Source organism: Legionella bononiensis, assembly GCF_016786215.1.
GTDB lineage: Bacteria > Pseudomonadota > Gammaproteobacteria > Legionellales > Legionellaceae > Legionella > Legionella bononiensis.
In genome coordinates this window covers 1-57,671 of record NZ_JADOBG010000012.1, presented here as the reverse complement: position 1 = coordinate 57,671, position 57,671 = coordinate 1, and the positions used below count along the sequence as shown (strand labels likewise).

Genomic DNA, 57,671 nt, shown 5'->3' with positions numbered 1-57,671 from the left:
GGACTGATTTTCCGCAACCTTTAAGGTGTGGTGATACAGGTTCCTGTCTGTTAGCACAAAAAGCTCAGGAAGGTATAAGAATTTCCAATGATGCAAAAATCCATATTCAATTCAGGCAGGGTGGAGAGCTGTTTTTTTGGCATGGTCAAACGAAACAATTGAAAAAGCTATTCCAGGATTGGGGGATTCCTCCCTGGTTGAGACAGAACATTCCTCTTGTTTATATCAATGGACAGCTTGCCGCTGTGATTGGCTATGCGATAAGTGATTTATTTTTTACGAACAATTCATCAGAAGCCTGGTCGATATCGATGAATTAGTAATTTTTAACGCCTGGCACTAGTGCTGTTTTTATTGAATTTGACTGGTTGAGATCCTGAGCCGCGCGTGAGCAAGCAGAATCTTGTTTAAATTTATGCTCCCAGATGTTCATTATTCGGTTAAGCCAGTAAAACTAAATGGAGGCGTTACCCAGTACCGTGTCTCATTGAAATATTAGCAGGTCCTATAAATCAATACTAAAAATGTTGATCTTGCGCAAGGTTTAAATTCTAAAATTTCTATTGTCTAATATTTATGTTTGATATCTATTGCCTGAAAACATATCTTAGAGAACTTTTAAGCAAGGAGTAAGTGGTTTTTTTTAAGTTTTAGTAATAGGTCTGCTGATTTGTATATTTTCTACAGCGAAACCTTTTATCTATTTTGTATTTTAATCGGATAGGGATGTAATCCTGTTTGATAATATCTGTTGCGCTGCTCCATGTTTCATTACACGTATTTTGATAATACTAATGGAACAAATTGATTCGGACTTTTTCGTAACAGCCCCTAATGTGCAACACCATAAACGATTGATAAAGACTGGTTCTGCACACTAGGGGGCTATCATGAATTGCTTTAATTATAGATGTAACAGCATACCTTGTTCCGGTTTAATTAATTCAACGCCAATTTCATTATCCTGCGACAATTCGTTCATAATCTGATTTACTGTATCTTCTTTGGAACCTGTAAAGTCACCCAATCTGGGTTTGATGTGAGTAACAACAACGGGTAATCCTCTAAGTGAGTTTCTTAAGTCTAGAGGATCAACTATAGATGCTAGGTGTCGCAATTCAGACATAAATAAGCTTGGTTTTAAATGACCAAATAATTTGTCATCTGGTTGAGCGTTTATAAATGAACACTCCAGCATGATGGCATGAAGCTGTTTTTTTCTAATGAGTGGTGCAATTTCTTTCCAAATATTCTCCATGTTTGATGATTTTTCAATGCTATCCGGGCCAGTATCACCAAAATATAAAATATATTCAGTTTTATAGCGTATTAAAAATGCGCTTGATGGCATTCCACTATGACTCAAAGGGAACGTTTTTACGTGCAGATCGGTATTTGGAATAGCCATCCACTGCAGTAATGGCATCGATTGATAATGTTGCAAATTTAAGTGCGGAATTTCTCCCCGATCTCCAAAATTGCCCCAAACAGACCAATTAAAAATATGGTTTTGCAATGCCTGCATTGTTTCTTCGCGTGCCATAATCGTCTGCTGTTCTCGCAATTCCGGTTGCGCCATAACAAGACCCATAACATGATCGAGATGTGCGTGAGAAATGAGGTACGCTGGAATATGTTTTTGCAGCAAATCTTTAATATTTTTATTGTGTACTGATTGTTTCTCCACTGCTGCTTCAAGCCCATTCACCAAAGTACCCCCATCAAGAGCCGTATAATTCTCACTCTCGATATTCTTTAGTAAATACGCTGATAAATTTCCATCTTTCAGACCACCATAGACGCCAAGAGGGACGACTTCGAAGACGGGTGCACAATTTGCTGCATTGGACATCACAAAAATACAAATGGCTATAAAAAACTGACGCATGCTAAGATCCTTTAATTGATGTGAGTAAGTTTGTGAAATACTACACGATTCAGGCCTACTTCAATCACCGTATTTATACGGTAAAAAAATCGGCAGAAAAAGATATTAAAGTGATTTTATAATCGTAGCCTGATTTAATCGCGCAGGGATGTGATGGTGATATCCACTTAACATTGCTTTTACCAGTATTTCAGCCTTATTCTTGCAATCCATTTTATTTTTAATGTGTTCTATGTAAGACTCTACTGTACGTTTTGATAGAGAAAGCAAAGTGCCTATTTCTTTTGCGGATTTACCTCGTATTAATAAAAAAACACATTCATACTCACGGTTTGTTAATTCATATTTATTTTCATGGTCAATCAGTGTGTAATGGTGACCGCTTAACTGCAGTGTTTCATCGTACTGTCTTAACATTTGAAAAACTTCATCCTTAGAACAAGGACGACAATAATAAATCAACCCTGTCACGTTATTTTTGGGGTCTGTTAATGGATTTTTTTCTAACAGGTATACTTCACCAGTTTTTGAATCCATATGCACAGTAGATACTTTTTTGCCATTTAATACAGACAAATCTTGCTGATGGAACAGTTCATTTTCTTCAATTGACCAGGGTGACAGTTCCTCATCTGTTTTACCGTTAAAATCTTCTAAATCACTAAAACCTTTAAGCTCCAGCAACGCTTTGTTTGCGCCTAGATAATGACGATTTAAATCTTTCCAACCAATATAGCCGGGGAGATGATCAAGTAATGATAGTTCAGGAATCAACATCAGGTCATATCCTTAATTGAGTAGATGGATTATTAAAGGGTTGTGTCGAAATTTTAAAGGTAACTTGTCAGACTCAGACGCCTATATAATCAGTTGGAGTCTAATCAATGATCAGCTTTCAAGGCAAGTAGTTTAGGGTCATATCATAAGGTCGAAAAAAGGAAGTACTTTCATAGTTTTGAATTCGAGTGCTGGCAAGCTTATAGAATAACGTATCGTTCAAAGACAACCTGTGTAACGAAGTACTGATAAAGCAGACTAAATATTCTTTGGTGCGGATGGTAGGTAATGGGTCGAATTGATTGAATTATGCTCTTTGTGTATAATGGAATGCATTTATACTTTAAGACAGGAAATTTCAAATTGGAATCCAAATTCGACTCATCAATATTAACTGATATCTCAAATTCACAACAGGACCATTCTGAGCAAACAAATGGACAATTTGAAAAAAAAAGAAAGAGAAATCCACAGTTTTCACCGGTTAAAAAGTATAAAACAGAATTTGACGCTCGGTGTTCTGAGATACTGAACGCGACTGAATTACAAGACTCACGAATTCGAGTCCCCGAATTTCTAAGCACTAAATTGACTTCTGAACGTTTGATTGAAACAGCAAATAGTGAATTGGTCAAAGGCAGAGTTTCTGCTGTCATTGAAATGGTAAAAAAACTGGGTGTCACTATGGTGAGTATTGATCAAAATATATCTCAGACTAATTATAAAATTTTAGCTTCTGGTGATCACTATTTTGTCATTTATCCTGCTGTAGTTCATAAAAAAGAAAATATGGTAATGAGGCTTGGGCAAGATTTGGATTCCGGTGCCTGGCATATTATCAAATCCTACGAAATTAGTGATAAAAAATATGTCTCCGACATTGATGCTGAAATAGAACTGTTAAAAACAGTGAATCAGTTTACTGTTTCTATTGATGAGAATAGCCAGACTGTACATGTAATCAAACCTTATGTTTATGGTAAAGATCTAACACAATGGCTCCATCTTGATTTGAATAAAAAAATAGAGATCTTTGTCTATGTCACTGCGGCACTCAATGAATTACATAAAAAAGGAATACTTCATTGTGATATTAAATTATCCAACATCATTTATGATGACTTAACGAATACCGTAACTCTGATTGATTTCGATGTGGCGCTACGAATGAATGAAAAGCAAACCGCGATAACAGATACCTTTCGTGGAACGTTCGGTCAGGTAGCTGTAGAGATATTTGGTAGCGACGGTACATATACCTATACAGATAAGACTGAAGTATATGCTTTGGGTAGAACAATGGAAGATTGGTTTGACTTAAATCAAGATGTTAGCCATTCGAATTTGAGTCTTAATTTCTTTAAACCTCATTTGTCCTCGCAACAATCAGAATTAAATTCATTGATAGGGCAAACAATTCAAAAAGACGCAATGAAGCGCCCTGATTTAAATCAAATTCGTGATACGTTAATGCTCATTATGGATGAGGTTAATACCAAGACTGATGCTTTGGACGTGACTTTGTAGAGAGAAATATGAAAATCACTGGATCGGAGGAAACCTTCATTCTTTTGAATGAATACTAATAATAAGCGTTTATCAAAGTAAATAGTCCACTCAGTAAAGGCATTGTCCTCGACGAGACTCATGCACTCATATCCTTTAACGTTCTTCTATGCCATCCGATCCCCAGTCACACTGTGAAACTCTCGTTACTCTCAGCAGCTCTCGGCTCTGTCCTCAATCCTCGTCACCCTCCGCAACTCCCGATTCTAAATAGAAATTCGTGGTTAAGATAAAGAATGGACCCTCCGCCTTCGCGGAGGGTGACGAGTTACGGAGGGTAACGGATTACTGAAGCCCCCATCACTCTCCGCAACTCCCGTCACCCTTCGCAATTCCCGTCACCCTCCGCAACTCCCGTCACCCTCCGCAACTCCCGTCACCCTCCGCAACTCCCCCGCAACTCCCGTCACCCTCCGCAACTCTCGTCACCCTCCGCAACTCTCGTCACCCTCCGCAACTCTCGTCACCCTCCGCAACTCTCGTCACCCTCCGCAACTCTCGTCACCCTCCGCGAAGGCGGAGGGTCCAGGAGTGATAAGCTCAGCAGAGAGAAAAAACATGGAACAATATTCATATCTGTACATGTTTCAAATAAAAGAAGAATAAGGATTATATTGGAATAACATCAAATCTCATTAAAAGAGTCCGGGAACCTAAAAATGAAGCAATTAAAGGATACACAAGTCAGTAGACTTGTAAGCCTCTTGTGACTTAGGTTCTACATCAAGGCGTTTTCGAAGTTTTTTAATGGAACATGAGATTAAAATTCCTAAGAGATTGGACAAATTTCCACATAGAAATTCGAGGTTAAGATAAAGAATGGACCCTCCGTTTTCACTGAGGGTGACGAGTTACGGAGGGTGAGTAGGGTTGTGGAGACTAATGAGATTAAAAATCCTAAGAGGATGGACAAATTTCCACATAGAAATTCGTGGTTAAGATAAAGAATGGACCCTCCGTTTTCACTGAGGGTGAGTAGGGTTGTGGGGACTGATGAGATTAAAATTCCTAAGAGATTGGACAAATTTCCACATAGAAATTCGTGGTTAAGATAAAGAATGGACCCTCCGTTTTAACGGATGGTGACGTGTTACGAAGGGGGAGTAGGGTTGTGGAGACTGATGTTTGTGGTTATAAACTATTAATGGATTTTAAAAAAAGTAAATTATTATCTTCTGCTCTTTCAATTGTTAACAAAAAGTTAATTTATTATGACGATTACCTATATTTATTAATTAATGATTAATTATTAAACTCTCTATATAGGGTCATTATAAATATATTGAGCATAATAGAGAGTAATACTGTTTCCTGCTATTTCATAAGTGAACTGTGGTAATGAGTGTTCACAGTAGCTTTTATCGCTCTTCTGCAGTACTCAAAGTGATGGCCTCCTAAGTCTTTCTGGAGAATTACAATGGTCTACTTTCATATGGTCTGGTTACTAAGCTATATTTCAATCGCTTCATTTTCTGCGACAATAATTACACCAGCATTGCCTGATATTCAGCATCAGTTTGGTCTGCTGCAAGGTGAAGTGGAGTGGATGGTATCAGCTTTTCTGGTGGGGTATGTGATCGGCCAATTAATTTATGGGCCATTGGCTAATCGGTTTGGACGTATTTTAGCATTACGTACGGGGCTGGTGATCAATATCCTGGGCATTATCATGTGCCTTCTTGGTTTAAATCATCATTCTTTTATAGTGTTACTCATCGGCCGATGGATCACTGCTTTAGGGGCGGCAAGTGGATTGGCCTGTACTTTTATGTTAATTAATGAATGGCTTCCAGTGAATCAAAGAAAAACTGCAACAGCCTATACCATATTATCTTTTACTTTAGGCATAGGAGTAGCGGTTATTCTGGGGGGTATCATTACAGAGTACAGTCATTGGGAATATTGTTTTTATCTGCTGCTCTGTCATGGGTTAATAATGCTCTATGGAACCAGAATATTCAGCGAAACCTTGAAAATCCCGCAAAATTTAAATTGGAACGTGATCCTGAATGGTTATAAAGAAGCCTTATCATCAGCTACATTAGTCATCTATTCATTAGTAGTCGGTCTGTGTTCTGCAATCGGATATTGCTTTTCTGCAGCGGGTCCACAGATTGCCATCGATTTATTTCAATTAACGCCTGCTGAGTACGGTTATTGGAATCTATTTAACATGGCCGGGATGCTCGCTGGTGGATTGATTGCCCGTTCAATGGTACACCAGTTTGCTGCTGGAACAGTAGTTTTGATAGGCATGTTAGGCACTGCTCTGGGATTGACTCAGGTCTTTTTGATCACCTGTGTAACTACTTCTTCAGTCGCCTGGTTTTTCTCCAGCACGTTAACTTTGTATTTATTCAGTGGATTATTATTTGCGGGTGGTTCATTGATTGCGTCAAACTCGGTTACTGACAAAGCCAGTGGATCCGCTATGATGAGTTTTCTGAATATGGTGACGGCTACACTTTCAGTAATTTGTTCAGGATTGATCAGTGATAATCCCTTGATTGGTTTTATCAGTGTATTAGGCGGATTATGGATGATAGTGTCGTTTTTATTAATTCTTAGAAGCATTCTGAATAAGAGAGTTGAGACCTGTTGCGGGGAGTAAAGACAATAAATACCTGAAATTATCATGTGTGTAATGGGGAAACTGGTTTTAAAGAATATCCCTAAAGAGTGTTGACTAGTAGCTCAAATGATTTAAAAAATGCTGTAAGTCAGATGAAAACACAGACTTATTGGGACAGTCTGTGTTTTCAATAATGGGTGATTAACCTGTAATCAGCATTCAGGCAAATTAACCGCTAATCCGCCCATTGACGTTTCTTTATAAATGCTTTGCATGTCCATGCCAGTCTGCTTCATGGTTTTAATTACTTTATCTAATGAAATCTGATGCTGACCATCCCCGATCAGAGCCATTCGTGTTGCATTAACTGCTTTAACTGAACCCATAGCATTACGTTCAATACACGGTATTTGAACCAGACCCATCACAGGATCACAGGTCATGCCCAAATGATGCTCCATAGCAATTTCCGCGGCGTTTTCAACCTGGGCTACAGTACCACCCAGAACTGCTGTCAGGCCAGCTGCTGCCATTGAGGAAGCCACACCGACCTCACCCTGACATCCAACTTCCGCTCCAGATATTGACGCACCTATTTTATAAAGTATGCCTATTGCTGCTGCAGTGAGGAAATAAATGTATACGTCTTCATTGCTCATTTTATCATGAGCCTGCTGACAATATTTTAAAACTGCTGGAATAATACCTGCCGCACCATTTGTTGGCGCAGTCACTATACGGCCTCCGGCGGCATTTTCTTCATTAACTGCCATGGCGTAGAGATTTAAGTGGTTCATAATATCTGATTGTTCGAAGATACTTTTGACACCCTTTTGATCCATGAGTTTTTTATAGAGATCCGGAGCACGTCTTTTTAAATTAAGACCACCGGGTAAGATTCCATCATGTTTGCAACCACTTGCGATGCAATCATCCATCACTTTGGCAATAGCTAAAATTCCTTGTTGAATTTCTTCAGTACTTCGCCAGGTTTTTTCATTAGCCATCATTAATTCAGCTATGGTCATGTTGTTGGACTGACATAAATTGAGTAACTGTTCGGCTGTGGAGAATGGGTAGGGTGGTGGATCGGTATCTTCGCCGGGTTTATTAAATTCTTCTTCAGTAGTGATAAATCCACCACCAATTGAGTAATAAACCTGATTAATTAATGGATTTCCCTGCTCATCAAAAGCTGAAAACCGCATTCCATTAGTGTGTTTGGGCAGTAATTCCTTTTGTAAAAATAAAAAATCAGTCGCTTCATTAAATGAAATATTTTTCTTTCCGCCCAGATTAAGGGTATGAGAATTCAGAATTTCATGCATGCGAGGTATCATGGATTCCGGTTTTACAGTTTCCGGTGCTTTATTTTCAAGCCCGTTCAGAATGGCTTTATCTGTGCCATGACCTTTACCTGTTAGAGCCAAAGATCCATATAATTCAACCTTGATTCTTTGTGTTTTTTCAAAAAGGTTGCGTTCTTCCAATAATACCAAAAAAGCATTGGCTGCAGACATGGGACCAACAGTATGTGAACTTGAAGGACCAATTCCAATCGAAAACAAATCGAATACACTGATGTTCATACTATTTATATCTCTTGTTCTAATTAGTGCCAAGTGTAGAAGGATATTATCTGTTTGTCTATTTGTAATTAAATCATTGTTAATGACTGGTAATTTTACGCGAATTTAGGCAGAATGAATGGGCTATTTTACAATGTTCTATATCTTTCTAATTCAATTAGGGAAGATATGTACTTAAGAAAGACTAAAAGGGGATTGTTTATGAAGATGAAATTGGTCACTGCGGCCGTCTTGGGGCTGGCAATGTCTACTGCAATGGCAACCGATGCCACATCCTTACCTACAGACAAAGATAAATTGTCATACAGTATTGGTGCTGATTTAGGAAAGAATTTCAAAAATCAAGGTATTGATGTAAACCCAGAGGCATTAGCTAAAGGTATGCAAGATGGTATGAGTGGAGCTCAATTGATCTTGACCGAACAGCAAATGAAAGATGTTCTTAATAAATTCCAAAAAGATTTGATGGCTAAACGTACATCGGAATTTAACAAGAAAGCAGAAGAAAACAAATCAAAAGGCGAAGCGTTTTTAGCTGAAAATAAAAGTAAAACCGGTGTTGTAGTATTGCCAAGCGGTTTGCAATATAAAATTATAGATGCTGGTACAGGCGCTAAACCCGGTAAATCAGATACTGTAACTGTAGAATATACTGGTCGATTGATTGACGGCACTGTATTTGACAGCACTGAAAAAACTGGCAAACCAGCAACATTCCAGGTTTCACAAGTAATTCCTGGATGGACTGAAGCATTACAATTAATGCCTGCTGGATCTACCTGGGAAATTTATGTTCCTTCTTCTCTGGCTTATGGCCCACGTAGTGTTGGTGGACCTATTGGACCAAATGAAACTTTAATCTTTAAAATTCATTTGATTTCAGTTAAAAAATCCGCGTCTTAATTAATAGTTAATTCACCCTGAATTCTTATGTTCAGGGTGAACTCTGTTCCTCATTTACTTCGCTTCGAGATATCTAAATAATGAACAAACGTCTCTTTATCGTTTTCATTTTAGGTTTTTCCTCAGGTCTTCCCATGGCTTTAATCAGCAGTACCTTACAAGCCTGGTATGCTTATAGTGGGATGTCGGTACTGGTCACCGGTTCTTTAAGCCTGGTGAGCCTTCCTTATGCCTATCGAATTTTCTGGGGACCAATTTTAGATCGTTATTCATTATTTGATCTGGGAAAAAGGCGCAGCTGGATCCTGACCATGCAATTTTTATTGTTGGTAGGATTTAATCTTATGGCCTGGTTTACTCCAGAACAGTATCCGAAATTTTTAGCATTTCTGGCATTGATACTCGCGTGTTTTTCTGCGACTCAGGATGTTGCGATTGATGCACACAGAGCTGAATACCTCCCTGTATCAGAACACGCCCTGGGCGCTTCCCTTGCTGTTTTTGGATACCGAGTGGCTTTATTATTGTCCGGTGGTTTAGCCTTGATCATGGCAGGTCATTTTGGTTGGGCATTTACCTACCGATTTATGGGCTCTGTGATGTTAATAGGCATGGCTGCAACTCTATTCAGTCAAGAGCCTTCCGCTGAAATTCAAGAAAAAACCAATTTTGCGCTTTCTTTTATTGCTCCAATTAAGGAGTTGTTTGGCCGTCCTAAAATCATATACCTTTTGATGTTTGTCTTTTGTTATAAATTAGGTGAGGCCTTTACTACGACAACCAGTGGTATTGTCATGCCATTTTTAATTCAGGGTTTGGGTTTTTCTCTGGATACTATTGGCTATATTAATAAGATGCTGGGAATAGGCTCCATATTGCTTGGAGGATTAACAGCGGGTTTTATTTTACTGCACTGTTCACTTTATCGTTCTTTGTTATTTTTTGGATTACTGCAAGCGATCACCAATGTATTTTTTGTGGCATTGGCTATGATTGGAAAAAATACAGTTTTATTAGCTGTAGCAGTGGTTTCAGATAATTTTGCAGCAGGAATGGGATCCACTGCTTTGGTTGCATTATTCATGCGTTTGGTGAATAAACAATTTACCGGCACTCAATTTTCCATTCTGGTTGCTCTGTCGACCTTACCAAGGATTATTTCAGGTCCTATAGCCGCAAGTATTCAGTTGAATATCGGTTGGGTGGGTCTATATCAATTATCCATTATATTCGCATTGGCATTTATACCCTTCCTGATATTAATTAAAGATCAGACCAATGGTAATCAACCACAACAGGTACTCTTGGATAAAGAAGAGGGATTGAAGGCAGTAGGGGAGTAATAAGTTATAGGGTATTTACCCTATTGTTCATCTATCAACTTAAACTATGCACTCAAATTTCAGCTTACTTCAATCAGCTCCCTCTCCTGTTTACGGAATTTGAATTAAATTATGTTGCCTATACACAGGAAAAGGTGATTGGACAAGGCTGTTTTAAATCGGCGTAGCCTGGGAGTAGGCCCAAAGGGCCGTATCCCAGGTTTTCACTCCCCACTCACTCTCCAAATTGATGTTTTGTTATTTTTACGCTTTCTTTGTTTAAACTTTAATACAATACGATTTAATCTGATGACAGCTTAAAAAGTCATTTGAAAATGGAATCCTGGGATACGACCCTTTGGGTCTACTCCCAGGCTACAATTTTTGAATAGAAGCATGATGAATGCTAGGTACATAGATTTATGCTTGGGTGTCTTCAAATTACATAGGGAGTTTATTTAAGATGTATTATTTTTGATTTTATTAAAAATGATAGTTCAATAATATGAAATGTGTGCGAGCTGTTGTGAACCAATGAGAGCTGTTGTAAAAAGATTCATTGGTACCGAGGGTCGGACTCGAACCTCTTTGTAACCATTTGATTTTATTGGTTTAGAATAATAAGGACTCAGTACTTACCCAATATCTTACCCAACGTTGAGTATAATACCTTATTTGAATTAATATGAATAGATACGAATATTTTATATTAGTTTTGGATTAAGATTATATGTTTAATCATTGAGCCAGGTCTTTCTTAACGTATCCTCAATCTAAATTAATGTACAAATTTTACCTAGAAATAACAGATATCACTACAATTCTTAAAGTGATAATACTCTATACTTAATTAAATAGACTATACGGAGATATAAATAGTTAATATATATATCACATACAAATGGCTGATAGATGACCATAATATTCCACCTAAAAACTAACTTGCTGTTGTATCATTCAATGTTGAATTTTTAGACAGTTATGTCCCTCCTATATATCATATTTCTTTAAATGATGGTGTAGGAGTTCTTGAGTGTCTATCGCAAACTTCATCTTGGGATCTGCAAATTGATGTAGGGAATGAACATAAATCAACATTTTTATATCATTTTCTGTTTATTATCAGCATCAGAAATAAATCATTTTATGCGATTTAACATTTATCCAGTAGACTTAAGTCCAACAGCACATAAAAGGTGGCGATTAGGCCTACCTTGAGAATGGTTTTGTTAAATGCTTTCGGTATATTATTTATTAAATTAAAAATAATTATTTCCAGCACAAGTTGGATTAATGATATTGATTTTAAGGATTTAATATGTTTATAGGTTCTAAAATGAAAGGTGTTTTGTATCATTATACAAATCATGATTCGTTATATAAAATAGTTAATACTAAAACTTTAAGAGCTACTCATGTTTATTATATGAATGACTCTAGTGAAATTAAACACGCAATTGACTTGTTTATTAAAATTGTAAATCAACGTAAAGAACAACAAAATATTCAACCCTTAACTTTACAGCTGCTTGAGCAACTCACAGAATGGGTTAAATATTTAATATATAACCCTCACTATATATTTTCATTCTCTTTATCTGAACATGGAAATTTACTTAGTCAATGGAGAGCATATACCCATCATGGGACAGGTGTCAGTATAGGGTTTGATTTTTCTGATCTAGAACTGTATGCAACTAAAAATAATTTATTATTAATTAAATGCATATATCAATCTGATGAACAAGAACGAGTTTTAATAGAAGCTCTAGACAATATATTAATTCAATTTGATATGGATAAATCATCAATTAATATTGCTCAGGGGCCAAAAGGGCAAGAATATCATGTTTATTTATGTAAGTTTACTGCCCAGTTACTTAATGTATTCATTAGGATAAAGAATCAATCATTTCATGAGGAATGTGAGTGGCGATTAGTAAGTAAGTATTATGAAAGCTATAAAAATAAAGATATTCAATTCCTAAGTGGTAAGACAACTCTAATTCCTTATATTACCTTTAATATCGATAGCATTAGATCAGATGGTTATTTATTTCAACAAATATTTGTAGGGCCTTCTCCAAATTTTGAACTGGCATTTGCGGCTATCAGTTCTTACCTTAGCAATAGTGGTGCTTGTAATATAACAGTTAACTCTCAGCAGCCATTTAGAGAAATATGAGTGATTTTACCGGATGCTGAGTCGCAGTTTATTTATGCATACTTTATGCATTTAATGTTGATTTTAATTGAGATTAATCGAAATTAATTTCTTTAAACATTATTTTTATAAATATATAAGATATTTAGAATTTAATAAATGCCTTACCCTGGACGTTTTTAATAGCCGAATCTATATATCAGACTATAAATAATACAAAGACATTTTTTTCAAAACTTCCAGTCAGGATAAATAAGTCTTCTAAATACTGTGCTTAAGATTATAAAAAAATACTCCAGTTTGCTGATAGGCGGGACTCCTATATATGATGATACCCCACCTTTATGCGGGGGTACCCCCCCACTTATTTACATGGTATAACCTACAGCATGTGGTTGGTTAAAGTTCCTATGTTATACAACTAAAGTTTAATAGTCGCGACTATGTCTAGCTTCTAGATCAGCAATCGACAGTCGTAGTTCCTCTGAAATACTGCCATCACTTTCAATGTCAATTTTATTACCGTAAACCTTGGGAACTAACTTAGATGCTAACCATTTGCGTGTTTCAATTTTTAACCGAGCCCGATTTATGGCTGGTGGATTAGGTACTAATGTCCCTAGCTCATTCACATACTGATCTTGAGTAGTGTCATCAGAAATTTCTAAAATTTCATCAATCAACAACTCAATCTGGCATATTTTAGCTTGCGCGTATTGCTCGGAAAATTCAGGGTATGTTCTTAACCAAGTGAATAAGGTATCTTGGCATGGCCAATGAGGGTGCTCTAAACACAATTTTTTTGTGCCTTTGCTTGATGATGCAATTTTATCGCAGATTTCTTTTGCCAGTTTATCGGTATACCGAGTTGGCCTGCCTACTGATAGGTTTTTACTCATGTTTTTCTCCATATATTTGATTTTTACTCGGCTTCGCCAGAGTAATGAGGCATTCCTTTTGCCATCCAGAGTTCAATGTGTAATTTTAATGTTTCCATTGGTATATTACCATCAGCAATATCATTGATATCGTCGCTTGATAGAAGATGTTTAAGAACGTAACTAGTACTGACAGAAAATCCCTGACAACTACTTTGTACAAACTCGATTACTTGTGTCTTCATCAACGTTTCAAGGCTTAGTCCGCATTTATTCCGCAATAAATCCGCAGCACTAATTTGATTTTCTGCTTGAATTTCCATAACATCCGCAGTTTCCGCAACACTATCTTTGTTAAGACCGTTATCTTCTCTAATAACACAATCTTTATTGTCATTATTTTGCATGTAATCATCAGCTGAGTGTTGATTCATTGCCTCTGCGGATTCTGCGGTACTTGCGGAATCCTTTACTGGGTATGACATATCAGTTGCGTGGTTACAGCGGATTTCTTGAGGTGTTACTGCAAGCGATTTCTTTCTTAAAGCAAATCCATTGGATATTAGATCTAACATGGATTAACCTCCCATACTACAGGCTTTCCAGTTTTACTGTTTTTTACGGTAATCTGCAGATGTCCAGTATCAACAAGAATTTGTAATAAATGACGTGCTGTCTGCGCCACTCTATACTTTGGCGGTAATGCTTTAAATTGATCGGCCGACAATGTTCCGCCTTTCATTTTTATCCAAGCAAGCAAATCATTAGCTTGTAACTCATTTACATCATATTGGGCTTCTGTAATGAGCATGGTAGTTGATTCTAAATAATAAGCAATCAATATTCCTGCACGTTTCACATGTTCAACGGTAGGTTGATCATAGCCTTCTATAAAAGCTAATATTGCAGCAATACGAGCAGCATTTTCTGCTGCCTTTGATGCAAATGCTTTAATTTCTATAAACATTCCGTCAACTCGAAGCTGTTCTTCTATACCATCATGTAGAGCACACCATTCATCTAACGCTTCACCCCTTAAGGCAAATACGGTTAATTGTAATTCACCAGTTGACTCATTTATTCTCAACGGTTGATTTAATAAAGTTGTAAGCCTTTGCCAGTACTTAGCAATAGCAGGATCACTATTTGCACCTTTTTCTAAATCCCTATCTAATAATAATCGACTACCTGCAATGCTTGGTTCATGACAAATTAAGAATCGTGCAAGAACTCCCTGCCCCTGAAGTAGTTGATCAGATAATACCTTACTTGCAATAATTGGCTGAATCATTAAATGACTGCTTAGTCTACGATTCGTTAAGGCTCCTGATTCTCCTTCACCACCTCGCGTGCGCGTTATTGAATCACCATCCCATAGCTTTGATAAGATGTGAATAGTTCTACCTTTGGCTTCATCATTCATGCCATGCCCACTAAAGAAGGAAATACCTTCGTCACTAAATAATCCTGCGCTTGGATCTCCTTGAATATAATGTTTCCATATTCCCTCAGAAGTAGGTTCGCTAAAGGTAATATTTGAGCGTGAAGGTGGTCTTGGTTTAGTTAGTTCAAGTTCAAATAACCTCTCGGATAGCCTCTTTTGCTCCTCTTCCCCCAGCTCTGCTTTAGGTTTGTTACATAATTTTATAATTGAATTACGTCGAATCTCCCAAGCCTCCATTTCGGCCTTATACTTTTGTTCTTTCACGAGAATTGCCTGAGCTCGTTCGCTTTCATAAGATCTGATCGGTGCGAGGGCTAATCGATCTACAGTACTTTTACGATCACCTGATTCAGCGACACTAAGGCAGAAAATTGATACAGGGCTTACACCAATACAGCCTCGTTCCACATTGATATGAGCTTGTGCTACTAACCCCGCTGCAGCTAAAACAGATTGACCAGCCATGCCTTCAGGTACTTGAACATGATAAGCGAGTTGTTTAGCAGCCTCACCCAAAATACTACCTAAAGCCTCTAATGGATATTTTATTGAGGTATTGCGTGTAGGCAGTGGATCAGCCAAATCTGTGTTAAGAGATGGCAATTCAAATGGCGTACTATTGACAAGGGCTTTAATATTTTCAGCACTCATTATCAGTCCTCCAATAACATGTCAGCAAAGTCATTGTCGACACAAGGAGGAATTACGCATTTAACCGCTCGTCCTTCTGTTAGTAGTCTTTTTGTAAGTTGATAAGCAGCCTGTTGCCCACGCTCAGATTTATCATTATCAATAGCTATAATCACTTCTCTGATGTATGGAGGTAACAAAATATTCTCCATACCTACCGCACTTATTGTTGCCCACACTGGAAGCTTTGTTGCAACATGCATAGCAAGCGCCGTTTCAATACCTTCAGCTAATATAATTTTTCCATTAACAGGTTGGTATAATTTTATCGCTGCTCCAACAGATGCTCTGGGCTGCATTGAAGGCATAAGCTTTTTAGGAGTTGGTACATCGGCTTTACAAGCTTTTCCTAAGTATGTGCGATGAAGCGTAACCATTTTATTATTTTGATCTCTTACAAGCGCAATCATCACAGGAAAGTGCCCTACTAAACCTTTTTCATCGTAATAAGGTAAATGAGGGTGGTGGCGTAATGAGTAAGGATATTCTTTAAGGGGAATACCGCGTGATTTTAAATAACAATCCACAGGATCGCTCGAACTGACTAATTGTGTCTGTAGCCAAGTGTAGATTAAAGAGTCTCGACGCTTCTTCAATTCCGCTGCATTAAGACCATGCTCATAAATTTGAGGGGAAGAATTAATCCTCTGATTAAAATTATAGTTCCTCTCCTGAGTTTGAATGCCTAATACCTTTGCAACCTGATTCACGGCTTCAACAAAACTCCACTTATGGTAATTCTGTAATAACTTTATTCCGTAACCAGAGCCACATTGATTACAATAAAAAGTGCCTTTACCTTCTTTATCGTCAAATCTAAAGCGATCTTTTCCTCCACATACAGGACACGCCCCATGCTTATTTTTTAAATAATACGTATCTATACCTAATGCACATAAAATTTCAGGCCACTGCCCCTGCGCTCTATCAATTATAAGGTTCATAGCAAATTATCCCTCTAATTCTTATAATATGCTCAGGTGGCTTTATAATGAACATAAGCCATCCATGAGCCTATGTTTTAATCTAAATTTTTAACCCAATTTTCTAATTCCTCCCTTAAATACATGGGACGCTTACCAAGTGGTGATTTAGCCTTTGGGAAAGTTGGTGACTTAATCAACTCATAAAATTTAGTTGTGCCTATACCTAAAAGTTTTTGAGCTTGTTTGGGGTACAACAATAATGCTTCATCTTTCATTTTTCTCTCCAAAAATAACTAAGACTCTTCACGAATCGTTCTCACGGATCCGTAAAGAGCATTGTTAGTTATTTTGAAGAGTCGCAATAACCACTAGACGATAGCGGTTTTAAGCTAAGCGTCATGGGTGATAGACAGGGCGCAGGGTTTAATCGATAATTTTAATAAGTACGATTGGAATTCTTTTAAAATACTCTTTAGAGTCCTTTTTTGTTCTTGATGACATCTAAATAAATTATCAATGAAAGGCTTGTTATTGGGATTTAGTTTAAATTGTTTGTATATACTGTAAGTTGTACTAATTCTTTTTCGTGTCACGTACTTATCCATTTGGGCATCCGTCCAGCCTGTTAAAATATCTAAAAATGTTAGAAGAGGATTCCCATCTTTAGAGTATTGGGGTTCATGTAATCCCAACAACTCTCCCAAAAAAAATGCTGAAAAATAAGCTTGTTGTTGAATGTGGTTGGCACTTAACTCATAACCATTATCTTGTCTTAACCGTTCTGCAAGAGCTTTAGATTCATCTAACTGATTTTGGGTATCTAATAAGTATTTTTCCTCAGCCTCAATATTAATTAAGAGAAAACGATCAATTTCACATACCCGATCAATAGCCTCCCTACTTGATTTAACTACACCTTCAAGATACCTAATGCGTGCAATTAATACTCTTTTTAGTTCTTTTATTTGTTCTTTAGTATAATTATCAGGACTGCGAAGATCTTCAGCAAATACCATATAGTGGAACCATGTTTCTGCTATCAAATGAAATTCTTCTTTTAATAGTTCCCTATCGAATAGGTGGTCTAATTGCGATTTCTTTGATGCATATGTATTGGCATCCCAATTAGTTTTAGAGCGCGAGGTCAAATTATTTAGAAATTTATTAGTATCATGAAACTGATTCATCTCTTCAATAACGATTTCTATCATCTGACTAGCCTGATTTATATCAACCTGTTGTCCGATTTGATTTTGAACGTTCTCAACTATTTCGTTATTATTACTAATTAAAACCTTTACTCGGGCTTGATCGATTATTAGTAATGCTGGATCTTTATGTTGAGCATCAGAGACGGTTTGTGTAATAAGAAGAATAATTTTATCTATATCCCCTACATTTAACGCAATCTTAACTTCATTTTTTATTCTTTTTTTTACTTCAGTATAATCAAGTATGCAAGATCGCTTCGGGAATAAACCTTGTAGAGATTGTTTTAAAGCAAGTTCCAGTGAGTCAATTTTTGAGTTCATATTAAATAGTCTCCTGTTTCAATTGCTTTGTGTTTTGTTCATCCAATATCCAATTGCTGTACCAGTTCATTAGCTCTCTCCGTTCAGTTTTAAAATCAGCACGTAAATATACACCTCGTACACCTTGTACTTTATGAGCAAGTTGGGCTTCTATAGCATCACTCCTGAAATGACTTTGTTCATGTAAGACACTTGAAGCTAAGGCACGAAAACCATGTAGTGTATGAAGATCTTTATAGCCAGTATTGTGGATCAGTTTTCTTGCACTGGTTTCACTGATAGGTTGTGGTTTCTTTGTGGATGGTGAGTTAAACAGGAATGGGGTGAAGCCAGTAATAAGTCTTAGTTCTTTCAGCAACTTTAACACTTGTTCTGATAAAGGTACCCAATGAGGTGCTGCCATCTTCATACGATCCGCTGGTATATGCCATTCTGCTTTTTGTAAATTAAATTCACTCCACTGCGCTAATCTTAATTCTGATGGTCTGGTAAATAAGTGTGCGAGTAGTTCAATGTATAGCTTAATGATTTTAGTGGCTGAACTGTTTTTAATTATGTTCAGCATTTCATGGGCTTTTTCGTGATTTATGGCTGGTTGATTGGTTACACGTGGTTTGGGGGCTAATGCCTTTTTCAATCCTATGAATGGATAATTTTCTGTAAGTGATGAACCCACTGCATATTCAAAAATTGCCTCTAATCTATCATGCAATCGATGTGTTACTTCAAAATGACCTCTTATTTCATGAGGGCAGATGATTTCTAAAATATCTGCTTTAGTTATATCATCAAGATGTTTATCACCAATGAATGGGTAAACGTCTCGTATAAGACTCTTATGGTGACGATTACTGGTTACTGGTTTCCAACGAGTATTATTTTTTTTATGCCATTGTTCTGCAATTTCACGAAAAGTGGTTTTTTTAATTTCGAAGGTATCACTTTTTCTTGGGTCGATTCCTTTATTAAGTAAATCCCTATGTGATATAGCGAGAGTACGAGCTTCTGCTAAACTGATACTGGGATAATTCCCTATGGTAATTGTTTGTGGTTTCTTTTCCCATTGAAAACGAAAGAGGAACACTTTTTTACCACTGGGTCTGATTTCCAACACTAAACCATCTCGGTCAGCGTGTCGTTTTCCATCCTCTATCTTTAATGATCTAATTTTTGCGTCTGAAAGCATTGTCCTTACCTCAACTAAGCAGAACCTTTGAATAGAAGGGTAGAAAAACCTTACCCAAGATCTTACCCAAAGTACCTGCGGTTAAATACGAAAATAAACGAATAGTTGAGAACGATTTGAGAAGAAGAAGTCAGTATTATTTTAATAATAATCAATAAGTTGCGAGCTGTTGTGAACCAATGAGAGCTGTTGTAAAAAGATTCATTGGTACCGAGGGTCGGACTCGAACCGACACGATGTCACCATCACCGGATTTTGAATCCGGCGCGTCTACCAATTCCGCCACCCCGGCACGCGCGGTCATTATAACAAAGATAGAGATACTAACAATGGATTTTAGAAAATTATTTAACTGGAACCAGAACTATTCTAATTATTAGTCTGTATCTGGTTATTTTTTCCATAATTTGTAGAAAAACTAATTGATATTGAACCTTCGTGGACGCGTACTTTCTGATTCAGATTCCTTAATCCTATTTGACATTTTGAATCACTTAATTAAATAATGGCCTAAAATATGAGTTATAGTTGATTTAAGCGTGTTGAATGAGGTATGTATGAATAAGTCCGGCTGTTTTGTTTTGGGAGTTGCTTTATTCAGTTTTAGTGTTGCAGGTTATAGTACCCATTGCCCCGATCCCAATACGACCTCTTTGAAATGGGGCGTTCCACCTTCTCCCTGGGTTGAAAATCCTTTTTCACTGAACAGACCACAAGGAGAGGAAAACACGCGTTTTGTAAAAGCGAATATTCTTGTTGCTCGATATGGACAGGGCGTAACCTGTACTTATAGAAACTCTGCAGGTGATTACTCTATCTGGTGGCAGGTTTTGACAAAAATTCCAGCCCGCTCCGATAACAGCTGGATAGATACCTTGGGTGGTTATGTCTGTACTCAAGGATTAACTGAATGCCAGTTTTATGTTGCAGATACTTCTGAAAATTAATCCATAGAGGGTGATTTGTAATCATTTTAGCCTGTGACTATACTTAATTTGGATATAATCCAGTTGGATTCTAAATGAGGGAATAAGTCGTGGATGATATAGATGATGGAAGCAATTTGAAATCTGATGAAATGGACAAGTCAGACTCTGCGAAACATCGTATGGATGAGCTTTCTTCCAAAGATGAGGCATTTAAAGCGCTGGTTCTGCGTAAGCTTGTCGATATAAGAGATAAAGAGATTCAACCTGAGTTATACGACAAGGATCGCCCCGAACGAAACCCACATATTCAGAGAGCAAACTTTATCTACGCCTTGATATTTAAGGTGAAAGATGATTTTAGAGCGCCAAACGATGTAATGAAATTTATTTCGGAACTGGAAGATAAGTATCCACTGGCTGTTTCAACCATTGATGAAGTTAAAGAGATGTTGAGATCATTAGACGTTAAATGATGGATCACCATTTAACGTGTTTTCAATCAGGAAGGTAAGCAGGGCATACACGAATTATTATCGTATACACCATTGCTGAATTTTAGAATGAGCAAAACTAAATCCGGTCTTCTGTAATGTTAATCATCATTTCCAGGGCTTTCTTGGCATTATCTATTACCCATTGCTGATCATTGACCGGGAGTCTGTTTCTGGTTCCCGTAAACTCGTTAACAACATCACCGGCTTTAACTTCGTTATACGCCATGTTTTTACCTTGGCGCAGCAGATCTACCAGGGCAACCAAATGAGGAGGATCATTGCGTGACATGGTAGCGCAACCACAGCCTATGCCTTTTTCTTCATCTTTTTTAGGCGCTTCTGCCAGATTGACTACTTCTATCCCCAGTCCTTTACAATATTGTTTTAGGTTGGCAACCATATGATTTTCTGTGCCTATAGCATAACGTTTGGTTCCTGCCCTGTCATTTACGACATGATCCCAGATAAATGCTGTAGATCCCGAATACTGGGCAACTCGTATGACCGCATTACGACATTCTGGATGCACTATGGTGGCGTAGCCTTTTTGCTGCCAGTATTCACACATTTCAGGTTGATAATGTGTATGTACTGCGCATTCGCTGGCAAATAAAATTAATTCTGCTTTATCAAATTGATCCAGAGTTTTCTTATCTTGATCTGGCAGTGAGTAGCGTGCACCTGCTGTTCCACCAGGCCAATAAGCAAGATTCTTAATTCCTAGCCAGTAAGCTACATTTTCACCCATATGTTGATCGGGTATAAACAGGATTTTTTTATTTTGCTTTTGTGCCCATTGGAATATTTTTTTTACATTAGAACTGGTACAAACTGCTCCACCTTGTGCTCCAGTCATGGCTTTTACCCGGCCAGAGGTGTTCATGTAACAAACAGGTATAATATTCTCGGCACCATAACGCTCATTTAAATCGATAAAGGCAGGTTCTACCATAAAATCTTTGGCAAGCATTTCCATGGTGCATCCTGATTTGGGATTGGTAATGTACACATGCTGTGATTTGTTAGCCAGAATACTGATGGATTCAGCCATAAAATGCACCGCAGATTCAATGATGACTGACTTTTCTGGATGATTGGCTGCCATAAGCGCTAACTGATATGAATCGCCTATTTTGCCACCGAACTGTTCGATTAAACGAACAATATCTCCACCCATATAATAATGAGCGAGAAGGAGCATTTTATCGCCGAAATGATCCTGTGCTTTCTTAAGATAAGGCTTCATCCACTCCAATACAGTAGTTAGCTTGCGATCTGGTAGTGCCTGATATTCTTCGGCATAGGGTATAAAATCTTCCTGGTACCAGTCTATTGGGTAATCACTTTGGCAAATGCTCATATCATTGCGTATGTGCATCAAGGTCGTTTCTGGTTGGTAAATAGTCGAATTATTAAACATCAAATCTACCTCTAAAATAATTGGGGATAAACATCATTAAATCCTGGAATTTCGTCATCCTGAACGCAGTGAAGGATCTCCAAATGCAGACACAGAACCATGTTCAGGAGATCCCTCATTGTATTCGGGATGACGTATCCTTAGGTTATTGAGAAGTTACCAACTTGTGCGAGGATCCCTAAGGAACACGTTGCGGGACGTCGGAATTGTCAACAAACCCTAGCCAAGAGCATTATCTACTGGTCCCAGTTTGGCAATGCTTTCCTGAGCTTTTATATTTTTACCTGGGAAATCTTCCCGATAATGACCTCCACGGGATTCTCGTCGTGCTAATGCTGCCCTGACGATTAGCTCAGCATTTAGTATTATATTTCTTAATTCGATGAAGTCTCGGGTAATACAATGTTTCCAGTAATATTCTTCAATAATTTTCTTACGCTTCATTATTAATTGTAGTAGATCCTGAAGACCTGCTTCAGTACGCACTATTCCTGCATAGGAAGTCATTTCTCCCCGTAGTCCTCTCCATTGAGCATTAATTTGACTGGCACGTCTGGCGTTGACTTCACCCGGTGAACTCCAGTTCGGTATAGTATCCATTGTTTTTATTGGTGATGCGATGTCTTTTAAAGTGCATCGTGCTGCATTGGAGCCCATGACCAAAGCTTCTAGCAATGAATTACTTGCCAGACGATTGGCGCCATGAAGCCCCGTAAAAGCGACTTCGCCTATAGCATATAACCGTTTCAGGTCTGTACGGCCATCAACGTCTGTTAATACTCCGCCACACTGGTAATGTGCCGCAGGTACAACAGGGATCATGTCCTGACTCATTTCTATGCCTATAGATAATAAAGTCGTGTATATCTGGGGAAATCGTTTTTTCAGGAATGATTTGCTTTGGTGAGTAATGTCTAGATACACATATCCTGCTTGGCTTTGCTCAATTTCACTAAAAATTGCTCTGGCAACAACGTCTCGGGTAGCCAGCTCCATTTGCTCAGGGGCATACTGCTTCATGAACCGTTCGCCCGTTTCAGGATTTTTAAGTAAAGCTCCCTCGCCACGAACCGCTTCAGAGATTAAGAAATTATTCAGAGAGTGATGATGGAGAAGGGTAGGATGGAATTGATAGAACTCCATATTACCTACTCGTGCTCCCGCTCTGTAAGCCATAGCCACACCATCACCTGTTGCAACCATGGGGTTTGTTGTGTAACGGTATGTTTTTCCTGCGCCACCAGTAGCCAAAATGACACAATTAGCCAAAAAGGTGTGGATACGATTGTGTTGACAATCCAAAATATAAGCGCCTAAAACCTCACCTTGATTGTCCGTTCGGTGCGGAAGGTATTGAGTAATTAAATTGACTGCTACATGATGCTCAAAAAAATCAATTTGATCGTGGTGTCGTGCTAATTGATTCAAGGTTTGAGTAACGGTTAAACCGGTTTGATCACCACAATTAAAAATGCGTCTATGCGAATGTCCGCCTTCTTTCGCCAGATTAAACTCACCATTTTTGTCCTGTTTGAATTTAACCGCATAGTGACCCAATTGTTTAATTATGTCCGGTCCCTGACGAATAATAAATTCTACGGCTGGCTGATAACATAAACCATCGCCAGCAAGGAGGGTATCCGAAATATGTGATTCAAGTGAATCCTCTGGGGAAAAAGCAGCAGCTATTCCGCCTTGTGCATAACGGCTATTGCATTCAATTGATTCCGCTTTACTGATTAACGCGATCTTTAATTGAGGCTGGATTGCCAATATTTGCAGGCAATAATGCAATCCAGCTAATCCGGTACCTATAACAAGAACATCGTATTTAAAGGTTTGCCCTTGTTGTGATAAGGTATCGCTCATGAAAATGCCTTAACTAACTGTGTAGCCAGACCAGTGTAGGTTTCTGGGGTCAGGCTGGAAAGTTGCGCTTTTGCCTCTTGGGGAATGGAAAGATTATTGATAAAATGTTTCAGACTTTCCGCATCAATACCTTGACCACGAGTCAGTGTTTTTAATTGTTCGTAAGCATCAGGAACATTATAACGACGCATTACGGTTTGCACTGCTTCTGCCAGAACTTCCCAATTCGAATTTAAATCCTCTTCAAGGGCAGTTTTATTAATTTGTAATTTATCGTTGCCTTTGGTGATGGAATAATAGGCAATTAAACTGTAAGAAAAAGCCACGCCTATATTACGTAATACAGTGGAGTCAGACAAATCCCTCTGCAGACGTGACTGCGTCAGTTTATTAGAGAAATGGATGAACAGGGCGTTGGCAAGACCCAGATTTCCCTCTGCATTTTCAAAATCAATAGGATTCACTTTATGAGGCATTGTCGAAGAGCCTACTTCAGCGGCAATTGTTTTCTGTTTAAAATAACCCAGGGAAATATAACTCCAGATGTCTTGGGTGAAATCCAGTAATATATTATTAATTCGTACCATGATTTGTGATACTTCAGCGATACCATCATGTGGTTCGATCTGAGTCGTGTAGGGATTGAACGACAAGCCGAATGAAGTGACGAAATTAGCACAATGTTTGCGCCAGTCAACTTCCGGGTATGCAATAAGATGAGCATTGTAGTTACCTACCGCACCATTGAATTTTCCAGGGATCAGAACTTCTGCTAATTGTTGCTGAGGTCGTTTAAGTCTGGCTACGAAATTTACCAGTTCTTTACCCATAGTAGTTGGCGTTGCGGGTTGACCATGTGTTCTGGATAACATCGCAGCATCACAGTGCTGTTTTCCGAGCAGAGTGATACTTCCCATAATTTCAGCCAAAGTAGGTTGAATTACCTGGGCAATCGCTTGTTTCACCATGAGAGCATAGGCTAGATTGTTGATGTCTTCAGAAGTACAGGCAAAATGAATGAATCCAATGATCGATTTAAGTTGTTCCTGATTCTGGAATTTGTCCTTTAAATAATACTCAATAGCTTTTACATCATGATTCGTCTGCCTTTCAAATTCTTTGATTTTTCCAGCTTCTGATTCATTGAAATTTTCAATTAGAGCGGATAAAAACGCTTTTGAGTTCGCGTTTAATGCGGGTACTTCTGGAATGGCCTCATTAGCTGCCAAAGATTCAAGCCAGCGAATTTCAACCATCAACCGGTAATAAGTTAACGCAAATTCACTAAAATAAGGACTTAAAGACCTTGTTTTATTTATATAACGACCATCTATGGGGGAGATTGCGTTTAAAGCTGAAAGTGTCATAGGTAGCCTGCCTAAATAAGAAAGCATATATAATATTAGATGCGGGGCAAGATGTGAATTAAAGTGAGAAATTTTATATCAAAATTAACACATTTTTGTTCCATGTGCGTATAATAGCCACAAATTCTAATAAGTTGGCTCAATTTTTATGAAAACGATTATCGAATCCTATCAGGCTGGGTTATTTCAAAAAAAATATTGGTTACAAAATATTGTTTCTGGATTAATCGTTGGTGTGGTTGCTTTGCCCCTTGCAATGGCTTTTGCTATAGCTTCTGGAGCGAAGCCAGAACAGGGTTTGTATACCGCTATCGTTGCCGGTTTGGTTGTCTCGATTATGGGAGGCAGTCGGTTGCAGATTGCGGGTCCTACTGGTGCATTTATTGTAGTGCTTGCCGGGATTACTTCCAAATATGGGATCTCAGGATTGCAAATTGCCACATTGATGGCTGGTTTTATGTTGTTGTTCTTTGGACTCGCACGACTGGGCGGAATAATTAAATTCATACCCAGCCCCGTAATTATTGGATTTACCTCGGGGATCGCTGTAGTCATTTGGGTAGGACAGTGGCAATATTTTTTTGGATTACCCACAACAACTGGCGCGCATTTTCATGAAAAATTGTGGCACCTGATCCAATCGTTTCCACAATTCAATATACCTACCGCAATATTGGGATTGTGTTCTTTATTCATGGTTATTTTTTCCAACAGGATTCCTGGATTAAAACGCGTCCCAGGTCCATTGATTGCTTTGGTAATCGCAACGGTTTTGCAATCTATATTTCATTTCGAAAGTGTTGCCACTATAGGAAGCATGTTTGGTGGGATTCCTCAGGGTTTACCCACTTTTGAATTGCCTGCCATTAATCTGGATCGAATTATTGAACTGGTAGGTCCAGCGTTTACCATCGCCATGCTTGGCGCGATTGAATCTCTGTTATCAGCTGTTGTTGCTGATGGTATGTCTGGAACACAACATAACTCCAATCGAGAGTTGGTTGGACAAGGATTAGCAAATATCCTGACGCCCTTGTTTGGCGGATTTGCAGCAACTGGCGCCATCGCACGAACAGCGACCAATATTCGTAACGGTGGAAACAGTCCTTTATCAGGAATTATTCATGCGGTGACTTTGATATTAATTATATTGTTTTTAGCGCCATTGGCCGTAAATGTACCCCTGGCTGCGCTGGCGGCTATTTTATTTGTAGTTGCCTGGAATATGAGTGAAGTACATCATTTCGTTAAAATCATCAAATTGGCACCAAGAACGGATGTAGTGATATTACTTGTAACCTTCATTTTAACCGTGTTTGTCGATTTAGTCGTCGCAGTGAATATTGGAGTTATCATCGCTATTCTGCTCTTTATGCGTCAAATGGCCATGGGGGTAGAAGTACAGCAAATGTCTCAGGCTGAGTTGTCACAAGAATTGGAACAACAGAAAATTGCTGAGTTACCTCCTGGGGTGCTGGTGTATTCAATTGAAGGCCCATTTTTCTTTGGAGCTGTAGAGGTTTTTCAACGCGCATTGGCATTCACGCATACCGATCCACAAATTTTGATCATTAGAATGCGATGGGTACCCTTCATGGATGTTACCGGGTTGCAAACTTTAGAGGAAGTTATCGCAGGATTACAAAAACGTGGAGTGCGAGTGATATTAAGTGGCGCTAATGATTCAGTTGAAGAAAAATTACGTAAAATTGGGATCCTCAATATGATTGGTGAACATAATTTCTTTAAAGATTTTTCCAAGGCTCTTGCCGCGTGTCATGTGAATTTACCCGATCCAAGGAACCAGGATAAATACGAGGTTTCAAGCAATAGTTCCGAAGTAGGGGTAGGTACCTAGGAACTGTAATCAAATCAATTGAATTAATAAGGGCGCAAAGCGCCCTTATTGTTTAGCCATCAATCGATTTAAATTGATTGATTATATTTCCGGAGGCATGCTGGTAGGTATTTACAGATAATGGTTCATTTAGTTCACTAAAATTAATTCCGTCTAAGGGAATCATTCTCAGATTGGCTTCATTGATACTACGGAAGTAGATGGTCTTGGTACCGATATCAAACACCATGCTCAATTGCGTGGGCGAGGAAGTTCCTGGTGCCTGTGCGACATTTCCCAAACCATTAAACGCGTAAGCAATATGTTCTTCATTCGCTATATAACTAGGCAATTTTTTGAGATAATGTGCGCCCCTTACGAAGCGTGATTTAGAATCATATCCTCCGGGAAGTGGTTTATCACCACCGAACTCGCCATACTCACTAAGAGCGGCTAGTGCTGATGCATAGTCGATATTGGTTATCACAGGAGGGATTAAATTGTCCTGAGTATGAATGACCAGTTCGCCATTTAAATATTCAAGAACAGCTGATTTACCTTCGGCATCATTGATAATCAGATGAAGATTCATAGCCACATTGCGATAGGTATTGGGGAGTAACTGATAGTTGGAACTGTCATCAATGACTTCCTGTACATTTTGGAAATTATCTAAAATATACTGTACCCATTCAGACGTGCTTAAAGTAGGTTTATCCCCACTGACTGAATAACGTGAAGAACTCAGAATAAGAGCTGAAGCTGTAAGGCCCTTTTCATTCATTCCATCGGCAGCAGGGCCTGGTTTAAAGCGGTTTCCACCATGAAAAACGACACTGCCGTAACGGCTTTTCCAAATCAGTGGATGATATTGATGACTGTCAACATTGGAAACCATCAGTGTATCGCGTGGATGAATAACTACTGCTCCCTCTCTGTATTTCCAGTCTAAATTGACTGCAACAGTAGCGGGCTTGTTTTTATTAAAGACCAAGGCAGAACAGGCTACGCTGGAAAAGGAAATCGTATTTAAAGATAAGGCAACAGACATGAGTGCTATACGTTTAAACATTGTAACGTCCTTGTGATAATTGAACTGTTGAACAGGTTCAAGTGAGCCTGTTCGTCCTGAAATGGTACAGCAATTCATCTTAACTCATAATGATCAACTTTGTCATATTTTGTTACTATTGAAAAAAAATACCCCTCTAAATAAGCGTTTATAGAATTTCAATTGAGGCAACTGCCAAAGACTTGAAGGTTCTAATTCCAATAGACTGACAATTTAAGTAGAATGGCTATCATTTTATGAATTTGGGGTTGATATGACGGTTAAAATACATACTATCGATTTGGCGCAACTTGGAATGCGAGACCTGGAGCAGGTAGGTGGTAAAAATTCTTCTCTAGGTGAAATGATCAGTCATTTATCCTCAGTTGGTGTTTCTGTACCCGGTGGATTTGCAACTACTGCAGATTCATTTCGGGAATTTTTATCCCGTGACGGCCTGGATAAGAAAATCTATGAACAATTATCCTCACTGGATACTGATGATGTGCGTCAATTAGCTGTAGTGGGTAAACACATTCGAGACTTGATAATTAATACCCCCTTTACCCCTGAATTTGAACAGGCTGTTCGTTCATCCTATAAAGAGTTGGCTGATCGAATCGGTCATGATGATTTTAGTGTTGCTGTCCGGTCATCTGCTACAGCAGAAGATTTACCGGATGCCTCCTTTGCCGGTCAACAGGAAACTTTTTTAAATGTTAAGGGAATAGATGCAGTTTTAGATTCAATTAAACATGTCTTTGCGTCTTTGTTTAATGACAGAGCTATAGCCTACCGTGTCCACCATGAATTTGCTCATAGTGATGTGGCATTATCTGCTGGAATTCAACAAATGATACGCAGTGATTTGGCAGTCAGTGGTGTTATGTTCACTATGGATACTGAATCAGGCTTTGATCAAGTTGTCTTTATCACTTCATCTTATGGCTTAGGTGAAATGGTAGTTCAAGGAGCTGTAAACCCTGATGAATTTTATGTTCACAAACCAGGAATAAATGCGGGCAAACCCGCCGTAATTCGCAGAAATCTGGGTAGTAAAGCACTCAAAATGATTTATTGTGACGATCCGTCTTTGGAGCGACGAGTAAAAATAGTAGACGTTGATCCAGCAGAGCAATTATTGTTTTCTTTGAGTTCCGAAGAAGTAGAACAATTAGCGCGACAAGCATTAACTATAGAAAAGCATTACGGTCGACCCATGGATATTGAATGGGCTAAAGATGGAAAAAATGGCAAATTGTATATTTTGCAGGCGCGTCCTGAAACGGTAAAAAGCAGAGATAGCAAGCAGGTATTGGAGCGATACACGTTACTGAAAAAAGGCGAAATATTAAGTGAAGGCCGTAGTATAGGACAACGTATAGGACAGGGTAAGGCAAAGATCATTAAAGATATAAGTGAAATGCATAAGGTCCAGCCTGGTGATGTTCTTGTTTCAGATATGACGGATCCTGATTGGGAGCCGGTCATGAAGCGTGCATCAGCTATTGTTACCAATCGCGGGGGAAGAACCTGTCATGCTGCAATTATTGCGCGCGAACTGGGAATTCCTGCAGTAGTGGGATGTGGTGATGCAACGAAAACCATTACAGATGGTGATGACGTTACAGTGAGTTGTGCTGAAGGAGATACGGGTTTTGTGTATTCTGGTCTTTTGCCCTTTGAGCAAGTTCGTCTCGATGTAGAAACCATGCCAGAATTACCCATGAAAGTGATGTTGAATGTGGGTAATCCTGAAAGAGCCTTTGCCTTTCAATCAATTCCGAATTCAGGGGTAGGTTTGGCACGGCTGGAATTCTTGATTTCCAATACCATTGGAATTCACCCTAAAGCCTTACTTGATTTTGATACGTTGCAGGATAAAGAACTTAAAAAATTCATTGCGGATAAAACAGTAGCCTATTCATCACCTGTTGAATATTACATTGAGCGATTAAAAGAGGGGATAGCAACCATTGCAGCAGCGTTTTATCCCAAGCCTGTGATAGTACGTTTATCTGATTTTAAATCAAATGAGTATGCAAATCTTGTTGGTGGCAAATTGTATGAACCTCATGAAGAAAATCCGATGCTGGGTTTTAGAGGCGCATCGCGCTATGTGTCTTCAAGTTTTGCTGAGTGTTTTGCTCTGGAATGTAAAGCAGTCAGACGAGTTAGGGAAGATATGGGGTTAACCAATGTCGAAGTCATGATTCCTTTCGTAAGAACCGTTTCTGAAGCCAGTGATGTCATTCAAGTTTTAAAGCAACACGGACTTGAACGAGGCAAACACGGTTTGCGGGTTATTATGATGTGTGAATTACCTTCTAATGCTTTATTGGCCAGCGAATTCCTGGAGCATTTTGATGGCTTTTCAATTGGATCTAACGATCTGACGCAATTAACCTTAGGATTAGATAGAGACTCTGGTTTGGTGGCTGCTCAGTTTGATGAACGGAATGATGCGGTCAAAGCATTATTGCATATGGCAATTGTTGCCTGTAAAAATGCGGGTAAATATATAGGGATTTGTGGTCAAGGACCTTCAGATCATCAGGATTTTGCCCAATGGTTAATGAAAGAAGGAATCGATAGTGTATCTCTGAATCCTGATTCTGTTTTGGAAACCTGTTTATTTTTGGCAAAGCAGTAAAGACAGTATTATGACATCCTTGCATAAGCGCTGAGGAATTCTGGCATCTAAATACTGAGTTAGTTAATAGGGAATCGATCTGAGAAAAATGTACGTCATTCCCGCGAAGGAGGGAATCCATGCATCACATGAGCACCTGATTGTGTTTGCTTAATGGATCCCCGCTTTCGCGAGGATGACGTAAAAAAGGTAAGAATCATTTAGAATCAAGCCACGGTGCGTAAACATTTGTGGGTAACGGAACAAGTAAATTGTCAACAGATACTAATCAATGTGTGATTTAAAATATGAGGAATGTTCAGACCTTTTAGTTACATAGGGATATCATAAATTACATTAAAGGGGGCGGGAATTATGCGCAGTTCAAAATGGTGGTTTCTTGTAGTGAGCATCTGCCCGATGATTGCGTTTGCCGCGGGCACTGATGATCATGCTGATCCTGTTGCCTCGGTTCTTCTTGGTGTGACGTCCATTTTTTTCTTTGCCATTATCGGCAGATACATTGCTCGACGGTTGAATCAACCCGGAGTGCTCGGGGAATTATTGATGGGCGTTATTGTCGGCAATCTATGCTATTTTTTGGGAAGCCAGCTCATTGTTATTTTGAGGGAAGGTTCTTCAATTTTTAATGTGATGAAGGAAGTTCTAAATGGCGTTCCAATTGGTCAGGCCGTAAGTTCAGTTATTCCCAATCCGTTTTATGCTCAACAAATCACTCAGGCGTTAAGCGGTACTGATGGTACGGAATATCTTAAAATTGCGTACATAGTGGATATATTTTCACGTCTGGGTGTTATCTTTCTTTTGTTTATGGTCGGATTGGAAAGTTCTCTGGAAGAACTGAAGCACACCGGTAAAGAATCCATTTTAGTTGCTCTTATTGGTGTTTTGGCACCAATGATTCTGGGTTTTCTTGCTGCTTATTTTTTACTACCCGCTTCACACGTTCAAGCGGATTTATTTATCGCGGCAACTTTGAGCGCTACCAGTATTGGCATTACAGCGAGAGTGCTTAAAGAGATGAATAAGCTTCGTACACGAGAAGCACGAACTATTCTCGGCGCAGCCATGTTGGATGATATTTTAGGCTTGATTCTATTGGCTGTGGTTAGTAGCGTCGTCATAAGTGGTGCTGTTGATGTTGGGATGGTAGTACGAATTATTATATATTCCTTACTTTTCTTTGCGGGTACCCTGGTTTTGGGACCTGTATTTTTACGCAAATCCGTTCATTTTTTACGTTTTCTTGAGCCATGGGAATCCAAGTTGTTTATTTCGTTCATTTTTGTAATGGCCCTTTCCTGGCTGGCTTCGTTTGTACATTTGGCTGCTATTATTGGTGCTTTTGCCGCTGGAGTGATCATTCACGATGATTATTTTAAATCACAGGAACCTCGTCAAACAGAAAATCGAAGCATCCATCATTTAATTTCCCCTTTAGAGTCTATATTGGCACCCATGTTTTTTATGGTGATAGGTATTCAGGTGAAATTAGAAACATTCTGCAGCTGGAATGTGATTGTATTATCCAGTGGTTTAATTGTTGCCGCAATTATTGGAAAATTGGTCAGTGGGTTAGGTGCGAATCGTAAAGACGATCGATTGCTGATTGGCATTGGTATGTTGCCTCGTGGTGAAGTTGGTCTGGTATTCGCATCTATTGGTCGTACACTGGGTGTCATTTCTGATGAACTGTTTTCCTCTATAGTTCTAATGGTTTTAGTGACTACTTTTATTGCGCCTCCCTTATTAAAAGCGCGTTATGCTAACAAGAAAAAGGAACTGAAGGTTTGAAAATTGATACGTTACAAATTGCCTCAGATGTGCGGCATGCCATACTTGAAGATGTTGGCACTGGTGATGTGACCGCAGCTTTGTTGCCATCTCACCTTATAGTCGAAGCAGAGATTATTTCCAGAGAAGCGATGTTGGTCTGCGGGCAACCTTGGGTTAATGAAGTTTTTGCTCAGATTGATGATAAAATTGAAATTGAATGGTTGGTTTCCGAGGGCGAATGGTTAGCCGAACCCGCTTCTTTGTGCATCATTCACGGTACCGCTAGCAGTATTTTAACGGCAGAGCGAACAGCATTAAATTTTTTGCAAACCCTTTCAGCCACAGCAACTCAAACTCACCATTATGTAGAGAAGCTTCGTGGTACGGACACTCGATTACTGGATACCCGTAAAACGATACCTGGCCTAAGATTGGCTCAGAAATATGCTGTCGTTTGTGGTGGCGGAGTTAATCATCGCATGGGACTATATGATGCTTTTTTGATAAAAGAAAATCATATTAAAGCCTGTGGAACGATTGCCAAAGCGATTAACCTGGCCAGAAGTACTGACAAACATTTATTAGTTGAGATTGAGGTGGAAACTCTGGGTGAGTTACGTGAGGCTTTTGAAGCCCATCCTGACAGGATACTGCTGGATAATTTTAGTCTGGATATGCTCAGGCAGGCGGTACAGATGAATCAGCCTAAATACTGTGAGTTGGAAGCTTCAGGCGGGATAAATATTGAGAATATAAATGAAGTTGCCCGTTGCGGGGTTGATTTTATTTCTGTGGGTGCAATTACTAAATCAGTCAAGGCAATTGACTTAAGCTTATTAGTTAGGGAAGTGTTATGAGCCTGAGTATCGTATTTACTGGAGGAGGCACTGCCGGTCATGTCACTCCAAATATGGCATTAATTAAAGAATTTAAGGCAGAAGGGTGGAATATAAATTATATTGGTTCAGAAGAAGGTATTGAAAAAGGGATGATTCAGAATGTGGGAATACCTTTTCATGCGGTGAGCAGTGGGAAATTACGCCGATATTTTAGTCTGAAAAATGTGTTAGACCCTTTTAAAATAGTGATTGGAATTGTTCAATCATTTTTCTTATTTCATAGATTAAAACCTGATGTGGTGTTTTCTAAAGGTGGATTTGTTGCATTCCCAGTGGTTGTCGGTGCCTGGTTAAATCGAATCCCTGTCGTTGCCCATGAATCAGATATGACCCCGGGGTTGGCTAACCGACTTTCATTTCCGTTTGTTAATAAAATTTGCCTCACCTTTGAGGCGGGTAAAAAGCACTTTAAGCGTCAGGATAAGATTGAGGTTACCGGCACTCCAATTCGTGAGCAATTATTTACAGGATCCCCAGCGAAAGGGCTGGAGATGTGTGGCTTTAATAACGAAAAACCGTGTTTGCTGGTTATTGGTGGAAGTTTAGGAGCAGGCTCAATCAATCAGAGTGTGAGGGATGCTCTTGGACAATTAACTGAGCAGTTTCAAGTGATTCATTTGTGTGGCAAGGGAAAAATCGATCCTTCATTGAATCATCTTAAAGGTTATCGTCAGTTTGAATATGCCAATGAAGAGCTTGCTGATTTGTTTGCGGCCGCTTCAATTGTTATTTCTCGAGCAGGGGCAAATTCTTTGTATGAGATACTTGCTTTAGGAAAACCGCATATCCTCATCCCGATATCCGCAATGGTGAGTCGAGGGGATCAAATACAAAATGCGCGTTATTTCCAGGGATTGGGTATCAGTGTCGTGATTCAGGATCAGGCTTTGAATGCAGAAACTTTATTAGCTGCTCTCCAGGAAGTGATAAACAACACGAATGATATTGATAAAAAAATCAAAGCATTAAAAATTGAGTCTGCTACAGACAAAATCGTAGCAATAATCAAGGAGCAAGCACATGTTCAAGCCCCAAGAACTGTATGATTATGTAAATCAGCAATGGCAGGAAGAAATACTGCCCAGTTTATGCGACTATATTAAAATTCCCAATAAATCACCTCATTTTGATTCCATGTGGCAAGAACATGGTTATATGGATAAAGCCGTTGCCCATATCGCCCAGTGGTGCACAGATCATGCGCCCAAAGGAATGAAATTGGAAATTATGCGTTTAGAAAACAGAACGCCTTTAATTTTTATGGAAATCCCCGGGCAAATCGATGAAACCGTTTTACTCTATGGACATTTGGACAAACAACCTGAAATGTCTGGATGGCATGAAGACCTGGATCCGTGGAAGCCGGTGTTGAAAAATGGGCTCCTTTATGGACGAGGGGGAGCAGATGATGGATATTCTGCTTATGCTTCATTAACCGCGATTCGTGCTCTTGAAGCGCAGGACATTCCTTATCCTCGCTGTGTATTAATTATTGAGGCTTGTGAAGAAAGCGGCAGTTACGATTTGCCTTATTATATTGAACTATTAAAAGAGCGGATTGGTAAGCCAGCCTTGGTCATCTGCCTGGATTCGGGAGCCGGTAATTATGAGCAACTTTGGATGACCACCTCTTTGCGCGGCAATGTTGTCGGAGAACTGACGGTTGAACTGATCAATGAAGGAGTACATTCCGGTAATGCCAGCGGTATTGTAGCTGATAGCTTTAGAGTTGCCAGACAATTAATCAGTCGAATTGAGGATGAGAAAACCGGTGAAATTAAGTTACCTCAGCTTTATTGTGATATCCCTGAAGAGCGAATCAGTCAGGCAAAAGATTGCGCTTTGGCGCTTGGTAATCAAGTGTATACTGAATTTCCCTGGCATGATGAAGTTCAACCAGTCAGACAGGAAAATCCGGAATTAATTTTGAATCGAACATGGCGACCAGCATTGACCGTGACGGGTGCAGATGGATTTCCTGCAATTGCAAATGCAGGGAATGTTATGCGCCCTAAAACAGCACTTAAACTATCCATGCGCCTACCTCCACTGGTAAACCCAAAAGAAGCATCACGAGCGTTGCAGGAAACTTTAACGGTAAATCCGCCGTATAATGCCAAAGTGAGTTTTCGGGTTGATGATGGATCAAAAGGGTGGAATGCTCCATTGCTTTCTGGTTGGTTAGCTCAATCCGCTGATGAAGCATCGCGTACTTTTTATGGTAAACCTGCAGCCTACATGGGGGAAGGTGGGACTATTCCATTTATGGGAATGTTGGGCGAGCAATTTCCAAATGCCCAATTTATGATCACCGGTGTATTGGGTCCACACTCTAATGCTCATGGACCTAATGAATTTCTTCATCTGGATATGGTAAAGAAATTAACATCATGCGTTTCATATGTTCTTTATAGTTTTTCTCAACAAAAATAATTAAAAATTATCTCGACAGTTAATTAAAATATTGGGATACTTTGCAGCGGCTCCGGAACGAGCCGCTTAGTCCAACAATTAGGAGAAAATTATGAAAGCAAGATTCATTGCTATGTTATTGTCATTATTCGTTGTAACCCTTCCTGTTCAAGCAGATACAGTACCTAAAAAACAACCAGAGCAACATGCTTCTTCACCAGGTAAAATAGATCTTAATCAAGCGGATTTATCTACTCTTACCGGTTCTTTTAAAGGTATTGGAAAGAAACGAGCTGAAGCGATTATTGCCTATCGAGAGAGTCATAAAGGATTCAAGTCACTTGAAGAGCTCGCTGAAGTCAAAGGATTTGGCCAACGTTTTATGAATACTAATCGTGATAAACTGAAAGAAGTATTCATCATTAATTAAGTGCTGAGGTCGTACCGAATTATCTTAAGTTTTAATTACTTTGGATACACGGTTCCCTGAGTTATATCCTCATCCTGAACGCAGAGAAGGTTCTCCAAATGCGGGCACAGTACTACGTTCAGTAGATCTCTCATTAAATTCAGGATGACGTTTATCAAAGTTGTTATGAAGTAACTTCATTGAGGAATAACTGAAACATCGACCATTACGCTCAAAAAGTGATTAATGCCCAGGAAAATGGATAAGCCTTCATAGACTTGGCTCGAATTGATTTTTGTAAATGTGTCATAACCTCAAATTTTATGCAATTATTTAAATTTCTTACAATACAACTGTCGATTTTTACTCAAATATAGGATAAAGTAGCATCCAAAAAGAAGAACGGGATCTTACTGCATATGTTCAGAAAATTAAGGGGCGTGTTTTCTAACGATTTGTCAATCGATTTAGGAACTGCAAATACATTGATTTATGTTCGGGATAAGGGCATTGTCCTTAACGAGCCTTCCGTAGTTGCTTTGCGTAATGAATCAGGCCAAAAGCGAGTTGCTGCTGTGGGCATTGAAGCGAAACGCATGTTAGGAAGAACTCCCGGTAACATTAACGCCATTCGACCGATGAAAGACGGCGTAATCGCCGATTTTTTTGTTACTGAAAAAATGCTCCAGCATTTCATACATAAAGTCCATGAAAATAAATTTCTCAGACCTAGCCCAAGGGTTCTTGTTTGTGTTCCCTGCGGTTCTACTCAGGTTGAACGTCGCGCTATTCGAGAATCAGCCATGGGTGCAGGAGCTCGAGAAGTATTTCTTATTGAAGAACCTATGGCTGCTGCTTTGGGTTCTGGAATGCCAGTTGAAGAAGCCAGTGGTTCTATGGTAGTAGACATTGGTGGTGGAACCACTGAAGTGGCCATTATCTCTTTAAGTGGTATTGTTTATCATCAATCAGTACGAATAGGCGGTGACAAATTTGATGACGCTATTGTCTCTTATGTTCGTCGTAATTACGGTACTTTGATCGGTGAAACAACAGCAGAACGAATTAAACACGAAATCGGTTCTGCATTTCCTAGCCGTGATTTGTTTGAAATTGAAGTCCGTGGAAGAAACCTTGCTGAAGGTGTGCCACGTAGTTTTACTTTGACAAGCGCAGAAATTCTGGAAGCATTACAAGAACCTTTATCAGGAATAGTAGGTGCGGTACGAGCTGCATTAGAGCTGGCTCCACCTGAATTGGCAGCGGATATAGCCGAGCGTGGTATGGTTTTAACCGGAGGCGGTGCTTTGTTGAAAAACATAGACACGTTACTGATGGAAGAAACAGGATTACCTGTATTAATTGCTGAAGATCCATTGACCTGCGTAGCACGTGGTGGTGGTAAAGCTTTAGAAACCATGGATTTGCGTGGCGGTGATTTCCTCTCAACAGAATAATAAGCACAGTAGATTATTTATCAAGGGTGGGCACAGTTCAATTGGATTTGTGTTTGCTCTTGTTTTTTCTATTTTTATGATGATTTCTGATTATCATTACCATTATTTGGATAATGTCCGAAGTGGTTTTTCTTTAATTGTTTCTCCATTGCAGTACGCTGTTGATTATCCAGTTCGGGTTGTTGGCTGGGTTCAATCGTTAGTTAGCGCAAAAAAAGCATTGATCGATGAAAACATGCAGCTACGCTATCAGCAAACCATGCTGGAAGCAGAGTTACAAAAGTTATTAGTGATACAAAAAGAAAACTCACAACTAAAAGAATTATTATTAACCTCGTCCCAGGCTGATATGCGTGCCATGGCTGCCCAAATTCTTGCTGTTGATACCAGTAACTCACGGCAAATAGTTGTATTAAATAAGGGAAAACGTGATGGAGTGTATTCTGGACAACCTGTACTTGATGCGAAAGGCGTTATGGGTCAGGTGATTGATGTAGGTCCAATGACGAGTACTGTATTATTGATATCCGATTCCAAGAGTGCGGTACCTGTAAGAAATAATCGTACTGGAGAGCGGGCAATACTGGTTGGCAATAACAGTATTGATCAGTTGTCTCTAATCAATTTACCTAAAACCTCATCCATTCATCCTGGTGATGTTTTGGTGACGTCGGGTTTAGGGCGACGATATCCAGAAGGGTACCCGGTAGGTCGTGTAGAGCGAGTTAATAGTATTCCCGGCGAAGATTTTGTAAAAGTAATGGTAAGTCCTGTTGCCCTGCTTAATCGTAATCGTTTGGTTCTTTTAATTTGGCCTGATCTGGAACAAGAGGAATTAACTTCTCAAATCAATGAACGATTGAATGCCGAGGAGTCCGCTTGATGAAGAATCTTCGCCTGCGATTATGGATAGGATTTATTGGGGCTCTGGTACTTTCAATTTTGCCTATGCCTGAAATTCTGTCAGCTTTTCGCCCACCCTGGATTTTATTATTGGTATTGTATATTGAGTATTATTTACCTGGAAATTTCAGGTTAACTACGCTATTAATTACCGGTCTTTTATTGGATGTGCTGCTTTCTACCGTAATAGGCGAACATTCATTTGCATTACTGTTGGTAACCTGGATTGCTTCCACCAAGTCAAGAAGATTCCAATTTTTCTCCATGATACAGCAGATCTGTCTTATTGGTTTCTTTTGCCTTTTATATCAATCCGTTATTTCCTTTATTAACGCTTTGCTAGGTTTTCATTACAGCCTTCTCATGCCTATTGCAAGTGCTCTGTTAGGGATGTTTTTCTGGCCCTGGATACGTTTACTTGGCGATGGTTCATTACTGACTCGACTGGTTTATCGGTAATTGAAGCAACGGTATGTTTTGATGTCTTCTTTATAATGCGCTCTAAGCGTTAAAACAGGCAGTGTGAAGCCCTGTTATTTCTTTAGTAACTTGCTCATTTTATCTATCCCTTGCATGCTGGCTATGAAATATGAACGAGCGTACTGGTACAGTTTTTAAAAAATTGAGGTATCCTTATTCTTCTAATATACTGAATATTAACACGTTGTTTGTCATATTTTTGAACACGCATACCAGTAAATTGACACATCGCCTTGTTTGTGCTCTAATATCGCCATTTTAGGCCACGAAACAACAGGGAATGCACAATGATATTGTATGAATCTATAAGTAAACAATTCAGCGAATTTAATCTGGAAATTGATTTTAAAACCACAGCTATCCTTCAGTATATGGTGCTTGAAAAAGCTGGATGTCTAAATTCTTTGAAAGGTATGCCGCTTATAACTGACTTTTTGTTTAGCGCCATGAATAATAATAGGCTAGATGATAATTGTCGCTCACATATTTATCTAGGTTTTGATGGAAAAGAAAATGATTTAAGCAAAAGTCTTTTGGAAGAAATATTTGGCAAAGTCTTGGGTCATTTTAACTCATTCGTTCTTGAGCCCATAGGGAAAGAATATGATATGGGGTATTCACAAGGTCATTTGGTTCTTCTTGACCGGGAGATACTAGACGCCATAAAGTCTTCTTCTTTGTATATAGCGGCGGGAGATATATCCAAGCTAGATTTGGATGCTCTTCTTGAACTTACGGTAAATATTAGTCTTTATAAAACCAATGATGAAAAGATAAATGGCCTTGTTGACAAATTGACTATTAAAATAGCACAGCACATAGGGCGTACATTTGATAAAACCAAGATCGACGAAGCCATTGAGAATGTAAAAGTATGTCTATTCAATCAGAAACAACAATTCAATGAATTAGTTGTTCAATTTAATGATCAAATAGCTTACCTTAAGAACAAGGGAACTCCTTTTTTAGCTGAAGTCAAGGGGATAGCACGTGAAGAGGATACCAATACACCCAACCCTGATTTTGTTCCCGAGTACAAAAAGTTAGCCATAGCAGCGAACAAGTTAAAAACCACTCTGGAAAATGCCAGGGACAATTTCTTTGATAATGCACCGACTGAAACAAGCCTTAAGCTATTTCAAGAGACCTGTTCGCAGGCAATTAAAGAAGCCAGAATTGAATTTTCCAAGCACCAAGGTTTATGGGATCAATTGCATCCAATTTTAAAGGGTATATTAGGTGTAATAGCACTCATTACTATTATTCCAGCGGCAATAGTTCAACTGCAATCCCCACGCGGTTTTGTGGGAACTTTCTTTAAAACACCAAAACCGGATTCACTGGCGAAATTAGAGTCATTTGAAAAAGACTTGTCTGGTATGCATAATATTTTTGATGACATGGCAAAACCAACACAGATACTCAACATGCTCTCGTAAAAGTGATTGCATATTCTTTTGCTTTTCTTTCTGGATCAAACCGGTTGATTGATGATTATTAATTATTGATAAGACTCATATCTCCGGTTTTGAATTCGGTTTCTCTTATATCCAGATTTTTGGCGTAATTCTCTTGAAAAAGTGATTTAAAATGTCTTGATGCTAAAGCAAAGTCTCGTGCCGGCGTCATATGCACACCCTTTAAAGCCAGGACCAAGACCTGTTTTTATCTAGTACTCTTTCAGAGAGGGACAGCGGATTAGGGCAGCCAGGTGAATTTTCCAGGTTGTAAATCTCCCAGTTTCCAGTCACCAATTCTATGCCTTATCAGTCTTAATGTAGGAAATCCAATGGCGGCTGTCATTTTTCGAATTTGGTGATTTTTACCTTCTTTCAGAATGATTTCAATCCAACTGGTCGGTATGCTTTTTCGTACACGAATTGGTGGATTTCGTGGCCAGAGAGGCGGTTCATCAATCTGATGAACCTGAGCGGGTAAAAAGGAACACGCTTTGATAGTTAACCCTTTTCGTAATGGTTCTAAATCAGCATCAGTGGGAATTCCTTCTATCTGAACCCAATAATATTTGTTTTTTTCAAATTTGGGGTGTGTCAAACGATGCTGCAGAGCACCATCATTTGTTAATAATAATAAACCTTCGCTGTTTTTATCTAATCGTCCCGCTGCATAAAAACCTGGGATCTTGATATATGCTGCCAGAGTCCGCTCAGGTACTTCTCCAGTGAACTGTGTTACCACGCCGAAGGGTTTATTGAAGAGAATGATTGGAGGCATAGAGTATTTATGAATAAAAACGATCGGAGCTCAATGGTAGATTTATTCTCAAATTCAGGCAACTGCTATTAGTATGATTTAATTGAATTCATGGCAGATAATAGATTGTTTTTTAAATTCCATCACTATACAATGATGCAAATTTACTCTTTATGGTGAAATTTGTTCATGAAATGGATATTGCTTGCTTTATTGGTTTTAGCTCAAACCGGCTGTGCGATTAATCATAAAGTAATGGTGGGTGATGAACGCGTTGTGATTCAGCAAACTGTTGGCAAGGGAAAAACATACGTCCATGTACATCACAATGAACAGACAGCCTTGAAAGCAGCTAAAAGAGTAATCCGTAAAGACGGTGGTAGTCTTATCACTCTCATCCACTCAGGTGGGCGAAATATTGTTTTTCATTTGAATAATAAACGGTATGAATTTGATCCGAATAGAATTTATACGGATAATGGAATCAAAAAAACATTGATTCAATACAGTTCCTATTCACCTGAAGCTCATAGAGAAGTAAAAAAATTAGCAAATAAAATTACAGAGTTATTGCCTAAAGGCAAAATTATTGCAGTTCATAATAACTCTTCTTATTCTTTAAAAGACTATTTACCAGGACATGAATTGGCTAAAGATGCGAAAGCGGTGCATATGAGTCCTGATAATTATTACAGAAATTTTTATCTGGTAACAAAATTCAGCGATTATATTCGCTTAAAACTCGAAGGATTTAATGGCATATTACAAAAACCTTCTGCAACAGATGACGGATCATTATCCGTACTATTGGCTAAAAGCGATTACATTAATGTAGAAGCCGGTTATGATCAGTTGTATGAGCAGATAAAAATGTTGCAACATGCATAGTATACAGGCCGGGACTTTATAAAAGTCCAAATAAATCAGAAATAAGTGGCAGGACCTCGAAATCAGAATTCTCAACACATCCTATTCATAGGTAAACTGTTTCTTCATCTGTGTTTGTGAGCTGGATCCTATATAAAGTTCAAACTCTCCTGGCTCTGAAACATGATCTAAATGTGCATTATAAAATCGAAGCATAGGCTCAGTAATAATAAACGTAACTCGTTTGGATTCGCCTTTATTCAAAAAGATTTTTTTAAAGTCTTTGAGCAGTTTTTCTGGTTGAGTCATTGATGCCACTTTATCATGCAGGTACAGTTGCACAATTTCATGGCCATTATACTTACCATTATTGGTAACAATAACCGACGCAGTGATCTTTGTATTTTTGTGTAATACCGAAGAATTTAATTTGAGATCATGATAATGAAAGTTACTATAACTCAAGCCATATCCGAATGGGTATCTCGGTAAATTTGATTCATCAATGTATTTACTTTTATATTTTTCAGCAAATTTTTGACTAAGCTCTTGATAAGGACGTCCAGTTGGCTTGGCATTATAATATATCGGGATTTGGCCTACATGACGTGGAACAGTCATGGTTAATTTACCTGAAGGATTGTAACGGCCAAATAACACATCAGAAATAGCAGTACCTGCTTCGCTGCCACCATACCAAGCTTCAACAATGGCATCAATATGATGATGCGGCCATTCAATGGTTAATGGTCGACCATTCATCAATACCAATACGATAGGCTTGTTGAGTTTTTTGAGGGCTTTTAATAAATTTAACTGATTAGGTAATAAACCAATCCTGGTACGACTGGCAGCTTCTCCACTCATGCCAAAAGGCTCACCTAAAACAGCAACAATGACCTCGCTTTGTTGAGCAATTGACAAAGCCTCGTTTAATAATTTTTGAGGGTCATCGTTTTGAATCCTGCCACCATGTTTGTTCAAATAGGTGACTAAATCTTTATCATCGGAAAAGTTGCATCCTTTTGCATAGTGAATATGATCCCCGAACTGTTCTTGTTGTAATGCTTGCCATAGGCTTATCGCTTCTTCAGGCTGGCCAATGGCTCGCCATTCCCCAAGTTGCTGATTCGCGTCCTTTACAAATGGACCGATGAATGCAATATTTTGGTTGGGATGCAGAGGCAGAAGACTGTTCGCATTTTTTAATAAAACAATACTCTCAAGTGCAGCCTGAAGAGCTAAGGCTCGGTGCTGTTTTTTATCATAGGCTAATTGATCCATTTGGTGATAGGGATGTTCAAACAAACCTAAATCCCATTTAGCACGGAGTACTCTTTTTACCGCTTCATTAATTTGTTCGATCTTAATGTGTTTCTCTTTCAACAGATTGGATAGCTGATTGACATACATCTCACCAACCATATCCATATCAGTGGTTGCGTTGATGGCTAATCGAGTCACTTCTTTGGCATCACCTACGCCATGAGCCATCATTTCATTAATGGCGGTGTAATCTGTGACTAGCAAGCCATCAAATCGGTACGTATCACGTAATAGTTCTTTCATTAACCAGTAATTGCCAGTTGCCGGGATACCATTGACCTCATTAAACGATGTCATCACACTTTTAGCATGGGCATTAATGGCTGCGAGGTAAGGCGGTAGGTAGTCGTTATACATCCGTGCCAGACTCATATCAACGGTGTTGTAATCACGCCCCGCTTCAGCTCCTCCATACAGGGCAAAGTGTTTGACACAGGCCATAATTGATGAAGGCTGAGACAGATCAGTTCCTTGATAGCCTGTGACCATTGCCACCCCTATCTTGGATGCTAGTAATGGGTCTTCGCCAGCGGATTCCATGACTCTACCCCAGCGAGGATCTCTTACAATATCGACCATGGGGCTAAAGGTCCAATGCAGGCCATCTTGCGCTGCTTCACTTGCTGAGGCATGCGCTAATTTTTTTATCAGGTCGGGGTTCCAGCTTGCAGCCTGCGCTAGAGGAATTGGGAATATGGTGCGATAACCATGAATCACATCAAAACCAAACAATAAGGGTATCTTTAAACGAGAGTTTTTAATGGCCAAGTCTTGCAGCTGTTTAACTACTTTTGGCGAATAGGCATTCATAAGAGCGCCGACTTGGCCATTTTTAATTTTATAATCAATTTCCTGATTGCTGGAAGGTCCGGTTTCGGTTAAACCAACGGTCAGCAAATTCAGTTGACCAATCTTTTCAGCCACAGTCATACGAGCTAACAAATTGTCAATAAATTCTTCTTTTTGACTTTCTGAATTGGCATTTGCCAACGAGACCAGACCGCAAAGAAACAAGCAACATAAGTGATAGCGCCTCATATTAATCTATCCTGGGTGAGTGAAATCCCAGATTTTTTAGTCCATGCTGTACATCAGGGTGTGACATAAATAACCGCCATAATAATTGAGAGCGGTAGTTTTCAATCATTACAATAATTGGTCCTTGATCAATAGCTAAAGAACCTTCCGCTACCCAACCGGTTGTTGGATTGTATGCATCTTTAAACCCCAGATTACTCCATAATTTAGGGTGATTGATGAAGCATTGGAGTGCCTTCATGGATTCTTCTGGTGTATAAGGAAACGAGGACAGCGCTGCTGTTGGTGTTAAAACGCCGACATCCTGAGTAGGAGATTGGGCACCATAACCCGTATCGATATCGGATGCGGTTAGTCCCCAACAACGGTCACTATATCCCTCGTATCCTTTGGGGTTCTCTACACAATAAGCGTGATTAATTTTAGTGTGTGCCACGTTCTGTTCATAATAGTCAATGTTGCCATCAGTTAATCCATTGGGATCAAGGCCCAGGAACGAATAATGCGACCAGAATAAGGGACCACCATAAGGTACACCGAGTGGCAATTTTACACCATAGTACTCATTTCCATTATGATAAGTAGGAGAGTCTTTATAACAACGGTCATATACTTGTTTAGAAATTGGATGCGTCGGCGAACTTGCAGCTAAAATATAGGTAATCAAGGTTTCATCCCATCCTCGAATTTTATGATTCATATGCCAGCCGTAATTAGGCGACCAATGCCAATAGAGCGCGTCATTCGTTCCATTGGTATGCCAGTTCCAGTTTGCATTACGCCATAATGTGTTAATGGTCTGGCGCAATTCCTTCTCTTTAGGGGTATTCCTGTCAAAATATTGATGAACGGTTAACAAGCCTTGAAATAAAAATGCTGTTTCAACAAGATCGCTCCCATCATCATACTGCCAATGAGCAAATGTTTTACCGGTGTCACCATACATCCAATGAGGAAATATTCCATGAAATTTATCGGCCTGCGTATCCAAAAATCGAACTGCTTTAAGCAGATGATCTACTCCTTGTTCTCTGCTGATAAATTGGCGTTCAACTGCAACAATGGTTGCCATAAAGCCAAACCCTGAACCACCAGTCGTGATGATGGCTTCAGGATCATAATCAGGATAATTTTGATTACTTCTTTCACGCGCCATACCGCTTGTTGGATGAGCAAATTCATAAAAATAGTGATAAGTTTGCTTTTGGACTTGAGTCAGTAATTCCTCTTCGTTTTTTGTAAATGCAAAACTCGTCTGAGTGATACAAATCATTAAAAATAAGCTGATTAGAACGTTCATTTAAATTGATAATTCCCTTTAAGTTAAATAGATGCAGTACTAAATGGAACATTATTGGTTGATCAAGATCAATTCAGTATTAGATCTATCACTATATGTTCTCATAATGAATGTTCTTATGGACTGAAAAACGGGTACTATAGTATTGGATAGCCGTTTGTAATGAAACAAAGATTACTATCTGGAATCACTCTTAAATAACCCTTAACTAGCATCCCTTCTGATCGTAATCGGTGAAGCATCACATAAATACCCAATATTTTCAACCATACTGATTACAGACTTTTTAAGACAATGAGTTAAGTTTTGATTCAGTTTACGTTGATGAAGATGCGAGGTTAACTCTAGTATCCCAATCGAATCAAATTTAACCAACAGAATGCAAACCAAGGGTTTAACTAATCAAGGCTCATCTGGTCAATTCGCAGTAGAGCCTGATTTGTTTGAAAGCCAAGTGAGGTGTCAGGCCATAACTTGGTTTTTAAACTGATTTAACCTTTACGTAGTTTTGTATTCCCGAGAATGTATAACAGGTCAATTGCGACGGTGGCACCTACGAGAGCAGTAGTTTGTGCTACGTCATATGGCGGAGATACTTCTACAACATCTCCTCCTATCATATTTAATCCGACTAGACCCCATAAAATTTCCCGTTGCATTGCTGATGTCAGGCCACCTGGCATGGGAGTTCCCGTACCTGGTGTAAACGCGGGATCCATACCATCTACATCAAGACTGATATAGCATTTTCGCGTGCCAACAATGTTTCTTATTTTGTCTACTACTTGTTGTGTTCCCATTTCGAAACATTGATTGGCTGTGATGACATGCAGTTTCGGTGTTTCTGGTACACTAGTACGTATTCCAATCTGAATAGAATTCTCAGGATCGATTAATCCTTCCTTAGCTGCATAATAAAACATACTACCATGGGTCAAGTGTGGCATTTGGACGGTATCTGTATGTGCATCAAAATGGATTAACGATAAAGGTCCGTGTTGCTGTGCAAGTGCTTTTATAGCAGGATAGGCAACCAGATGATCACCACCTAATCCTAAAGTAAGAACATCATGTGAGCACAATTCTTTTATAGCGGACTCCAGGTTTTGTAACATGTTGTCAATTTGCCCTGGAAAAAAGCCAATATCACCATAATCTATTAATTTGAATTGATGATCAATCCGATATTTATGTGGCCAGCAGGTACCCAATAAACTTAAGTAGCACGAGAGCTCACGAATACTACGGGGTCCAAAACGAGCTCCTGAACGATTGAATGTGCTTAAGTCGAACGGAACACCATAGACGGCGAGATCAACTCCTTTTAAATCGCGTGTATATTCTGATCTTAAAAAAGTTGGTATTCCTTCGTAGGGTACTGATTTAGTAAGAATAGGCTTTTGTGATGCGGATTCAAAATCTGACATGATGCTCATACTCCATGTTATTAACAATGACATTGATTTTAATTAAGTCATGCAGCACATATTGATTATCATTATAGATTATTTTTACACACCTATAATTTAAAGCATGTTAAGTTAATTTTTGAGTAAGCTACCATTCTCTTAAAACTACTGAAAATAGGGATATTCAATCCTTGAAATGCAGATTAAATAATATTAAAGAATAATGTAAATTCATATTTGGGATTCAGTGTTATCACATGCTATGATTTATCTCTCTAAAATTTACGGAGTGGTCAATGACATACGATAAAATAAAAGTACCTGCACAAGGTGAAGCCATTACAGTGGCTGCTGATCTTTCTCTTCGTGTACCTAATAACCCGATTATTCCTTTTATCGAAGGTGATGGTATTGGGGTTGATGTGACGCCTCCAATGATCCGTGTTGTTGATGCTGCTGTTGAGAAAGCATATGGCAATAAGAGAAAAATTGCCTGGATGGAAGTGTATGCTGGCGAGAAGGCTACTCAGGTTTATGGCAGTGATCAATGGTTGCCAAAAGAAACTATAGACGCTTTGAAGAAATACGTAGTTTCAATAAAAGGCCCATTAACTACACCAGTTGGTGGTGGTATACGTTCTTTAAACGTTGCAATACGTCAGGATATGGATCTTTATACCTGTTTACGTCCTATCAGATATTTTAAAGGTGTTCCAAGTCCAGTTAGAGAGCCTTGGAAAACTGATATGGTTATATTTCGTGAAAATGCGGAAGATATTTATGCTGGTATTGAATGGCAGGCTGATTCTCCAGAAGCGAAAAAGGTCATTCAATTCCTGAAAAATGATATGGGTGTTAAAAAAATTCGCTTCTCTGAACATTGTGGTATTGGTATCAAACCTGTATCTAAAGAAGGTACAACCCGTTTGGTGAAAGCAGCAATTCAATATGCAATTGATAACGATCGTCAGACTGTTACTTTGGTTCATAAAGGTAACATTATGAAATTTACTGAAGGTGCATTTAAGGATTGGGGATATCAGGTAGCTCGAGATACTTTTGGAGCCAAGGAATATCAAGGTGGTCCCTGGATGGAATTTAAAAATCCTAAGACGGGCAAACAAATTATCATCAATGATGTAATTGCTGATGCATTTTTACAACAAATCTTGCTAAGACCAGAAGATTACAGTGTCATCGCTACTTTAAACTTGAATGGCGATTACATTTCTGATGCTTTAGCAGCTCAGGTTGGTGGTATAGGTATAGCACCCGGCGCTAATATGAGTGATGATGTTGCCGTGTTTGAAGCAACTCACGGAACAGCACCAAAATATGCCGGCCAGAATAAAGTGAATCCTGGCTCTATTATCCTTTCTGCTGAAATGATGTTAAGACATATGGGTTGGACTGAAGCAGCTGATTTGATTATTAAAGGCATGGAAGGCGCAATTGAAGCTAAAACAGTGACCTATGATTTCGAACGCGGTATGCCTGGCGCTACATTAGTAAGCAGCTCTGGCTTTGCTGATGCAATGATAAAACATATGTAGGTAGTATTAAGTACTCACCGATATTTGAATCTATGGATGCTATTAAACTATCAAACGTTAAGAGTTGGTATCAAATTCCAACTCTTAACGTCAGATGCAGCTCGATTGCTTTCAAGTAACTGCAATGATGATAGGACTGACAAACCTTTGGCTCCATAAAAGTAAGAGTACTGTTTTTAAATAGAAGTATTAGCTCACAAAATAACGAAAAATCAGGAATGATTTGTTAAATTGTTCTGATGGTTAATTGATACGATAAATTTACAATTGAGTGAGTTCTTAGTAATCAATATGCTATTGATTATTTCAAAGGCTAAATATTTCATTAAAAATAGCGAAATTTACTGGCCAAATGTGTGTAGGGAGTCTATAAAAATAGTATGAGGTTGTAAGTTATGAGCGGGCAGAATTTAGAGGAATTTGTCAGGCATGAAATAGCTGATACTGAATTAAGTACGGATATTAAGCTGCCTAGAAAGTATAAAGTTGTATTGCTCAATGATGACTATACACCAATGGATTTTGTGGTAGAGGTACTGAAGCATTTTTTTCATTTAAATGAAGAAACTGCAATTCAGGTGATGTTACAGGTTCATATACAAGGGAAGGGCGTATGTGGCGTGTTTACAAGAGATATTGCAGAAACGAAAGTCGCCCTAGTAAATGAATACGCCAGAATGAATCAACATCCATTGCTATCTAGCATGGAACCCGAATGACTGGTGGTGGGCTGGAAAGGAGCAACGACAATGTTAAATAAAGAACTAGAATTCACCTTGAATCTAGCCTTCAAGGAAGCAAAAGAAAAGCGTCATGAATTTATGACTGTCGAACATTTGCTGTTGTCCTTGCTTGATAACCCAGCAGCAGGTAATGTGTTGCAGGCATGTGACGCAAATATCGAGGCTTTACGCCGCGATTTAGTTGAATTTATTGATGAAACAACACCCAGAATCCCTGAAGATGAATTAGATAGGGAAACTCAACCAACCTTAGGTTTTCAGCGAGTATTACAACGCGCTGTTTTTCATGTGCAGTCTGCCGGAAAAACAGAAGTAACCGGCGCCAATGTGCTGGCTGCTATTTTCAGTGAACAGGAAAGTCAGGCAGTGTATTTTCTAAGAAGAGAAAATATTACCAGGCTTGATGTCATCAATTATATTTCTCATGGTGTTTCAAAATATCAAAATAATGATATGCATGAAAATATGAACTCCTCTATGGATGAGGATATGATGTCACCAGAAGGTAATGAATCTCCTCTGGACAGTTATTGTATGAATCTTAACCGACGAGCCAAACAGGGTAAAATTGATCCCCTAATTGGCCGACATGAAGAAATCCAACGTACAATCCAGGTCTTATGTAGACGACGAAAAAATAATCCATTGCTCGTTGGTGAGGCTGGTGTAGGTAAAACAGCCATAGCAGAAGGATTAGCGCGTCGAATCGTGGATGGCGAGATACCCGATGCCATTCGTGGCTGCGTTGTTTATTCACTCGATTTGGGCGCTTTGTTAGCGGGAACCAAATATCGAGGAGATTTTGAAAAACGCCTGAAAGCAGTTTTAAAACAATTGGGGCAACAAGAAGGTGCTGTTTTATTTATAGATGAAATTCATACCATTATCGGTGCAGGTGCTGCTTCAGGTGGCGTTATGGATGCTTCTAACCTTATTAAGCCCTTATTAGCCAATGGTGAATTAAAATGCATAGGCTCCACAACTTATCAGGAATACCGTGGTATTTTTGAAAAAGACAGAGCTCTGGCCAGACGTTTTCAAAAAATAGACATTTCCGAACCAACAGTTGATGAAACTTTTGAAATATTGAAAGGCTTAAAAGGTCGTCTCGAAGATCACCATGGAGTTAAATTCTCTATTCCATCATTAAAAGCAGCTGCCGAATTATCAGCAAAATACATTAATGATCGATTTTTGCCTGATAAAGCGATTGATGTGGTGGATGAAGCCGGTGCTTATCAAAATCTGTTAACTGCTAACAAACGTAAAAAGATCATTAGCGTGACAGAAATAGAAAGCGTTGTTGCTAAAATTGCCCGTATACCCATTAAGAAGGTCTCTGCTCGAGATAAAGATACACTGCGTAATCTTGAGCGTGATTTGAAATTATTGGTTTATGGACAAGATCAGGCGATCACTGCGTTGGCATCAGCAATTAAATTAGGTCGTTCAGGACTCAGGGAACCTCAAAAACCTGTTGGATGCTTCCTGTTTGCTGGACCTACCGGAGTTGGTAAAACAGAGGTTACACGACAATTAGCTAATGTACTGGGAATTGAGTTATTACGATTTGATATGTCCGAGTATATGGAAAAGCATACAGTGTCCCGCTTAATTGGTGCACCTCCTGGATATGTTGGTTATGATCAAGGTGGGCTTTTGACTGAAGCTGTGACTAAAAATCCACATGCTGTTTTATTACTTGATGAAATTGAAAAAGCGCATCCTGATGTCTTTAATCTGTTATTACAGATTATGGATCACGGTACTTTAACTGATACTAATGGAAGACAGGCTGATTTCAGACATATTATTTTAGTGATGACGAGTAATGCTGGTGCAAGTGAGATTGTGCGTAACTCAATAGGATTCTCCAGACAGGATAATACCAACGATGGATTGGAAGTAATCAAAAAGCAATTTAGTCCTGAATTTAGAAACCGACTGGATGCGATAATCAATTTTGCCCCATTGGATTCACAAACTATAGGTTTGGTAGTTGATAAATTTATTATGGAGCTGGATGAGCAACTCAGTCATAAAGGAGTTACTTTTACTGTTGATAAATCAGCTCGTGAATGGTTAATTGAACATGGTTATGATAAAGCGATGGGCGCTCGTCCTATGGCTCGTTTGATACAGGAAAATGTGAAAAAACCTTTAGCAGATGAACTTTTATTTGGTAAATTGATGCATGGTGGACATGTGACTCTTAGAGTAAAAGATGGCAAGTTGCATTTTGACAGTCATGATCATCGTGAGGGTGTCTTTTAATTAATCTTAAAGTTAAGGAGATCTTCTCATGATTTATGGGGGGATCTCCTGAAGGCAGCATGGTGCTTTCAGTTGGAGATCAGTCGCTGCGTTCTGTTAATTAATCATATTATTGTCTAGGCTTCACAGAAATTCTGCGGGACTTCAGTGTTGCTATGGACTGGTTTTTCGAAGTGGTGTAGACGATTCTGCGCTTCGTTCAGGATGAGTAAATTCCAGAGGTTATTGATAAGTTGGAAAAATTTCTTCTAACGAAGAGCTTGGGCTGTTTTCGTAAGTCATGCCAGTTACAATCCTGATTGATTCTGGATATAATGTTCTTTTTTCTGCTGATCCGATTGGCTATGCTCACTGTAATTATAATAACTAAAAATGAAGAATCTAACATCCGAAGATGTCTGGAATCTGTTCGTTTTGCTGACGAAATTATAGTTGTTGATTCAGGAAGTACCGATAATACCTTGGCTATCGCTCGCGAATATACTGAACACGTGTTTCAGACGGATGATTGGCAGGGATATGGTATTCAAAAGCAAAGAGCATTGGCGAAAGCATCCGGGGATTGGGTTTTGAACCTTGATGCGGATGAGTCCGTGAGTAATGAGTTGCAGGAAGAAATGATGAAAGTAATTAACTCTAACTCCGCTGATGCATTCCGTATTCCAATTCAAATGTTTTTTTATAACCAGCTTTTAAAACATTCTGCGTCACCGAAAAGGCACATTCGCCTGTTTAAACGCGCTAATGCCAATTACAGTAATGACATAGTTCATGAAAAAGTTGTTGTATCTTCATCTGCACGAATTGGCAAATTAAAAAATGCCATACAACATCATTCTTACAAAGATGTAAGTCATTTGCTTTATAAACTTAACAAATATTCCTCATATAGCGCCAAAATTCGAATTGAGTCGAATAAAAAAACGAGATTTATTTGGGTTTTGATGAATACAGGATGGATGTTTAGTCGATGTTTTATTTTACAGCGTGGTTTTTTAGACGGTAAACTTGGATTTTTATTTGCCGTGTTTAGCGCGCAAGGTACTTTTTATCGTGGAATAAAGCAAATGTACAAAGACCGAAATATCAATCAATTACCCAGTTTAACCAATACGGATAAGGACGAATTGTGAGACTAACATTGCTAGAAGGGAAGGGTATATTGTTAACTCCAATATTATTTGTATTATTTATGTTTTTTATTCCGATCAGTTCTACTCTAAAATCAATTTTCTTTGGTTGTGCTGTTGGAGCTATATTACTTACACCGCATTACAGTCAATATATTCCTCAAGCATTTAGCACATTATGGGGGGGAGCTGCTTTAGCATTATTGGGCTTTTCTGTAATTGCCTGCCTATGGAGTCCTGCACCTTTTTCCATGCAATTGACGGTTGTAGGTAAATATGCAAAATTAATTTACCTTCCAGTGCTTGCCGTCGCGTTTATACATTCAAAAATACGAAATCTGACTCTGAACAGCTATTTGGCTGCCATGTTGTTGACCTGCATTATTTCAATACTCAAAGCACTGAATATTTTGACACCTGGAGATCCTGGTGAAGTTTTTTATAATCATATAATTACTGGCTTTATGATGGCTTTTGCCGCTTATATTGCAGGTCTTTATGTTTTTAAATATAAAGGCTGGGCAAGAGCAGGGTATTCATTCCTGGTAGTATTAATGAGTTATCAAGTACTTTTTATCAATACAGGCAGAACAGGTTATATTGTGTATTTTATTTTGATGGCTTTTCTCATTATGCAAAAACTAAGCATTAAAAAAGCCTTGGTGGGTGTGCTTTTGTTCAGCAGCCTGTTAGCGCTGGTTTATCATGAAAGTCCCATCCTGCATGGCAGAGTACATGATTTAATTTCGGATATTAAGGCTTTAAAACAGAACAATCAGAATACGTCATTAGGATACAGAATTCAGTTCCATAATTACGCTGAATCATTATGGGAGAAACGCCCGATTATTGGAATTGGTACGGGTGGTTTTAAATACAGTTTCTCACAAGATAATCCAGTACCCAGTTGGGGAAAAGAGTTAACTGATCCTCATAGTCAATACTGGATGACTCTATCCGAGCAGGGAATAATTGGTTTGATATTATTAATGATATTTTTAGGCAGTTTATTTATCACTTCGATTCAATTGATTGAAACGAAACCTATTATTTTAGGGATATTAATTTCATTTTGTATTAGTTCGTTCTCGGATACTATTTTATGCTATTCAACAGCAGGTTATTTATTAGTAATAATGAGCGCTTTATGCTTTGGCGAGCTCATTGAAAAACGCATGATTAAGAGCGTAAAAGAATCTGGTTTGACTTCTGTTGATGATGCAATCAAGGTGATCCCGGTTTAATAGAGAGGTTTGGCCAAAGGTGATAAAAGTGATGCACCGGGCCATTACCAGAACCTAAAGAGTTATCTTTAGCGGCCTGAATGGCATGTGTTAAATAGTTTTTTGCGAAGCCGCAGGCTTCTTCCAATTCCACATTTTGAGCAAGGCACGCCGCAATTGCCGCAGATAAGGTGCACCCTGTTCCGTGCGTGTTTTTGGAATCAATCCTGGTATTTTTGTACCATATTGTAGTTCCGTTAGCACCATACAATAAATCATTCGATTCTTTTGACTGCAGATGACCGCCTTTTAGCAAGACATGTTTAGGACCTAATTCAAGGAGTTTCTGAGCGACCGTTATCATTTCGGTTTCCGTAGAGGCATTGATGCCTGTAAAAGAACAAGCTTCAGGTATATTCGGAGTGATCAATGTCGCAAGAGGCATAAGTAACGAGGTTAATGTATCTATTGCCTCGGGCAACAATAAGGCATCGCCGCTTTTGGCGACTGTTACCGGATCAAGGACAATCGGAATAGTGCCGGCTCTTTTTTGGAGAAATGAAGCAACCAGTTCGATTATCTCACTTTTAAACAACATACCGATTTTAATACTGTCGGGTCTTATATCATCAAAAATGGCATTTAGTTGATCTTCTATTGCTTGTAACGGGATTTCATAACAGGTTCGTACACCACAGGTATTCTGTACTGGCAGAGCGGTTAGAACCGTCATCCCATAACAGCCTAAAGCTGAAAAAGTTTTAAGGTCAGCCTGGATTCCTGCTCCTCCAGAACCATCAAAACCCGCAATAGATAAGGCTTTATAACGCATTAGATGTTTACTCTTGAGTTGTTGATTGCATCAGTATAAAACTTCCAGTCCGGATTATATAAATTATCAATAAATGCCTGTCTGAACGTGCCGGGGGTTTGAGTATGTTGATGTGTCAGTTGGCCACATAGGCTAAAATAGGCTGCAGCATGTGTGCTTGCCTGAAAGTGATCGGGATTAACGGCAGCAAATGCGCTAAGGACCGCGGTCATAGTGCATCCCATACCGGTAATTAAGGGCATTAACTCTGAGCCAAAAGGAAGTACTTGTTTTTGAGTACCATCGGTTATAAAGTCTTCTGGCCCACTGATAACAATGATTTTATTATGATGATGCGCCAAAGTTATTGCGCTATCCATTGCGCTCTCGACTTGATGAGCGGTTTCAACTCCCTTGGACCGTCCATTCACTCCGGATAACGAAATGATTTCACTGGCATTACCTCTAATAATATCGGCACAATCCATGATTTTTTGTGAGGCAGCCGTTCTTAATTTACTGGCTCCAGAACCGACTGGATCTAATATGACGGGTTTATTAAGCGAATGTGCCTTGTCAGCTGCATAAAGAGCTCTTTCAATAAAAGCATCGTTCAAGGTGCCTATATTAATGTATACAGCCTGACTAATATTCACTAACTCCTCTAATTCGGGAAGAGCTTCTGACATCAAAGGAGCTGCTCCAAGCGCAAGCAGGCTGTTTGCCATGAAATCCATAGTAACGTAATTGGTTAAACACAGTATTAATGGCTTCTTTTGTCTGATCTTTAAGAACGAGGACTTTATATCATTTATCATCTTCTAAAAACTCCTTTGGTCAATGATTTTTCGAAGCCTTAATGCCATATCAGCCGGATTATTAGCCTGATGCAGGGCCCCAATTACTGCTACCCCCTGAGCACCAGCCTGTAAAACCTTGATTAAATTATCCAGATCAATTCCACCAATGCCGATTACAGGATGATTGGATTGGTTGCACAAGCGGCTAAGTCCCTCTATTCCCCAGATTTTCTTCAGGTTGTTTTTATGTTGGCTTGGAAAAACGGCGCTTGCGGCAACATAAGTTAGTTCTGATGCGTTGGCTTGAGTTAAATCGTGCTCCGACTCAATTGAGAGGCCTATCAATTTATGTGTACCCAGTTGATTTCTGGCATACAAGGGACAAGCATCTGATTGTCCAAGATGCACGCCATCAGCATCAACCTGCTTGGCAAGATGAACATCATCATTGATAATTAGGGGAATTTGATATGTACTTAGAAGGTGTTTTAGTTCGAGAGCAAATTCCAATTTAAATGATTCATTGGCATTTTTTTCTCTTAATTGGACGGATGTGACGCCTGATGAGACGCATTGTTGAATAAAAGTCAAGTATTGGGGGATGGGAAGATCTTGTCGGTGGGTAACCAACATCAATTTATAAAATTCTGCGCTCATAACAACGAGTATCACCCATATTCCATCATTTAAGTAATGGAACAATTGTTCATGACATTATACTAACTGAAGCGTCGTTAGATGTCTAACTTGTGATCATGATGATTTTAATACATCAATCAATCACCAGGTAGCGACGCTTTGTTGGGGATTTTGCAAGGTACATTCTTCTGATATTGAGCCGTCATTACACACGACCAGGCCAGAAGCGATATAATCTGGAGAAACGCCGCCTTGCCATAAACAACAGCCTTTTAGAAGTTGTAAATCCATCACTGCATGGCGAGTGCAATAACAGGTTGAGTAAAATCCATTATTACAAACTAAACGGCCAGCAGATGAATCACAGTAGTTAATCCCTCCCATTTTACTACAACATCCACCAGCGAATGCTGGAGAGAAAACCATGCTTAACATACTTGATATTAATAGAGTTTTAAGTGATGGCATTTTGTGTCTCTCAAGATTTATTAATTTTAGAATAGCACAGAGTAAGAAAGAATATTAGAGGGTACCTATCAATTCCTGAACGGTCATTAGTTAAATTTTAAAGGAGGGGAATTATGAACTCCAGAAAAAGTCATCCCGAATGCAATGAGTGATCTCCAGAGCATGGCACTGTGGCAACTTATGGAGATCCTTCGCTGCGCTCAGGATGACGTTGTACCTTATGAAACCACTATAACTCCAGAGCACGTCATCCCGAATGCACTGAGGGATCTCCAGAGTATGGCACTGTGCCAACTTTTGGAGATCCTTCGCTGCGCTCAGGATGGCGTTGTAGCTTATGAAACCACTAGAACTCCAGAACACGTCATCCCGAATGCAAGGAGTGATCTCCAGAGCATGGCACTGTGGCAACTTATGGAGATCCTTCGCTGCGCTCAGGATGACGTTGTACCTTATGAAACCACTATAACTCCAGAGCACGTC

General features: G+C 39.0%; 49 protein-coding genes and 1 tRNA gene (1 of these 50 running past the window's edge). 26 read left to right on the top strand and 24 right to left on the bottom strand.

Features of this window, described 5'->3' with window-relative positions:
• Positions 1-320, top strand: partial view of a tRNA lysidine(34) synthetase TilS gene (gene tilS, locus IZU94_RS08595; RefSeq protein ID WP_203109866.1) — the final stretch only. 973 nt of this gene lie to the left of the window's left edge; only the last 320 of its 1,293 coding nucleotides appear in the window; its start codon lies beyond the left edge, outside the window; its stop codon occupies positions 318-320.
• A 584-nt stretch (positions 321-904) separates the two neighbouring features.
• Here tilS and IZU94_RS08590 read toward each other — a convergent pair.
• Positions 905-1,888 carry an MBL fold metallo-hydrolase gene (locus IZU94_RS08590; RefSeq protein WP_203109863.1) on the bottom strand — a complete coding sequence of 328 codons (984 nt, stop codon included), beginning with the start codon at positions 1,886-1,888 and terminating at the stop codon, positions 905-907.
• A 105-nt stretch (positions 1,889-1,993) separates the two neighbouring features.
• Positions 1,994-2,665, bottom strand: a complete 672-nt coding sequence (locus tag IZU94_RS08585; RefSeq protein ID WP_203109861.1) for a helix-turn-helix transcriptional regulator — start codon at positions 2,663-2,665, stop codon at positions 1,994-1,996.
• Positions 2,666-3,028: 363 nt separating this feature from the next.
• Between IZU94_RS08585 and IZU94_RS08580 the strand changes: the two genes are divergently transcribed.
• Both IZU94_RS08580 and IZU94_RS08575 read left to right on the top strand, forming a co-directional pair.
• Complete coding sequence (locus tag IZU94_RS08580) at positions 3,029-4,192, top strand: protein kinase domain-containing protein (protein WP_203109859.1); 1,164 nt, start codon at positions 3,029-3,031, stop codon at positions 4,190-4,192.
• Between the two features lie 1,456 nt (positions 4,193-5,648).
• A complete protein-coding gene (locus IZU94_RS08575) occupies positions 5,649-6,842 on the top strand; it encodes an MFS transporter (protein WP_203109857.1) in 1,194 nt (397 codons plus the stop codon).
• Positions 6,843-7,015: 173 nt separating this feature from the next.
• Here the strand turns inward: IZU94_RS08575 and IZU94_RS08570 are convergent, their stop codons facing one another.
• Entirely contained in the window at positions 7,016-8,392 is a 1,377-nt protein-coding gene (locus IZU94_RS08570; protein WP_203109856.1) for an L-serine ammonia-lyase, read from the bottom strand.
• Positions 8,393-8,593: 201 nt separating this feature from the next.
• Between IZU94_RS08570 and bamJ the strand changes: the two genes are divergently transcribed.
• The 3 genes from bamJ (at position 8,594) to IZU94_RS08555 (ending at position 12,802) form a co-directional block, all read left to right on the top strand.
• Complete coding sequence (gene bamJ / locus IZU94_RS08565; protein WP_203109855.1) at positions 8,594-9,295, top strand: BamJ family beta-barrel-assembly machinery protein; 702 nt, start codon at positions 8,594-8,596, stop codon at positions 9,293-9,295.
• Between the two features lie 80 nt (positions 9,296-9,375).
• Entirely contained in the window at positions 9,376-10,638 is a 1,263-nt protein-coding gene (locus tag IZU94_RS08560; RefSeq protein WP_203109854.1) for an AmpG family muropeptide MFS transporter, read from the top strand.
• Between the two features lie 1,297 nt (positions 10,639-11,935).
• Positions 11,936-12,802, top strand: a complete 867-nt coding sequence (locus IZU94_RS08555; RefSeq protein WP_203109853.1) for a DUF2971 domain-containing protein — start codon at positions 11,936-11,938, stop codon at positions 12,800-12,802.
• Positions 12,803-13,209: 407 nt separating this feature from the next.
• Here the strand turns inward: IZU94_RS08555 and IZU94_RS08550 are convergent, their stop codons facing one another.
• The 8 genes from IZU94_RS08550 to IZU94_RS08515 form a co-directional block, all read right to left on the bottom strand.
• Complete coding sequence (locus IZU94_RS08550) at positions 13,210-13,680, bottom strand: terminase small subunit-like protein (RefSeq protein ID WP_238400326.1); 471 nt, start codon at positions 13,678-13,680, stop codon at positions 13,210-13,212.
• A gap of 23 nt (positions 13,681-13,703) precedes the next feature.
• Positions 13,704-14,234, bottom strand: coding sequence for a hypothetical protein (locus IZU94_RS08545; RefSeq protein ID WP_203109850.1), 531 nt, complete (start codon positions 14,232-14,234; stop codon positions 13,704-13,706).
• On the bottom strand, positions 14,228-15,754 hold the full coding sequence (locus tag IZU94_RS08540; RefSeq protein WP_203109848.1) for a YfjI family protein: 1,527 nt from the start codon (positions 15,752-15,754) through the stop codon (positions 14,228-14,230). Before IZU94_RS08540 ends, IZU94_RS08545 begins: the two co-directional genes overlap by 7 nt.
• 2 nt (positions 15,755-15,756) lie before the next feature.
• Complete coding sequence (locus tag IZU94_RS08535; protein ID WP_203109847.1) at positions 15,757-16,737, bottom strand: DUF7146 domain-containing protein; 981 nt, start codon at positions 16,735-16,737, stop codon at positions 15,757-15,759.
• A gap of 77 nt (positions 16,738-16,814) precedes the next feature.
• On the bottom strand, positions 16,815-16,994 hold the full coding sequence (locus IZU94_RS08530; RefSeq protein ID WP_203109846.1) for a helix-turn-helix transcriptional regulator: 180 nt from the start codon (positions 16,992-16,994) through the stop codon (positions 16,815-16,817).
• Positions 16,995-17,108: 114 nt separating this feature from the next.
• Entirely contained in the window at positions 17,109-18,251 is a 1,143-nt protein-coding gene (locus IZU94_RS08525; protein WP_203109845.1) for a hypothetical protein, read from the bottom strand.
• Between the two features lies 1 nt (position 18,252).
• Positions 18,253-19,437: a tyrosine-type recombinase/integrase gene (locus IZU94_RS08520; RefSeq protein WP_203109844.1), complete on the bottom strand. Its 1,185-nt coding sequence runs from the start codon at positions 19,435-19,437 to the stop codon at positions 18,253-18,255.
• Between the two features lie 205 nt (positions 19,438-19,642).
• Positions 19,643-19,729: transfer RNA gene (locus tag IZU94_RS08515), tRNA-Leu, on the bottom strand.
• Positions 19,730-19,994: 265 nt separating this feature from the next.
• Here IZU94_RS08515 and IZU94_RS08510 point away from each other — a divergent pair.
• Both IZU94_RS08510 and IZU94_RS08505 read left to right on the top strand, forming a co-directional pair.
• Entirely contained in the window at positions 19,995-20,384 is a 390-nt protein-coding gene (locus tag IZU94_RS08510) for a DUF3757 domain-containing protein (RefSeq protein ID WP_203109843.1), read from the top strand.
• Positions 20,385-20,473: 89 nt separating this feature from the next.
• Positions 20,474-20,839 carry a hypothetical protein gene (locus IZU94_RS08505; protein ID WP_203109842.1) on the top strand — a complete coding sequence of 122 codons (366 nt, stop codon included), beginning with the start codon at positions 20,474-20,476 and terminating at the stop codon, positions 20,837-20,839.
• A gap of 97 nt (positions 20,840-20,936) precedes the next feature.
• On the opposite strand, the gene nadA is transcribed toward IZU94_RS08505, so the two are convergent.
• From nadA to purB, 3 genes are all read right to left on the bottom strand, one after another.
• Positions 20,937-22,280 carry a quinolinate synthase NadA gene (nadA, locus tag IZU94_RS08500; protein WP_203109841.1) on the bottom strand — a complete coding sequence of 448 codons (1,344 nt, stop codon included), beginning with the start codon at positions 22,278-22,280 and terminating at the stop codon, positions 20,937-20,939.
• A gap of 219 nt (positions 22,281-22,499) precedes the next feature.
• A complete protein-coding gene (gene nadB / locus IZU94_RS08495; protein ID WP_203109840.1) occupies positions 22,500-24,149 on the bottom strand; it encodes an L-aspartate oxidase in 1,650 nt (549 codons plus the stop codon).
• A complete protein-coding gene (purB, locus tag IZU94_RS08490) occupies positions 24,146-25,516 on the bottom strand; it encodes an adenylosuccinate lyase (protein ID WP_203109838.1) in 1,371 nt (456 codons plus the stop codon). Before purB ends, nadB begins: the two co-directional genes overlap by 4 nt.
• Positions 25,517-25,664: 148 nt before the next feature.
• On the opposite strand from purB, the gene IZU94_RS08485 reads away from it, so the two are divergent.
• Positions 25,665-27,374 carry a SulP family inorganic anion transporter gene (locus IZU94_RS08485; protein WP_203109836.1) on the top strand — a complete coding sequence of 570 codons (1,710 nt, stop codon included), beginning with the start codon at positions 25,665-25,667 and terminating at the stop codon, positions 27,372-27,374.
• A gap of 52 nt (positions 27,375-27,426) precedes the next feature.
• Here IZU94_RS08485 and IZU94_RS08480 read toward each other — a convergent pair whose 3' ends face one another.
• The gene (locus IZU94_RS08480; protein WP_203109834.1) at positions 27,427-28,425 is read right to left on the bottom strand and encodes a linear amide C-N hydrolase; all 999 of its coding nucleotides are present in this window, start codon (positions 28,423-28,425) and stop codon (positions 27,427-27,429) included.
• Positions 28,426-28,678: 253 nt separating this feature from the next.
• Between IZU94_RS08480 and ppsA the strand changes: the two genes are divergently transcribed.
• The 10 genes from ppsA (at position 28,679) to IZU94_RS08430 (ending at position 40,832) form a co-directional block, all read left to right on the top strand.
• A complete protein-coding gene (gene ppsA, locus IZU94_RS08475) occupies positions 28,679-31,057 on the top strand; it encodes a phosphoenolpyruvate synthase (protein WP_203109832.1) in 2,379 nt (792 codons plus the stop codon).
• Between the two features lie 354 nt (positions 31,058-31,411).
• On the top strand, positions 31,412-32,851 hold the full coding sequence (locus IZU94_RS08470) for a cation:proton antiporter (protein WP_203109830.1): 1,440 nt from the start codon (positions 31,412-31,414) through the stop codon (positions 32,849-32,851).
• On the top strand, positions 32,848-33,690 hold the full coding sequence (gene nadC / locus IZU94_RS08465) for a carboxylating nicotinate-nucleotide diphosphorylase (RefSeq protein ID WP_203109828.1): 843 nt from the start codon (positions 32,848-32,850) through the stop codon (positions 33,688-33,690). Before IZU94_RS08470 ends, nadC begins: the two co-directional genes overlap by 4 nt.
• Positions 33,687-34,778 (top strand): undecaprenyldiphospho-muramoylpentapeptide beta-N-acetylglucosaminyltransferase, encoded by a 1,092-nt coding sequence (gene murG / locus IZU94_RS08460; protein WP_203109826.1) that lies wholly within the window; start codon positions 33,687-33,689, stop codon positions 34,776-34,778. The genes nadC and murG overlap by 4 nt, the downstream gene beginning before the upstream one ends.
• On the top strand, positions 34,753-36,165 hold the full coding sequence (locus IZU94_RS08455) for a M20 family metallopeptidase (protein ID WP_203109824.1): 1,413 nt from the start codon (positions 34,753-34,755) through the stop codon (positions 36,163-36,165). The genes murG and IZU94_RS08455 overlap by 26 nt, the downstream gene beginning before the upstream one ends.
• A gap of 91 nt (positions 36,166-36,256) precedes the next feature.
• Entirely contained in the window at positions 36,257-36,574 is a 318-nt protein-coding gene (locus IZU94_RS08450; protein WP_203109823.1) for a ComEA family DNA-binding protein, read from the top strand.
• Between the two features lie 398 nt (positions 36,575-36,972).
• Positions 36,973-38,010, top strand: a complete 1,038-nt coding sequence (locus IZU94_RS08445) for a rod shape-determining protein (protein WP_018577556.1) — start codon at positions 36,973-36,975, stop codon at positions 38,008-38,010.
• On the top strand, positions 37,988-38,893 hold the full coding sequence (gene mreC, locus IZU94_RS08440) for a rod shape-determining protein MreC (RefSeq protein ID WP_203110189.1): 906 nt from the start codon (positions 37,988-37,990) through the stop codon (positions 38,891-38,893). The genes IZU94_RS08445 and mreC overlap by 23 nt, the downstream gene beginning before the upstream one ends.
• Positions 38,893-39,372 carry a rod shape-determining protein MreD gene (gene mreD, locus IZU94_RS08435; protein ID WP_203109822.1) on the top strand — a complete coding sequence of 160 codons (480 nt, stop codon included), beginning with the start codon at positions 38,893-38,895 and terminating at the stop codon, positions 39,370-39,372. The genes mreC and mreD overlap by 1 nt, the downstream gene beginning before the upstream one ends.
• Before the next feature lie 308 nt (positions 39,373-39,680).
• Complete coding sequence (locus tag IZU94_RS08430) at positions 39,681-40,832, top strand: hypothetical protein (RefSeq protein WP_203109821.1); 1,152 nt, start codon at positions 39,681-39,683, stop codon at positions 40,830-40,832.
• Positions 40,833-40,890: 58 nt separating this feature from the next.
• Here the strand turns inward: IZU94_RS08430 and IZU94_RS18310 are convergent, their stop codons facing one another.
• Positions 40,891-41,022 (bottom strand): hypothetical protein, encoded by a 132-nt coding sequence (locus IZU94_RS18310; RefSeq protein ID WP_255541646.1) that lies wholly within the window; start codon positions 41,020-41,022, stop codon positions 40,891-40,893.
• 69 nt (positions 41,023-41,091) lie between these two features.
• A complete protein-coding gene (locus tag IZU94_RS08425; RefSeq protein WP_203109820.1) occupies positions 41,092-41,628 on the bottom strand; it encodes a pseudouridine synthase in 537 nt (178 codons plus the stop codon).
• A 168-nt stretch (positions 41,629-41,796) separates the two neighbouring features.
• On the opposite strand from IZU94_RS08425, the gene IZU94_RS08420 reads away from it, so the two are divergent.
• Complete coding sequence (locus tag IZU94_RS08420; protein WP_203109819.1) at positions 41,797-42,495, top strand: protein tyrosine phosphatase; 699 nt, start codon at positions 41,797-41,799, stop codon at positions 42,493-42,495.
• Between the two features lie 81 nt (positions 42,496-42,576).
• Here IZU94_RS08420 and bglX read toward each other — a convergent pair whose 3' ends face one another.
• The 3 genes from bglX to speB form a co-directional block, all read right to left on the bottom strand.
• Positions 42,577-44,838, bottom strand: coding sequence for a beta-glucosidase BglX (bglX, locus tag IZU94_RS08415; protein ID WP_203109817.1), 2,262 nt, complete (start codon positions 44,836-44,838; stop codon positions 42,577-42,579).
• 1 nt (position 44,839) lies between these two features.
• The gene (locus IZU94_RS08410; RefSeq protein ID WP_203109815.1) at positions 44,840-46,138 is read right to left on the bottom strand and encodes a glucoamylase family protein; all 1,299 of its coding nucleotides are present in this window, start codon (positions 46,136-46,138) and stop codon (positions 44,840-44,842) included.
• 491 nt (positions 46,139-46,629) lie between these two features.
• On the bottom strand, positions 46,630-47,565 hold the full coding sequence (gene speB / locus IZU94_RS08405) for an agmatinase (RefSeq protein WP_203109813.1): 936 nt from the start codon (positions 47,563-47,565) through the stop codon (positions 46,630-46,632).
• Between the two features lie 278 nt (positions 47,566-47,843).
• Between speB and icd the strand changes: the two genes are divergently transcribed.
• The 5 genes from icd to IZU94_RS08380 all read left to right on the top strand — a co-directional run bounded on the left by icd (position 47,844) and on the right by IZU94_RS08380 (position 54,491).
• Complete coding sequence (gene icd / locus IZU94_RS08400) at positions 47,844-49,100, top strand: NADP-dependent isocitrate dehydrogenase (RefSeq protein ID WP_203109811.1); 1,257 nt, start codon at positions 47,844-47,846, stop codon at positions 49,098-49,100.
• 395 nt (positions 49,101-49,495) lie between these two features.
• On the top strand, positions 49,496-49,819 hold the full coding sequence (gene clpS / locus IZU94_RS08395; protein ID WP_203109809.1) for an ATP-dependent Clp protease adapter ClpS: 324 nt from the start codon (positions 49,496-49,498) through the stop codon (positions 49,817-49,819).
• A 30-nt stretch (positions 49,820-49,849) separates the two neighbouring features.
• Positions 49,850-52,117 (top strand): ATP-dependent Clp protease ATP-binding subunit ClpA, encoded by a 2,268-nt coding sequence (clpA, locus tag IZU94_RS08390; protein WP_058474214.1) that lies wholly within the window; start codon positions 49,850-49,852, stop codon positions 52,115-52,117.
• Between the two features lie 344 nt (positions 52,118-52,461).
• Complete coding sequence (locus IZU94_RS08385; RefSeq protein ID WP_203110188.1) at positions 52,462-53,250, top strand: glycosyltransferase family 2 protein; 789 nt, start codon at positions 52,462-52,464, stop codon at positions 53,248-53,250.
• On the top strand, positions 53,247-54,491 hold the full coding sequence (locus tag IZU94_RS08380; RefSeq protein ID WP_203109807.1) for an O-antigen ligase family protein: 1,245 nt from the start codon (positions 53,247-53,249) through the stop codon (positions 54,489-54,491). The genes IZU94_RS08385 and IZU94_RS08380 overlap by 4 nt, the downstream gene beginning before the upstream one ends.
• On the opposite strand, the gene thiD is transcribed toward IZU94_RS08380, so the two are convergent.
• The 4 genes from thiD to IZU94_RS08360 all read right to left on the bottom strand — a co-directional run bounded on the left by thiD (position 54,472) and on the right by IZU94_RS08360 (position 57,188).
• Positions 54,472-55,302, bottom strand: coding sequence for a bifunctional hydroxymethylpyrimidine kinase/phosphomethylpyrimidine kinase (gene thiD / locus IZU94_RS08375; protein WP_203109806.1), 831 nt, complete (start codon positions 55,300-55,302; stop codon positions 54,472-54,474). The two genes, IZU94_RS08380 and thiD, sit on opposite strands and share 20 nt — an antisense overlap.
• Entirely contained in the window at positions 55,302-56,099 is a 798-nt protein-coding gene (thiM, locus tag IZU94_RS08370) for a hydroxyethylthiazole kinase (RefSeq protein WP_203109805.1), read from the bottom strand. The genes thiD and thiM overlap by 1 nt, the downstream gene beginning before the upstream one ends.
• Before the next feature lie 3 nt (positions 56,100-56,102).
• Complete coding sequence (thiE, locus tag IZU94_RS08365) at positions 56,103-56,738, bottom strand: thiamine phosphate synthase (protein WP_203109804.1); 636 nt, start codon at positions 56,736-56,738, stop codon at positions 56,103-56,105.
• A gap of 123 nt (positions 56,739-56,861) precedes the next feature.
• Positions 56,862-57,188: a neurogenic locus notch gene (locus tag IZU94_RS08360; protein WP_203109803.1), complete on the bottom strand. Its 327-nt coding sequence runs from the start codon at positions 57,186-57,188 to the stop codon at positions 56,862-56,864.
• Between the two features lie 144 nt (positions 57,189-57,332).
• Between IZU94_RS08360 and IZU94_RS08355 the strand changes: the two genes are divergently transcribed.
• Positions 57,333-57,671, top strand: a 339-nt coding sequence (locus IZU94_RS08355; protein WP_203109802.1) for a hypothetical protein, incomplete at its 3' end; no start/stop codon positions are given.

Excerpts from the sequence above, each read along its gene's own strand:
- IZU94_RS08590 (WP_203109863.1), bottom strand. The coding sequence starts at position 1,888 with ATGCGTCAGTTTTTTATAGCCATTTGTATTTTTGTGATGTCCAATGCA.
- IZU94_RS08585 (WP_203109861.1), bottom strand. The coding sequence starts at position 2,665 with ATGTTGATTCCTGAACTATCATTACTTGATCATCTCCCCGGCTATATT.
- IZU94_RS08575 (WP_203109857.1), top strand. The coding sequence starts at position 5,649 with ATGGTCTACTTTCATATGGTCTGGTTACTAAGCTATATTTCAATCGCT.
- IZU94_RS08570 (WP_203109856.1), bottom strand. The coding sequence starts at position 8,392 with ATGAACATCAGTGTATTCGATTTGTTTTCGATTGGAATTGGTCCTTCA.
- bamJ (WP_203109855.1), top strand. The coding sequence starts at position 8,594 with ATGAAGATGAAATTGGTCACTGCGGCCGTCTTGGGGCTGGCAATGTCT.
- IZU94_RS08560 (WP_203109854.1), top strand. The coding sequence starts at position 9,376 with ATGAACAAACGTCTCTTTATCGTTTTCATTTTAGGTTTTTCCTCAGGT.
- IZU94_RS08555 (WP_203109853.1), top strand. The coding sequence starts at position 11,936 with ATGTTTATAGGTTCTAAAATGAAAGGTGTTTTGTATCATTATACAAAT.
- IZU94_RS08550 (WP_238400326.1), bottom strand. The coding sequence starts at position 13,680 with ATGAGTAAAAACCTATCAGTAGGCAGGCCAACTCGGTATACCGATAAA.
- IZU94_RS08545 (WP_203109850.1), bottom strand. The coding sequence starts at position 14,234 with ATGTTAGATCTAATATCCAATGGATTTGCTTTAAGAAAGAAATCGCTT.
- IZU94_RS08540 (WP_203109848.1), bottom strand. The coding sequence starts at position 15,754 with ATGAGTGCTGAAAATATTAAAGCCCTTGTCAATAGTACGCCATTTGAA.
- IZU94_RS08535 (WP_203109847.1), bottom strand. The coding sequence starts at position 16,737 with ATGAACCTTATAATTGATAGAGCGCAGGGGCAGTGGCCTGAAATTTTA.
- IZU94_RS08530 (WP_203109846.1), bottom strand. The coding sequence starts at position 16,994 with ATGAAAGATGAAGCATTATTGTTGTACCCCAAACAAGCTCAAAAACTT.
- IZU94_RS08525 (WP_203109845.1), bottom strand. The coding sequence starts at position 18,251 with ATGAACTCAAAAATTGACTCACTGGAACTTGCTTTAAAACAATCTCTA.
- IZU94_RS08520 (WP_203109844.1), bottom strand. The coding sequence starts at position 19,437 with ATGCTTTCAGACGCAAAAATTAGATCATTAAAGATAGAGGATGGAAAA.
- IZU94_RS08510 (WP_203109843.1), top strand. The coding sequence starts at position 19,995 with ATGAATAAGTCCGGCTGTTTTGTTTTGGGAGTTGCTTTATTCAGTTTT.
- nadA (WP_203109841.1), bottom strand. The coding sequence starts at position 22,280 with ATGTTTAATAATTCGACTATTTACCAACCAGAAACGACCTTGATGCAC.
- nadB (WP_203109840.1), bottom strand. The coding sequence starts at position 24,149 with ATGAGCGATACCTTATCACAACAAGGGCAAACCTTTAAATACGATGTT.
- purB (WP_203109838.1), bottom strand. The coding sequence starts at position 25,516 with ATGACACTTTCAGCTTTAAACGCAATCTCCCCCATAGATGGTCGTTAT.
- IZU94_RS08485 (WP_203109836.1), top strand. The coding sequence starts at position 25,665 with ATGAAAACGATTATCGAATCCTATCAGGCTGGGTTATTTCAAAAAAAA.
- IZU94_RS08480 (WP_203109834.1), bottom strand. The coding sequence starts at position 28,425 with ATGTTTAAACGTATAGCACTCATGTCTGTTGCCTTATCTTTAAATACG.
- ppsA (WP_203109832.1), top strand. The coding sequence starts at position 28,679 with ATGACGGTTAAAATACATACTATCGATTTGGCGCAACTTGGAATGCGA.
- IZU94_RS08470 (WP_203109830.1), top strand. The coding sequence starts at position 31,412 with ATGCGCAGTTCAAAATGGTGGTTTCTTGTAGTGAGCATCTGCCCGATG.
- murG (WP_203109826.1), top strand. The coding sequence starts at position 33,687 with ATGAGCCTGAGTATCGTATTTACTGGAGGAGGCACTGCCGGTCATGTC.
- IZU94_RS08455 (WP_203109824.1), top strand. The coding sequence starts at position 34,753 with ATGTTCAAGCCCCAAGAACTGTATGATTATGTAAATCAGCAATGGCAG.
- IZU94_RS08450 (WP_203109823.1), top strand. The coding sequence starts at position 36,257 with ATGAAAGCAAGATTCATTGCTATGTTATTGTCATTATTCGTTGTAACC.
- IZU94_RS08445 (WP_018577556.1), top strand. The coding sequence starts at position 36,973 with ATGTTCAGAAAATTAAGGGGCGTGTTTTCTAACGATTTGTCAATCGAT.
- mreD (WP_203109822.1), top strand. The coding sequence starts at position 38,893 with ATGAAGAATCTTCGCCTGCGATTATGGATAGGATTTATTGGGGCTCTG.
- IZU94_RS08430 (WP_203109821.1), top strand. The coding sequence starts at position 39,681 with ATGATATTGTATGAATCTATAAGTAAACAATTCAGCGAATTTAATCTG.
- IZU94_RS18310 (WP_255541646.1), bottom strand. The coding sequence starts at position 41,022 with ATGACGCCGGCACGAGACTTTGCTTTAGCATCAAGACATTTTAAATCA.
- IZU94_RS08425 (WP_203109820.1), bottom strand. The coding sequence starts at position 41,628 with ATGCCTCCAATCATTCTCTTCAATAAACCCTTCGGCGTGGTAACACAG.
- IZU94_RS08420 (WP_203109819.1), top strand. The coding sequence starts at position 41,797 with ATGAAATGGATATTGCTTGCTTTATTGGTTTTAGCTCAAACCGGCTGT.
- bglX (WP_203109817.1), bottom strand. The coding sequence starts at position 44,838 with ATGAGGCGCTATCACTTATGTTGCTTGTTTCTTTGCGGTCTGGTCTCG.
- IZU94_RS08410 (WP_203109815.1), bottom strand. The coding sequence starts at position 46,138 with ATGAACGTTCTAATCAGCTTATTTTTAATGATTTGTATCACTCAGACG.
- speB (WP_203109813.1), bottom strand. The coding sequence starts at position 47,565 with ATGTCAGATTTTGAATCCGCATCACAAAAGCCTATTCTTACTAAATCA.
- icd (WP_203109811.1), top strand. The coding sequence starts at position 47,844 with ATGACATACGATAAAATAAAAGTACCTGCACAAGGTGAAGCCATTACA.
- clpS (WP_203109809.1), top strand. The coding sequence starts at position 49,496 with ATGAGCGGGCAGAATTTAGAGGAATTTGTCAGGCATGAAATAGCTGAT.
- clpA (WP_058474214.1), top strand. The coding sequence starts at position 49,850 with ATGTTAAATAAAGAACTAGAATTCACCTTGAATCTAGCCTTCAAGGAA.
- IZU94_RS08385 (WP_203110188.1), top strand. The coding sequence starts at position 52,462 with ATGCTCACTGTAATTATAATAACTAAAAATGAAGAATCTAACATCCGA.
- thiD (WP_203109806.1), bottom strand. The coding sequence starts at position 55,302 with ATGCGTTATAAAGCCTTATCTATTGCGGGTTTTGATGGTTCTGGAGGA.
- thiM (WP_203109805.1), bottom strand. The coding sequence starts at position 56,099 with ATGATAAATGATATAAAGTCCTCGTTCTTAAAGATCAGACAAAAGAAG.
- thiE (WP_203109804.1), bottom strand. The coding sequence starts at position 56,738 with ATGAGCGCAGAATTTTATAAATTGATGTTGGTTACCCACCGACAAGAT.
- IZU94_RS08360 (WP_203109803.1), bottom strand. The coding sequence starts at position 57,188 with ATGCCATCACTTAAAACTCTATTAATATCAAGTATGTTAAGCATGGTT.